The following is a 56,567-nucleotide window of genomic DNA, read 5'->3' on the forward strand; positions in this document are numbered from 1 at the left end:
CCGGCCCCGACGCCACAGCCCCCATCACCAAGCGCGCACGCTTACGTGAGGCAACGAACCCCCCTACGCGCGCATCTTGACATGAGGCAACAGGATGACATCGATGCCCGCGTTGACTCATCCCGAATGCGCGTGAAAGGCCTCGAGGCGCGGCTTCGTTGCCTCATTGAAATTGCGCGCGTAAGCCCAGAGGATGGGGTTGACGTTGGCCGAACGCAAGGCAGTGACCGAGACAATCGCGGTGCGCTACTCGTTGGCGGATAAACGGACCAAAGGCGTCATTCTCGACGAGTTGTGTGCCACCACCGGTTGGCACCGCAACCACGCGCGCAAGGCACTGACCACAGCGCTGCAGCCCAGATTGGTTGCACCCAGAAGGCCGCGGCCACCCAAGTACGGGCCGGAGGTCATCGCCGCCCTGACCATGTGCTGGACGGTGCTGGGAATGCCGGCGGGCAAGCGGCTTGCGCCCATGCTGGGCGAACTACTCGCGGTCTTACGCCATTTCGGGGAACTGAGTGTCGATGAGGACACCGCAGAACTGCTGGTGTCGATGTCGGCTGCCACAATCGATCGGCGCCTGGCCAGTAAACGAGCCAAATATCAGCTCAAGGGACGCTGCACCACCAAGCCGGGATCGCTGTTGAAGAGTCAGATTCCGGTGCGCACCTGGGCCGACTGGAACGATGCTCAACCCGGATTCGTCGAAATCGACCTGGTCTCCCACGACGGCGGCAACCCGTCAGGTGCATTCGCGTTCACGCTGACGGTCACCGACATCGCCACCGGCTGGACCGAGAACCGCTCGATTCCCAGCAAAGCAGCCAAAGGCGTTCTTCGCGCCCTCAACGACGTCGCCTACTACCTACCGTTCCCGGTGCTTGGGGTCGACTCAGACAACGGATCGGAATTCATCAACACCGCCTTGCTGCAATGGTGCGAACGCCACCACATCACCTTTACCCGGGCGCGGCCGGGCAATAAAAACGACGGCTGCCACGTCGAACAGAAGAACTGGGCAGTGGTCCGCACCGTGGTCGGCTACCACCGCTATGACACCCCCGCGGAGCTGTTGCTGCTCAACGAGATCTGGCAGCTGCAGTCCAAGCTCACCAACTACTTTCACCCGCAGCAGAAGCTCATATCCAAGGTCCGCCACGGCGCCTCAGTGTCAAAGAAGCACGACACCGCCACCACTCCGTTTCATCGCGCAATCGACCATCCCACCACGACCGTCGAGAGCATCCTCACGCTGACACGCGCCTACTCCCTGATCAACCCCGCCGCCACCCAGCGCAGAATACAAGCCCTGACCGGCCAGCTGCTGACATTGACCACCAGCAAAGCTGGACCCACAAACCAAGCTCAGGTCAACAAACGCGCACGATCACATGAGGCAACGAATACGCCTTCGCGCGCATCTTGACGTGAGGCAACAGGATGCCCCTGCCGACGAATCTGTGGACAGACCGCGTTGCGGCAGTTCGTTACCGTGGCGGCATGGGCATCTTGCGGGTCGGCGTGGCCTTTCCCGATCCACCCTTCAACGGCATGCGCGGTGACAGCGGTCATCCGGCGGGCCTCGACATCGACCTGATGACCGCGGTCGCCGAGCGCCTCGGCGACACGGTCGAGTTCGTCGGGTATGACGGTGCCGATTTCGACGGCATCTTCGACGGGCTCGGCGAAGATTACGACTGCGTCGCCGCGGGCACGACGGTCACATCGGAGCGCGAGGCCAGGGCCGCCTTTGCGCCGCCCTACCTGATCAGCGGGCAGGCCCTGGCGGTCGACACCTCACGGCTGCCCCGGGTGCGTTCCGTCGACGACCTCGCCGGCCTGACCATCGGCGTCCAGCACGGCAACACCAGCGAGCCGATCGCCCAGCGCCTCGTCGACGACGGGCACGCCGCCGAGGTGAAGCGCTACGAGTACGGCGACATCAAGGCCGCACTGGAAGACCTGACGACAGGCGGCTGCGACGCCTTCATGAAGCTCGCTCCCGTCCTCACCGAACTGGTCAAGGACGTCCGCGGCGTCGAGATCGTCCAGAAGGGGCTGTCCACCGAGGACATAGCGATCGCCGTCGCCGCCGGCGACCAGCGGCTCCTCGGCCGGATCACCGTCGCGCAGGCCGAACTCGAGGCCGACGGCGCCCTGCAGGGAATCCGCCGCAAATGGCTCGGCAATCCCTACGCCGACCAGCGCCTGGCGCTGCACTGACCAGCCCGCGCGGCCCATCGGCCGCCCCATTAGGCTGGCCTTCGAGTACCACACCAGAGGCGATCAAGAGGAGAACCACGTGACCATCCGGGTAGGCGTCAACGGCTTCGGCCGCATCGGGCGAAACTTCTTCCGCGCGCTGGACGCCCAGAAGCACGAGGGCAAGAACACCGACATCGAGATCGTGGCCGTCAACGACCTCACCGACAACGCCACGCTCGCGCACCTGCTGAAGTTCGATTCGATCCTCGGCCGGCTGCCCTACGACGTCGAGGTCGACGGCGAAGAGATCATCGTCGGCGGACACAAGCTCAAGGGTCTGTCCATCAAGGAGGGCCCGTCGGCCCTGCCGTGGGGCGACCTCGGTGTCGACGTCGTCGTCGAATCGACCGGCATCTTCACCGCCCGTGACAAGGCGCAGGGCCACCTGGACGCGGGCGCCAAGAAGGTCATCATCTCGGCGCCGGCCAGCGACGAGGACATCACCATCGTGCTCGGCGTCAACGACGACAAGTACGACGGCAGCCAGAACATCATCTCCAACGCGTCGTGCACCACGAACTGCCTCGGCCCGCTGGCCAAGGTCCTCAACGACGAGTTCGGCATCGTCAAGGGCCTGATGACGACGATTCACGCCTACACCCAGGACCAGAACCTGCAGGACGGTCCGCACAAGGACCTGCGCCGGGCCCGCGCCGCCGCCATCAACATCGTGCCCACCTCGACCGGCGCCGCGAAGGCGATCGGCCTGGTGCTGCCCGAGCTCAAGGGCAAGCTCGACGGCTACGCGCTGCGAGTGCCGATCCCCACCGGCTCGGTCACCGACCTCACGGCGGAGCTGAGCAAGCCGGGCACTGTCGACGAGATCAACGCCGCGTTCAAGGCCGCCGCCGACGGACCGCTCAAGGGCATCCTCAAGTACTACGACGCTCCGATCGTGTCCAGCGACATCGTCACCGATCCGCACAGCTCGCTGTTCGACTCGGGCCTGACCAAGGTCATCGACAACCAGGCGAAGGTCGTGTCCTGGTACGACAACGAGTGGGGCTACTCCAACCGCCTCGTCGATCTGGTCGCGCTCGTCGGCAAGTCGCTCTAGTCGCGATGGCCGTCAGAACGCTCGACGATCTGCTGAACGACGGCGTCGAGGGTCGAGGCGTCCTGGTGCGCTCCGACCTCAACGTCCCGCTCGACGATGACGGCAACATCACCGACCCGGGCCGCATCACCGCGTCGGTGTCCACGCTCAAGGCGCTGTCCGACGCGGGCGCCAAGGTCGTCGTCACCGCTCACCTCGGCCGGCCGAAAGACGGCCCGGATCCGAAGTACTCGCTGGCGCCGGTGGCCAAGGCGCTCAGCGACCAGCTGGGCAGGCACGTCCAGCTGGCCGGCGACGTGGTCGGCTCGGACGCGCTCGCACGGTCCGAGGGACTCACCGACGGCGACGTGCTGCTGCTGGAGAACATCCGCTTCGACAAGCGGGAGACGAGCAAGGACGACGCGGAGCGGGCCAAGCTCGCCAAGGCACTCGTCGAACTGGTCGGCGACGACGGCGCCTTCGTCTCCGACGGCTTCGGCGTGGTGCACCGCAAGCAGGCCTCGGTGTACGACGTCGCGACGCTGCTGCCGCACTACGCGGGCAACCTGGTGGCCACCGAGGTGAAGGTGCTCGAGCAGCTCACCAGTTCCACCGACCGTCCCTACGCGGTGGTGCTGGGCGGGTCGAAGGTGTCGGACAAGCTCGCGGTGATCGAGTCGCTGGCCACCAAGGCCGACAGCCTGGTGATCGGCGGCGGCATGTGCTTCACGTTCCTCGCCTCCCAGGGCGTCAACGTGGGCGACTCGCTGCTCGAGGAGAGCATGATCGACACCTGCCGCACACTGCTCGACACCTACGCCGACGTCATCCACCTGCCGGTCGACATCGTCGTCGCGGAGAAGTTCGCCGCCGATTCGCCGGCGGAAACCGTTGCCGCCGACAAGATCCCGGACGGCAAGATGGGGCTGGACATCGGCCCCGAGTCGGTGAAGCGGTTCACCGCGCTGCTGTCGAACGCCAGGACCATCTTCTGGAACGGGCCGATGGGCGTGTTCGAGTTCCCGGCGTTCTCGGCGGGCACCAAGGGTGTCGCCGAAGCGATCATCGGGGCCACCGGCAAGGGCGCGTTCAGCGTCGTCGGCGGCGGTGACAGCGCGGCGGCCGTACGGCAGCTGGGCCTGGCCGAGGACGGGTTCTCCCATATCTCCACGGGCGGCGGCGCGTCTCTGGAGTATCTGGAGGGCAAGACGTTGCCGGGCATCGAGGTTCTGGAGGGTGGTCAGTGAGCCGTAAGCCGCTCATCGCGGGCAACTGGAAGATGAACCTCAATCACTTCGAGGCCATCGCCCTGGTGCAGAAGATCGCGTTCTCATTGCCCGACAAGTACTTCGACAAGGTCGACGTCACCGTCATCCCGCCGTTCACCGACCTGCGCAGCGTGCAGACCCTGGTCGACGGCGACAAGCTGCGCCTCACCTACGGCGCGCAGGACGTCTCCCAGCACGACTCCGGGGCGTACACCGGCGAGATCAGCGGTGCCTTCCTGGCCAAGCTGGGCTGCAGCTATGCGGTGGTCGGGCATTCCGAGCGGCGCACCTACCACCACGAGGACGACGCGCTGGTCGCGGCGAAGGCGTCGGCGGCGTTCCGGCACGGCATCACCCCGATCATCTGCATCGGCGAGCACCTGGACGTCCGTGAAGCGGGCAACCACGTCGCCCACAACGTCGAACAGCTGCGCGGTTCGCTGGCCGGGCTGACGTCCGAGCAGATCGGCCAGGCGGTCATCGCCTACGAACCGGTGTGGGCGATCGGCACCGGCAGGGTGGCCAGCGCCGCCGATGCGCAGGAGGTCTGCAAGGCCATCCGCGACGAACTGGGCAGTCTGTCGTCGCCGCAGGTGGCCGCGGGCGTCCGGGTGCTCTACGGCGGCTCGGTGAACGCCAAGAACGTCGGCGAGATCGTCGGGCAGGCCGACGTGGACGGCGCGCTGGTCGGCGGGGCATCGCTGGACGGCGAGCAGTTCGCCACGCTGTCGGCGATCGCCGCGGGCGGCCCGCTGCACTGACGGGCAATTCGCGACTGACCGGCGGCGACCTGTAGTCTTGCCGCCATGGAAATGGCCCTGCAGATCATCCTGATCGTGACCAGCCTGCTGGTCGTGCTCCTGGTGCTGCTGCATCGCGCCAAGGGCGGCGGACTGTCCACCCTGTTCGGTGGCGGCGTGCAGTCCAGCCTGTCCGGCTCCACCGTCGTCGAGAAGAACCTCGACCGGCTGACGCTCTTCGTCGTCGGCATCTGGCTGGTGTCGATCGTCGGCGTCGGCCTGCAGATCAAGTACGCCTAGCCGGCCGGGGTGACGCCGGTCGCGTGACCGGCTCTCACCATGCGGCGCCGGTACCGGCGACCGATACTGGACCGATGAGTGAGTCCGACACCGCGCTCGCCCCGATCGGGTCCGTGCGGCGCACCCAGGGTGGCCGCGAGGCCACCGAACCGATGCGCGAGGACATCCGGCTGCTCGGCACGCTGCTGGGGGACACGGTGCGCGAGCAGAACGGCGAGGACGTCTTCGACCTGGTCGAGCGCGCCCGTGTCGGCTCGTTCCAGGTCCGCCGCTCCGAGATCGACCGGGCGGAGCTGGCCGGCCTGTTCGACGGCATCGACGTGCGGCGGGCGATCCCCGTCATCCGCGCCTTCACCCACTTCGCCCTGCTCGCCAACGTGGCCGAGGACATCCACCGCGAACGCAGGCGCGCGGTCCACGTCGCGGCCGGCGAACCGCCCCAGAACAGCAGCCTGGCCGCCACCTACCTCAAACTCGATGCGGCCGAACTGGACTCCGCCACCGTCGCCGACGCACTGAGCGGCGCCCTCGTCGCCCCGGTGATCACGGCGCATCCGACGGAGACCCGGCGGCGCACGGTGTTCGACACCCAGCACCGCATCACCGAGCTGATGCGGCTGCGCCTGCACGGCCACACCGTCACCGACACCGGCAGGGACGTCGAGCAGGAATTGCGCCGCCACATCCTCACGCTGTGGCAGACCGCGCTCATCCGGTTGTCGCGGCTGAAGATCCAGGACGAGATCGAGACCGGGCTGCGGTACTACGCGTCGGCGTTCTTCGACGTCATCCCGCAGGTCAACGCCGAGGTGCGGACCGCGCTGCAGGCCCGCTGGCCGGACGCGGAGCTGCTGGCCGAACCGATCCTGCGGCCCGGTTCGTGGATCGGTGGTGACCGTGACGGCAATCCCAACGTCACCGCCGAGGTGGTCCGGTTGGCGACGTCGAGGGCCGCGTACACCGCGCTGGCGCACTACTTCACCGAACTCACCGCGCTCGAGCAGGAACTGTCGATGTCGGCCCGGCTGGTCGGGCTCACCGACGAGCTCGCCGCGCTGGCCGACTCGTGCCACGAGGCCGCCCGCGCCGACGAGCCGTACCGTCGTGCGCTGCGCGTCGTGCACGGCCGGCTGACCGCCACCGCGGCCGACATCCTGGACCGCCAACCCGAACACGAGCTCGATCTCGGGCTGCAGCGCTACGGCACGCCCGCCGAATTCTCCGCCGACCTCGACGTCATCGACAGCTCGCTGCGGTCGAACGGCTCGGCGGTGCTCGCCGACGACCGGCTGGCCCGGCTGCGGGAAGCGGTGCGCGTCTTCGGGTTCCACCTGTCCGGCCTGGACATGCGGCAGAACTCCGACGTGCACGAGGAGGTGGTGGCCGAGCTGCTGGCCTGGGCGGGGGTGCACCAGGACTACGCGTCGCTCTCGGAGCCGGAGCGCGTCGAGCTGCTTGCCGAAGAGCTCGCCACCCGCAGGCCGCTGACCCGCGACGGCGCCGACCTCTCGGAGCTCGCCCGCAAAGAGCTCGACATCGTGGCGGCGGCCGCGCGGGCGGTGCACGTGTACGGCCCGCAGGCGGTGCCGAACTACATCATCTCGATGTGCCAGTCGGTGTCGGACATGCTGGAGGCCGCGCTGCTGCTCAAAGAGGTCGGCCTGCTGGACGTCTCGGGGCCGCAACCCTACGCGCCCGTGGGCATCGTGCCGCTCTTCGAGACGATCGACGACCTGCAGCGCGGCGCGTCGATCCTGGAGGCGGCCCTGGAGTTGCCGCTGTACCGCGCCGTGGTGACTGCGCGTGACGAGCACCAGGAGGTGATGCTCGGCTACTCCGACTCCAACAAGGACGGCGGTTACCTGGCGGCCAACTGGGCGTTGTACCGCGCGGAACTCGACCTGGTGGAGTCGGCACGCAAGACCGGAATCCGGTTGAGGCTCTTCCACGGTCGCGGCGGCACCGTCGGCCGGGGCGGCGGCCCCAGCTACGACGCGATCCTGGCGCAGCCACCGGGCGCGGTCAACGGGTCCCTGCGCATCACCGAACAGGGTGAGGTGATCGCGGCCAAGTACGCCGAACCCCGGATCGCGCACCGCAATCTCGAGACCCTGGTCGCCGCGACGCTGGAGTCGACACTGCTCGACGTCGAGGGGCTCGGCGACGCCGCCGAGCCCGCCTACGACGTGCTCGACGATCTGGCCGCCCGCGCACAGCGGGCCTACTCCGAACTCGTCCACGAGACACCGGGATTCGTCGACTACTTCAAGGCGTCCACCCCGGTGAGCGAGATCGGGGCGCTCAACATCGGCAGCAGACCCGCGTCCCGCAAGCCCACCACGTCCATCTCCGACCTGCGCGCCATCCCGTGGGTGCTGGCGTGGAGCCAGTCCCGGGTCATGCTGCCCGGCTGGTACGGCACCGGATCAGCATTCGAGCAGTTCATCACCGAGGACCCGGAGCACGAACAGGACCGGCTCGGCGTGCTGCAGGACCTCTACCGGCGGTGGCCGTTCTTCGCCACGGTGCTGTCGAACATGGCGCAGGTGCTGGCCAAAGCGGATCTCGGCCTCGCAGCCCGGTATTCAGAGCTGGTCGAGGACACCGAGCTGCGGGCGCGGGTGTTCGACAAGATCGTCGCCGAGCACGACCGGACCATCCGGATGCTGAGTCTGATCACCGGACACGATGACCTGCTCGCCGACAACCCGTCGCTGGCCCGTTCGGTGTTCAACCGGTTCCCGTACCTGGAGCCGCTGAACCACCTGCAGGTGGAACTGTTGCGGCGGTACCGGTCCGGAGACGACGACGAACTCGTGCAGCGTGGCATCCTGCTGACGATGAGCGGTCTGGCCACGGCACTGCGCAACAGCGGTTGACAGCGGCCGATCTCCGGAGCCGCGTCAGTGGTCGCCGGCGGTGAGCCTGATCGGCTCGCCGTGCGGGGTGCGCTGCGCCGCCCGCTGCCACGCCGCGCGGCGGGTGACCAGCGCCTCGCCCGACGCCAACCGCTTGTCGAGGACGACGCGTTCGAGGGCCGCGAGCCAGTGCCTGCGGTAGGACGCCGCCGTCTCGTCGGCCTCCCCGTCGCGGCGGATCTCCCGACCCAGGGCCTGCGCCCATTCCTCGCGCGTCAGCACGCCGCCCTCCTGCAGTGCCTTCACCATGGCGAAGGCGCGTGCCTCCCAGGGGTCCGAGAAGGCCTGCGGCGACGGGTGCGGATCGTCGGCCACGTCAGACCTCCTGCAGATACGGTTCGAACGCGTCGACCGATACCGCGGTACCCGGTTCGGCGTCGTCACCCCACAGGTCCCGGCCCTCGAACCGGACGGTGTACAGCCACTGCGGGTCCTCGCCGTCGCCACGAACCACGCTGTCGGGGAACACATTCGGCTGGTGAATGCGTTCGACGACCCCGACGTGCCCTCTGACGTAGCGGGGCAACCGCGTGTGCGACCGGGGATGGATGTTGCGGGCACGGACCCGATCGCCCGGCGCGAAGCGGGGGTCCCGCGTGGCGGGCCGCACGTAGTTCCCCCGCTTCAGCACGCGGGGGACGTCGTCGACGGTGAATGTTCTGGCATCGGTCGCTGCGGCGGCGCGCCGGCCGTCGACCTCGTCGGGGTCCACCAGGCCGTAGGCCATCGCGACATCCACGAGGCGCAGGAACCAGCGCTCGTAGTAGGAGCTGTCGTGGTAGACCCGCGGCGGCAGCGTCTCGATGCCGAATCGCCCGACGTCGATGTTCCACACGCCGCGGGCTCCCATGGCCATGCTCATCGCGAACACCCGGCCCTGCCACTCGTGGGTGAACACCGGGCCCGGCGGTTCGGGCCGCACGGCCCCGAAGCCGTCCATGCCGCCCATGTCGTGCACGCCGTCCATCAGGGCGCCTCGCCGGGAGCCGTAGGCAGACCCGTGCCGATCATGGCGTCCCGGCCGACGAGTGTGGCCAGCTTCTCCTCGGGCCAGCCGTCGGTGCCGCCGGGCCGCATCGGCAGCACGATGTAGCGGGTCTCCGCGGTCGAATCCCACACCCGCACAACCGTTTCCGGCGGCAGCCTCACGCCGAAGTCGGCCAGCACCGCCCGCGGCTCCTTGACCGCGCGGGACCGGTACGCGCTCGACTTGTACCAGGTGGGCGGCAGGCCCAGCACGTCCCAGGGATAGCAGGAGCACAGCGTGCACACCACCATGTTGTGCACCTGTGCGGAGTTCTCGACCGCGATCAGCTGACCGCCGACCCTGCCGCCGTGGGCGTAGGGGGCGATCGCCGCGGAGGCGTCGTCCAGAAGTGCCTGCCGGTAGTCGGGATCGACCCACGCCCGCGCGACTGCTCGCGCCCCGATGTGCGGGCCGATGGCCGTTTCATGGGCTTCGATGATCCGGTCGAGCGCGGCTTCCTCGACGTAACCCTTCTCGACGAGGATCGATTCGAGTGCACGTACGCGCACCTCGATCTCCGGTAGTGACCCGTGATGGTCCGGGCCGTCTCCGCTCATGGCGCAACAGTAACCTCGGTAGCCCGCCCGGCGGGTTCGATCCGCACGTAGTTTGCCGGGCACGGTTCGGCGGCCCGGGCGACTCCGCCGATCTGCGCCTGGACCGGCCGCGGATGCCCACTCCACCGCGGGGTCAGATCGAACTCGATGAGCAACCGGGTAGCCGCCGTCGTCATCGCCGCCAGCGAGAACGACTGTGCCGGGCAGGTGTGCCTGCCGTGTCCGAAGGCCGTGACGAGGACCGGCGCGGCGAGGCCGGCGTGCCCCGCCAGCCGGTGGCCGGTCCAGCGATCGGGGTCCCAGCGCTGCAGACCCGGCGCGGCCGAGGTGTTGAGCAATGGCAGCAGTGTGGCGATGGTCCAGCCGGGCGGCACCCGGTAGGTGACCTCGCCGGTGGCCAGGTCGACGGGCGCCAGCACAGCGCGCGACATGATCGACCGTTGCGCCAGCCGGGTGCTCTCCAGCGCGGCCCGCCGCGCCAGATCCTGATCGCCGGCCCGCACCCGGGCGGCCTCGGCAGGATGGGCGAGCAGGTCCACCAGTGTCCAGCCCAGCGCCGCGGCCAGATTCGACATCGATGCGACGTGGATCAGCGCGACGTCGTAGGCGATCCCGCGCGAGGCGATCCCGGGTTCCGCGCCGGCCCATTCGGCGGCGATCCGGCTGAACAGCCCGTGGTCCTCGACGCGAACCCGCGCGGCGACGACGTCGACGATGTCGGCCAGCGCGGCCCGCTCCGCCGCGCCGCCCGACGCGGCCACCGCGGCCATCCGGTCCGGGTGCACGAAGGCCTCGGCGCCGTCGAGCGTGTCGAATGCGCGAACCAGTCGCTCGAAGGTCGGCCCGTCGGCCGCACCCGGCCCGGCCCACGAGGCCAGACCCATCCGGTGTGCGAGCCGCCTGGCGAGGCCGAAGACATCGACCGATCCGGCGGTGCCGAGTTCGGCGACGGTCAGGTCCAGCGCCTCTTCCAGGTTGGCCAGGTACGACGCCACATCATCGCGGCGGAACAGCGCGCCGGGAAGCGTTCGGCGCCCGTCGAAGATCTCCTCGGGCAGTTTGCGCCGCAGCATCAGGAAGTCGGCCACCCCCTTGCTGGCGCGCTCCTCGGGAAGCCGGTAGAAGGCGTCGACACCGCCGGGGGAGAAGGTGAACAGGTAGCGGTCGGTGCCGCTCTCGACCACGAACTCGTCGCCGTGGCGCTGCCGGGCGGCGGCGATCGCCGCGACCGCGTCCTCGACGGGGACGTCCCAGGGCAGTCCCGTTCCCACCGCCGTCGGCGGCGCCGGTTCGGGACCGGCCCTCATCGGCGGATGCGCACTACAGGCCGGTGCTGCGCCGGACGGCGTTGACGGCGCCGCGGACCGCGTCCTCGGTCCTCGCGAGCGGGGAGAACACCGCCTCGCCGAGACCGACGATGCGTTCGACCCGATCGACGATGCCCTCCAACCGGTCGACGACCGCGATCAGGCGCGGCGCCAACTCGTTGATCCGGCTGATCGTCTCGTTGAAGCGTTCCAACGTGTCGTCGAGGTTGGCCGTGGACTTGTTCAGGTCGATCAGCGTCTCGCTCAGGCCGTCCAGGATGGTGTCCACCTGGTCGACGGTCACATCGGCGTTCAGTGCGGCCTGGGCGAGCTTGCGGATTCGCTCGGTGCCCTTGCGTGCCGGAACCCTACCGCTCTTGTCCACCATGACGGTCATTATGGCCCCCACGGGGAACCGGGGCGGCGAACCCGGCGTCTGACATGCATGCAACGCAGTCCGTGCGAGAACCTACCGCGATCGCCGAGAGGCCCCGACGGCGCCGGGCACAGCTCGGACTACCTCTCCGGATACGCCGACGCGCAGGCCGACACCGGCAGGGACGACTAGAGCTTGCTCGCCGCGTCCTCGTCGAGCAGCCACACGGTGGCGTCGCGTCCCACAGCGCCCGCAGCGGGCACTGCGGTCGGGCTGGCGCCGTTCACCGCGGCCGCGACGGCATCGGCCTTCTCCGCGCCCGACACCACCAGCCACACCTCGCGCGACCGGGTGATCGCGGGCAGCGTCAGCGTGATGCGCCGGGGTGGCGGCTTGGGGGAGTCGGTCACCCCGACCACCAGGCGGGTGGCCTCGCGTACCGCCGGGGTGTCGGGGAACAGCGAATTGATGTGCGCCTCCGGGCCCATCCCGAGCAGATGCACGTCGAAAGCCGGTGTCGGCTCGCCGGATTCGGCGTTGGCGGCCAGGACCAGTTCATAGGCCAGCGCGGCGGCGTCGAGGTCGTCGCCGTACTCGCCGTCGAGGGCGGCCATCGCGTGCACGTTGGCGGCCGGGATGTCGACGTGGTCGAGGAGTGCCTCACGCGCCTGCTTGTCGTTGCGCTCGTCGTCGTCGGCGGCGACGTAGCGTTCGTCACCCCAGTAGAGATGCACCTTCGCCCAGTCGATGTCGTGTTCACCGACCCTCTTGAGCATCGCCACACCGGTACCGCCACCGGTCAGCACGACCGACGCGACGCCGCGTGCCGCGACCGCGGCGTTGATCGCCTCGGCGAGCCGGTCACCGGCCGCGGCGACCAGTTCGTCCTTGTCCGAGTACCTCTCGACGATGGAGCTCATACGTATTGCACCTTCTCGATCCCCTGCAGCGCCTCGAAGTAGATCTCGTCGGCATCGAGGCGACGCATGTCCTCTGCCAAGCATTCACGGGTCTCCCTGCGCGCCAACGGAACCAGGGCCTCCGGCTTGGCGGTGCGGGTGATCTTCGCGGTGACACCCTCCTGCGGGCGGCTCAGCGTGATGGTCTCGCTGTCGCGGACCAGTTCCACCTTGAGCTCGCCGACGGCGCGCTGCACCGGGCCGTCGATGCGGCTGGCCAGCCAGCCGGCCAGCACGTCGAGCGCGGGCTCGGTCTCCAGGCCGGACACCAGCGCCGAGTTGATCTTCTCGTGCGGCGCCTGGTCCACCGCCGAGGTCAGCAGCGCACGCCAGTAGGTGATCCGGCTCCACGCCAGGTCGGTGTCGCCCGGGGTGTAGCCCTTCAGCCGGCCCTTGATCGAGGCCAGCGGATCGGTGCCGTTGGTGGCGTCGGTGATCCGGCGCAGCGCCAGCTTGCCCAGCGGATCCTGCGCGGGAAACTCGGGTGCCACGTCCGGCCACCAGGTGACGACGGGTGTGTCGGGCAGCAGGAACGGCATCACCACGCTGCTGGCGTGATTGGCCAGTGGGCCCGACAGCTTCAGCACCACCACCTCGTTGGCGCCCGCGTCGCGGCCGACGCGAAGCTGGGCGTCCAGCCGGGCGTTCTCGGCCAGCCGATCGCCGGGCGCGACGACGATCACCCGGCAGGGGTGTTCGCGACTGGCCGCGTTGGCCGCCTCGATCGACTCCTCGAGCAGCGCGTCCGTCGCCGGGGCGATGACCAGCGTGAGGACGCGGCCCAGGGTGATCGCACCGCCCTCTTCGCGCAGCGCGACGATCTTCTTGTTGATGACATCGGTGGTGCTGTCCGGCAGGTCGACGATCATGGCCTTCTCCATTCGCGGCCGGTGCGGCGCAGCATCTCGAACGCCGAATCCGGCCCCCAGCCACCGGACTCGTACGGGTCAGGCTTGCCGTGGGAGGCCCAGTACTCCAACGCGGGATCCAGGATCTTCCAGGCCAGTTCGACCTCGTGGTTGACCGGGAACAGCGACGGCTCGCCGAGCAGCACGTCGAGGATCAGCCGTTCGTAGGCCTCCGGCGACTCCTCGGCGAACGCCGACCCGTAGGAGAAGTCCATGCTCACGTCGCGGACTTCCATCTGGTTGCCGGGCACCTTCGAGCCGAACCGCAGGGTGATGCCCTCGTCCGGCTGGACGCGGATCACCAGTGCGTTCTGGCCGAGTTCCTCGGTCATGGTGGCGTCGAACGGCAGGTGCGGCGCCCGCTTGAAGACCAGTGCGATCTCGGTGACCCTGCGTCCCAACCGTTTTCCGGTACGCAGGTAGAACGGCACACCGGCCCAGCGCCGCGTGTCGACGTCCACGGTGATCGCGGCGAACGTCTCGGTGGTCGAGGTCTTCGAGAAGCCCTCCTCGTCGAGCAGCCCGACCACCTTCTGCCCGCCCTGCCAGCCTGCGGTGTACTGCCCCCGCGAGGTGGTCTCGTCCAGCGGCTCGGCCAGCCGGGTCGCGGACAGCACCTTGATCTTCTCGGTCTGCAGCTCGGCCGGGTTGAAGCTCACCGGCTCCTCCATCGCCGTCAGCGCCAGCAGCTGCAGCAGGTGGTTCTGGATGACGTCACGCGCGGCGCCCACACCGTCGTAGTAGCCGCCGCGGCCGCCGAGCCCGATGTCCTCGGCCATGGTGATCTGCACGCTGTCCACGTAGTGCGCGTTCCAGACCGGTTCGAACAGCTCGTTGGCGAAGCGCAGTGCGAGGATGTTCTGAACGGTCTCCTTGCCCAGGTAGTGGTCGATGCGGAACACCGACGACTCCGGGAAGACGTTGTTGACGATCGCGTTGAGGTCCTCGGCGCTCTCCAGGTCGTGGCCGAACGGCTTCTCGATCACCACCCGGCTCCAGGAGCCGTCCGTCTTCTTCGCCAGCCCCGTCCGCGACAACTGTTCGAGCACCTGCGGGAACGCCTTCGGCGGGATGGACAGGTAGAACGCGTGATTCCCGCCGGTCCCACGCTCGGCGTCGAGCTTGTTCAGCGTCTCCGCGAGCTGCTCGAAGGCCTTCTCGTCGTCGAAGGTGCCCTGTACGAACCGGATTCCCTCCGCCAGCCTGTCCCAGACCTCCTGCCGGAAGGGGGTGCGGGCGTGCTGCTTGACCGCGTCGTAGACGACATTGCTGAAATCCTCGTCAGCCCAGTCTCTCCGTGCGAAACCGACCAGCGAGAACGTCGGCGGCAGCAGCCCGCGGTTGGCGAGGTCGTAGATGGCGGGCATCAGCTTCTTGCGTGCCAAATCGCCGGTCACGCCGAAGATCACCACACTGCACGGCCCCGCGATGCGCGGCATCCGCTTGTCGCGCTTGTCCCTGAGCGGATTACGCCACCCGGAGGCGGCGGTGTCGGCAGCGCTCATGGCCGGCGGCCCTAGGACTTCTTCTCGTCGAGCTGACCCTGCGTCGCCTCGAGCAGTTCCTGCCAGGACTTCTCGAACTTCTCCACGCCCTCGTTCTCGAGGACGAGGAACACGTCGGTCAGGTCGACGCCGACGGCCTCGAGCTTGTCGAACACCTGCTGGGCCTCGTCGGCCCTGCCGGTCACCGTGTCACCGGTGATGACGCCGTGGTCGGCCACCGCGTCCATCGTCTTCTCGGGCATGGTGTTCACCGTGTTCGGCGCCACCAGTTCGGTGATGTAGAGCGTGTCGGCGTAGTCGGGGTTCTTCACTCCCGTCGACGCCCACAGCGGCCGCTGCACCCGGGCGCCTGCCGCCTTGAGCGCCTCGAAGCGCTCACCGCCGACGAACACCTCCTCGTACGCCGCGTAGGCCAGCCGGGCGTTGGCGACACCGGCCTGGCCACGCAGCGCCAGCGCCTCCTCCGAACCGATCTTCTCCAGCCGCTTGTCGATCTCCGAGTCCACCCGGGACACGAAGAACGATGCGACGGAATGGATCTTGGAGAGGTCGTGGCCGGCCTCCTTGGCCTTCTCCAGGCCTGCGAGGTAGGCGTCCATCACCGCGCGGTGGCGCTCGACCGAGAAGATCAGCGTGACGTTGACCGAGATGCCCTCGGCGATCACCGCGGTGATCGCCGGGATGCCCTCTTCCATCGCCGGGATCTTGATCAACAGGTTGGGCCGGTCGACGATCTTCCACAGCTCGACCGCCTGGGCGATGGTCTTGTCCGCATCGCGGGCCAGTCGCGGGTCGACCTCGATCGACACCCGGCCGTCCACGCCGTCGGACAGCTCGTACTGCTTGGCGAGCACGTCGCAGGCGTTGCGCACGTCGTCCGTGGTGACGGTGCGGATCGTGGCATCCACATCGGCGCCGCGCTCGGCGAGTTCGGCGATCTGCGAGTCATAGGCGTCGCCCTTGGACAGGGCGGCCTGGAAGATAGACGGGTTCGTGGTCACCCCGACGACACTCTTGGTGTCGATCAGCTCCTGCAGGTTGCCGGACTGCAGTCGCTCGCGGGACAGGTCGTCGAGCCAAACGGACACACCCGCGGCCGCCAGTGCCGCGAGGTTGGGATTCTGCGCCATGGGTGTTGCCTTCCTCGAAGGATCTAGTTGTCTATCGATCGTTCCGCGGCGGCCGCCACGGCCTCCGGCGTGAAACCGAACTCGCGGAACAACGTCTTGTCGTCGGCGGACTCGCCGTAGTGCTCGATCGAGACGATCTCACCGGTGTCACCGACCAGCTTGTACCAGCTCTGCGCGACGGCGGCCTCGACGGCCACCCGGGCGGAGACCGTCGGCGGGAGCACCGAGTCGCGGTACTCCTTGGGCTGGCTCTCGAACCATTCGACACACGGCATCGACACCACCGCGGCGGTGATGTCCTTGTCCGCCAACAGCTTCTTGGCCTCCACCGCCAGCTGCAGCTCCGAGCCGGTGCCGATCAGAATGACGTCGGCCGCCGACGCGTCGCCACCACCGAGCACGTAACCGCCCTTGCTCACGCCCTCGGCGTCGGTGCCCTCCAGGACCGGGATGCCCTGCCTGGTCAAGATGAAACCGACCGGTCCGCTGCCGTTTCCGCGCGCCAGGATGCTGCGCCAGGCGTATGCGGTCTCGTTGGGGTCGCCCGGGCGAACCACCGACAGGTTCGGGATGGCGCGCAGCGCCGCGAGGTGCTCGATCGGCTGGTGCGTCGGGCCGTCCTCGCCGAGACCGACGGAGTCATGGGTCCAGATGTAGATGGTGTCGATGTCCATCAGCGACGCCAACCGCACGGCCGGGCGCATGTAGTCGGAGAACTGCAGGAAGGTGCCGCCGAACGCGCGAGTCGGACCGTGCAGCACGATGCCCGACAGGATCGAACCCATCGCGTGCTCGCGGATGCCGAAGTGCAGCACCCGGCCGTACCAGTCGGCGGAGAAGTCGCTGGTGGAGATCGACGGCGGGCCGAACGATTTGACGTCCTTGATCGTGGTGTTGTTGCTGCCGGCCAGGTCGGCCGAGCCGCCCCACAGTTCGGGCAGCTTGGGCGCGACGTCGTTGAGCACCTGGCCGAACGCGGCGCGGGTGGCCACCGCCTTGGAGCCCGGCTCCCAGTACGTCACGTCGGCGTCCCAGCCGTCGGGCAGCTCCTGTGCCAGCAGGCGATCGAGCAGTTTCTTGCGCTCGGGTTCGCGCTCGGCCCACGCGTCGAACTCCGGCTGCCACTTCTCGTGCGCCTCGCGTCCGCGGTCGACCAGCTTGCGGGTGTGCTCGATGACCTCGGGGCGCACCTCGAACGTCTTGTCCGGGTCGAAGCCCAGCACCTTCTTGGTGGCGGCCACCTCGTCGTCGCCCAGCGCCGAGCCGTGCACCCCGCCGGTGTTCATCTTGTTGGGGGCGGGATAGCCGATGATGGTGCGTACCGCGATGAACGACGGCTTGTCGGTGACGGCCTTGGCGGCCTCGATGGCCTGCTCGATGCCGGTGACGTTCTCGCCGCCCTCGACCTCCTGGACGTGCCAGCCGTAGGCCCGGTAACGGGCCGGGACGTCCTCGGACAGCGCGATGTTGGTGTCGTGCTCGATGGAGATCTGGTTCTGGTCGTAGAAGACGATCAGGTTGCCCAGCTGCTGGGTGCCCGCCAGCGACGACGCCTCGCTGGTGACGCCCTCCTCCATGTCGCCGTCGGAGGCGATCACGAAGATGTGGTGGTCGAACGGGCTGGTGCCTGCGGGCGCGTCGGGGTCGAACAGCCCCCGTTCGTAACGGGACGCCATCGCCATGCCGACGGCCGAGGCCAGGCCCTGGCCCAGCGGCCCGGTGGTGATCTCCACGCCCTTGGTGTGGCGGAACTCCGGGTGTCCGGGGGTCTTCGACTTCCAGGTGCGCAGCGACTCGATGTCCTCGAGCTCCAGGCCGAACCCGCCGAGGTACAGCTGGATGTAGAGGGTGAGGCTGGAGTGCCCGCAGGACAGCACGAACCGGTCGCGGCCCAGCCAGTGCACGTCACTGGGGTCGTGGCGCATCTGGCGCTGGAACAGCGTGTAGGCCAGCGGCGCCAGGCTCATCGCCGTGCCGGGGTGGCCGTTGCCGACCTTCTGCACCGCGTCCGCCGCCAGCACCCGGACGGTGTCGACGGCGGTGCTGTCGAGGTCGGTCCAGTCATCGGGGTGACTCGGGCGGGTGAGGGCAGAGATTTCCTCTGTAGTGGTCACGAACGCGCTCCTGGCTGTCATGCGGCTGGCAAGCTGATCCCTGTCCACCCTAGTGCGCGGTGGTCGGCCTCTGCAGGACCACAACGCATGATGGGGCGGACGTTCATCCGAACCGACCCTGCGGTGCAGGCGCGGGGCGGACGCCGTCTACCATCGTCTGTAGTAGAAGCTGCGCGCTGCCGCGATCTTGTTGAGGAGTCATCTGCGTGAGCATTCGCGAGCGCCACCTCGGTCGCGGGACGTCCAGCCGAATTCGCTCTTCGGTTCTGGCCAGGATCCTGGCCTACGTCGCGCTGACCAAGCCTCGGGTCATCGAGCTGTTGCTCGTGACCGCGATCCCGGCGATGCTCCTGGCGGAGCGTGGCACGGTCGATCCGCTGCTGATCCTCAACACCCTGATCGGCGGGATGCTGGCCGCCGCGGGCGCCAACACCCTGAACTGCGTCGCCGACGCCGACATCGACAAGGTGATGAAGCGGACCGCGCGGCGGCCACTGGCCAGGGACACCGTGCCGACGCGGCACGCGCTGGTGTTCGGGCTGGTGCTCTCGGTCGCGTCGTTCGGCTGGCTGTGGTGGACGTCGAACCTGCTGTCCGGCCTGCTCGCCGTCGCCACCATCGCCTTCTACGTGTTCGTCTACACGCTGCTGCTCAAGCGACGCACGTCGCAGAACGTGGTGTGGGGCGGCGCCGCGGGCTGCATGCCCGTGATGATCGGGTGGTCCGCGGTCACCGGGACCATCCAGTGGCCCGCGCTGGTGATGTTCGCGATCATCTTCTTCTGGACACCGCCGCACACCTGGGCGCTGGCGATGCGCTACAAGGACGACTACCGGGCCGCCGGGGTGCCGATGCTGCCCGCGGTGGCCACCGAGCGGCACGTCACCAAGCAGATCCTGGTGTACACCTGGCTGACCGTGGTGGCCACGCTGGCCTTGGCGCTGGCGACGGGCTGGCTGTATGCCACGGTCGCGCTGCTGGCCGGCGCGTGGTTCCTGACGATGGCCCACCAGCTCTACAGCGGGGTCAAGCGGGGCGAACCGGTCAAGCCGCTGCGGCTGTTCCTGCAGTCGAACAACTACCTCGCGGTGGTCTTCTGCGCGCTGGCGGTCGACTCCGCGCTCGCGCTGCCCACGCTGTTCACCGCCTGATCCTCAGCCGGAGAACACCGCCACGAACAGTGCGGCCGTCAGTACGCCGAACGTCGCCATCGCGCGACTGCGCACCCCGGCCCGGCGGACGCGCGGGAACGCCAACGGCAGCGTGAGCGCGCACACCAGGCCCAGCGGCACGGCGAACAGTGTGCCGAATATCAAGCCGAATCCGTGCGGGTCGAAGGCGACGCTGTCGGGATCCATCGACGCTCCCGCCGAGGCGAACCGCGACGTCAGCGCCGTCACCACGCACCACAGCCACGCCCCGCCGGTCACGGCGGCGAGCGTGCCGCCGGTCAGGCGCAGCGCGATCGCGGTTCGGGGGTGCGGCGTCGGCGTGGTCACAGGTGGCCTCAGCAGCTGCCGAACTCGTCGCGGATGCGCTGCTGCAGCGCCGTGGCGTCGGGGAGGAGCTCGCCCATCTGACTGCCGTGATCGCACCCGCCGATCTCGGCGGAACCGGCCCATCTCGGCCCCTTGGTGACCGCGGGCCCCGCCGCGGCCCAGTTGAGGTCGACCGGTTGTCCGGGCCGCGCGCCGATCACGCTGACCGCATGGGCGATCTCCCGGTGGGCGGCTGCAGGGCTCGTCACGCTCATCGTCAGCGCCACGACGCGCCCGTCGCGCACCGTGACGTACTCGGGCTGCGCCGGTGCCAGCGCCGCGAGTTGAGTGTCGATGCGCTGCTTGTCGGCGATCGACAGCCTGCTGCGGACAGCCCAGGACGGGTCGACGGATGCGGGCTCGGAGGCCACCTCGATGGTGTCCGGCGGCGGGTCGGTGAACAGCCGCAGAATGGTGTCGACCACCCGGCCGGTCGCCGTCGCGCCGTAGACCTGCACCGACGATCCCTCGGCAGCGGCGAAGTAGTCGATGCTCTCCGCCTGCACATCCGCCCGTAGCCGGCGCAGCTGTGCGGCAATCCGGCCGGCGTCGTCGGGCAGGCGGTCGCCGCCGGCAATCTTCGTCCAGCGGGCGACGGTGATCTCGGCGCGCTGGTCGAAGTCGGCGAAGTCGTCGCCGCGCGCACGGTCGATCTCGTCGGCGACGGCGCCGATCTGCTCCTCGGTCGCCGAGTCCATGTCGACCCGCAGTTCGAACCGGGTGCCCGCGAGGACGCCGTTGTCGTAGGTGAGGTCGGCATCGGTGACGCCGGGCATCGCGGCCACCCGGTCGCGGATGTCTCGTGCCTCGTCCTCGCGGTCCGGGGCGCCGGTGCACCCCGCCACGCCGACCGCCAGCGCACCGGCGATCAGGATGGGGGTGAAGCGGCGAAAACGCACACGGAAAGCCTATTGCCGCCCGAGTGGTCCGCGACGCACCAGAATCTGGCTGCTAGTTCTGATCCCAGCCCCCGCGCCGGCCCTGCTTGATCGACCCCCGCCGTTTCTTCTCCGCGATGCGGCGTTCCTTCGACCCTCGGGTGGGCCGGGTGGGCCTGCGTGGCGGCGGGGGAGCGGCGCAGGCGTCGCGCAGGAGGCGGGCCATCCGTTCGCGTGCCGCGGCGCGGTTCTGCAGCTGCGCGCGATGCTCGCTGGCCGTCACCGTGAGCACGCCCGCGGCGAGCCGACTGCCCAGCCGGTACAGGATTCGGTGGCGCAGGTGCGGCGGCACCGACGGGGAGCGGGCCACGTCGAACGACAGCTCGACCCGGCTGTCCGCGGTGTTGACGCCCTGGCCCCCGGGCCCCGAGGACCGGGAGAAGCGTTCGCTCAACTCGGACGCCGGTATCACGAACGCCGGCGTGACGGCGAGGTCCTGCGTCACGTCACGGCACCAGCACCACCGAGCCGACCGTCTTGCGGCCCTGCAGGTCGCGGTGTGCCTGTTCGGCGTCGGCCAGCCGGTACCGTTCGCTGACCGTCACGGTGATGGTCCCCGTGGCGATCGCGTCGAGGACTTCGCCTGCGCGCCAGCCGAATTCGTCGGCGGTACCGGTGTAGTGCGCCAGGCTCGGCCTGGTCAGGAACACCGACCCGGCGGCGTTGAGCCGCTGCGGATCGAACGGCGGCACGGGGCCGCTGGCCGCGCCGAACAGCGCCAGCGTGCCGCGCTTGGCCAGGCTGGCCAGGCTGGCCTCGAACGTCGCCGCGCCGACCCCGTCGTAGACCGCGGCCACGCCCTTGCCGTCGGTGAGTTCGCGGATCCGGGCGCCGAACTCCTGCGGGTCGTCGGGGTAGTCGAGCACCGCGACGGCGCCGGCCTGCCTCGACAGTTCGGCCTTGTCGGGGGTGGACACCGTGGTGATGACCCGGGTGGCGAGGCTGGTCGCCCACTGGGTCAGGATCAGCCCGACGCCGCCTGCGCCTGCGTGCAGCAGCACGGTGTCGCCCTGCTGGACCGGGTAGGTCGACTTGATCAGGTAGTGCGCGGTGGTGCCCTTCAGCAGCGCTGAGGCGGCCACCTCCGACGGTACGGACTCCGGCACGTAGACCACGAAATCAGCTGGCGCAAGGGAAAACTCGGCGTATGCGCCGAACGCCTTGTCGGTGACCACCCGGTCGCCGACGCCGAGTGCGGGGACGTCGTCGCCGACCGCCTCGATGGTGCCGCACACCTCGGTGCCCACCACGAACGGCAACTCACGCGGGTACAGCCCGGACCGGAAGTAGGTGTCGATGAAGTTCACGCCGATCGCCTCGGCCCTGATCAGCACCTGCCCCGGGCCCGGGGTGGGTGGCGGCTTCTCGACGTGGCGCAGGACTTCGGGTCCGCCGGTCTCGGCGACTTCGATCGCGTACATGGCTCCATCATTGCCGAACATCCGCCGGCCGCTCGGATCGCCCTGTGCTGGCATCATTCGACCATGAAGCTGGCCCGTCCCGACCTCCGCCACCCGCGCATCGTGCTCGCGGGCTGTCCGGCGCTGCCGGAGGGCGACGGCGACGACGCCGGACTGGTCGAGGCGCTGCGCGGGCGCGGACTCCATGCCCGCTGGCGGTCGTGGGACGATCCGGCGACGCTCGAGGCCGACCTGGTGGTCCTGCGTGCGACGTGGGACTACGTGGAGCGGTTCGACGAGTTCCTGGCCTGGACGCGGCGGGTGCGCAATCTCCTCAACGGCGCAGGCGTGGTCGCCTGGAACACCGACAAGCGCTACCTCTCCGATCTCGAACGACTCGGCGTACCCACGGTGCCGAGTCGGTTCTTTGCGCCGGGTGAACCCGTGCGGCTGCCTGCGGGAGAGGTGGTGGTCAAGCCGGCCGTCGGCGCGGGGGCTGGGGGAGCGCGCCGGTTCGCCGATGCGGCCGCGGCCCGTGCCCACGCCCGCGCGTTGCACGGCGCCGGCTCCACGGTGCTGGTGCAGCCGTACGACGCCCGCATCGAAGACGGTGAGACGGCGATGGTGTTCCTGGCCGGGCGCGCGTCGCACGCGTTCACCAAGGCTCCGCTGCTGCCCGCCGCAGGGCCGCCGGTGTTCGACGAGACGGGCACCTTCGCCGAGGAGTCGCTGACGCCTGCCGATCCCGACCACGAGCTCTGGGACGTCGGATACGCCGCGCTGGCGGCCGCTGCCGCCGAGACGGGCGTCACGCCCGGGGATTTTCTCTACGCCCGGATCGACGTCATCGGCGGGATCGACGATCCCCGGCTGCTCGAACTCGAGCTGGTGGAGCCGTCACTGGGGTGGCGGCTGTTGGACGCCGACACCAGGGACCGCCGTCAGCGCGACTTCGCCCTCGGCGTCGAGGCCGCGCTCGACCGGCTCGGGCTGGGTCCGCTGTCGCATCGACGCCCATAGGGCGGCGGTGGCCGCCGTGCACGCCGCGGCGCCGGCGACGTGCAGTGCCACCAGTGCCGCGGGGATGTCGAGGGCGTACTGCACCCGCCCGACCAGTGCCTGGGCCGCGACGAGTGCCAGCAGGACGGCGAGGCGCCGCATGACGTTGCGGGGGGCGGCGACCGCGCGGAGGCCGAAGACGAGTGCCACCAGCAGGGACAGGTAGGCGACCAGCAGCGTCGCGTGCATCACCACGAGGGTGACGATCTCGACCTCGAGGCGCGGCACCGGAGCGTCGATGCTCTTGTCGCCGGCGTGCGGACCCGCGCCGGTGACCAGTGTTCCGGTGACCAGGACGGCGGCCAGCGCGATCCCGGTCAGGAGTGTCAACTGCCGCAACGGTTTCGGGACGGTGCGTTCGGCCACCCCGTCGTCGGGCTCGCCGATCTTGACGTAGAGCAGCACCGCCACCCAGACCATCGTCATTGAGGCCAGCAGGTGGATCGCGACGGTCCACCACAGCAGGCCCGTCAGCACGGTGATCCCGCCGATCACCGCCTGCACGACGGTCGATGCCGGCATCAGCCACGCGTACACGAGGACCTCGCGGCGGCGGCGGGCCCGCACCACGGCGAGCACCGCAAGGGCGGCGGTGAGCACGACCAGGAAGGTGATCAACCGGTTGCCGAACTCGACGGCCTGGTGGATGCCCGGCACCTCGGCGTGCGGGACGGGGGTGAAGCTGCCGGGGAAGCATTGCGGCCAGGTGGGGCAGCCCAGGCCCGACGCGGTGACCCGCACGATCGCACCGGTGACCGCGATGCCGCCCTGGGTCAGGATCACCGCGACGGCGATCGCGCGCTGCACGCCGAGGCTCGGCATCGGGAGCCGGTCGACAAGGCCGACGAACAGGCCGGTGAACATGCGTCGCACGCCCCGATGGTAGGCGATGGCCAACTACATGCCGTAGTAGGGCGTCAGGGGGCGGCTTGTCGCGGGGCGGCGAACGGCACCAGCACCTCGTCGACGAGCTGCACCACGAGGTCGTCGGTGATCGGGTCGCCGGTGATCAGCAGCCGGTGCCACAGCACGCTCTGGCCGAGTTCGCGAGCCAGCTCCACCGGAACGTCGGGCCGCACGTCCCCGCGCTCGATGCCGCGCTGCAGCAGTGCGGCCATCTCGGCCTTGCGCCAGCCGATGACGTCCTGCTGGAACGTCGTCGTGAGCACGGGGTCGTGGGCGGCCGCGGCGATCGCCGCGCGCAGCACGGCGGCGTCCGGTCCGGTGAACAACGCGGCCCATCCCCGCAGCACGGCCAGCATGTCCGTGCGGTAGCTCCCGGTGTCGTGGTGCGGGATCGCCGTGGTCGCCAGGCCGAGCAGCGTGTCGCGCATGAGTGCCGTGGCGTCGGGCCACCGCCGGTAGAGCACGGGCTTGCTCGTCTTCGCCGCCGCGGCGACCGCCTCCATGGTGACGCCACCCGGGCCGTGGTCGGCCAGCAGTTTCAGTGCCGCCGAACGGATCGCCGCATCGAGCTCTTCGCCGTGCCGCCGCTGCATGCCACCTCCTCGAAGAAACGCTTGCGTATCTTAGCGCGCCCGCATACGGTTCTAAGAAACGTTTCCGTATCTTGGAGGTGGCGATGTCCCACGACACGACGTTCCCGGAGCCCCGTCCGGTGCTCTATCCGATGCGCACCGTCGACACCGCAGTGGTGCGGTACACCGCACTCCCGCACCACCGGCGCCGGATCACCATCGACCACCGGCCACTGCCGGGCATCACCCCGGCGATGCTGCTCGACTGGTTCAGCAACCTCGGCGGCACGATGTCCTACGGCGGCAAGGTCATCGACCGCTATCTCGCGTGGCATCCGGTCGACCACATCCGATGGGAACTGGCGCGACCTGCCCCGACCGGGGGCGCCGCAGAAGGTGCGCGGTTCCACATGGTCGAGGCGTTCGGCGGCCGGCCCGAACATCTGGTGGACGAGGTCGCCCGCGTCGAGAAACTCGACGAGACAGGGATCCGCCTCGTGCTGCGGGTGGCCGGCGTCATCGTCTTCCAGCTCGAGCACACCTGGTCGACCGGCGCCGACGGCGCGCACTACGTCACGGTCATGGACCTCGGCACCCGCAGACTCTCGCCGGTCAACCGCATCGTGTCCGGCCACTTCCCCGAAGACAAGACCCGCGCGTGGGTGAAGCACAACATCGAAGAGGTCGGACAGCTCGAGTTCCTGCTGCCCGAGCTCGCGCGGTCAGGTGAAGCGGAACCAGCGCAGCGCGCATAGCCCGGCCACCGCGCCCCAGACGGCGAGCACGGCGAGGCCGAACCAGTCGACAGACAACGTCATCGCCTGCGTCAGCGACTCGGTCAGCGCACCCGACGGCGTCAGCCGCGCCGCCCACGCCACGGCGCCCGGCACCGTCTGGCCCTCCAGCGTCAGCGCGCCGAAACCGGCGAAGACGAACCACAGCAGGTTGGCCACCGCCAGCACGATCTCGGCGCGCAGGGTCCCGCCGAGCAGCAGCCCGAGCGCCGCGAAAACTGCGGTGCCCAGGGCGATCACCACCGCGCCGAGCGCAAGCCCGGCCAGCGCGGGCCGCCAGCCCAGCGCGACACCGATGGCGCCGAGCACGATCGACTGCAGGAACACCACCGCGACCACCGCCAGTGACTTGCCGACGATGATGCCCCACACCGGAAGTGCGGTGGCGCCCAAGCGTTTCAGTGCCCCATAGCGGCGGTCGAACGCCACCGCGATGGCCTGCCCGGTGAACGCCGTCGAGATGACCGCGAGCGCCATCACAGCGGGCACGAACGTGGCGGCGCGGTCGTCGCCGAAGGACCCGAGCGGCAGCAGGATCAATCCGGCGAGCAGTGTGATCGGGATGAACATGGTGAGCAGCAACTGCTCGCCGTTGCGCAGCAGCAGCTTCAGTTCCAGGTTGAACTGCGCGGCCAGCATGGTCGGCACCGTCGCCGGCCGCGGGTCGGGGGAGAAGGTGCCCGGCGCGAACCGATTGGGGACGCCCCTCGGATCGCGCGTCATATTCTGCTCCTCGCGCAAGCGCTCGTCACGGCCGCAGCTCCCGTCCGGTCAGGTCGAGGAAGACGTCCTCGAGGCTGCGCTGCTCCACCCGCATGTCGGTGGCGAGCACGTCCAGCCGTGCGCACCACGCCGTCACCGTCGCCAGCACCTGCGGGTCGATGTGACCCTCGACGAGGTACTCACCGGGCGCGGCCTCGACCGCCTGGTAGCCCTCGGGCAGCGCGGCGACGAGCAGCGCCAGGTCGAGCATCCGCGGGGCGCGGAACCTCAACTGGTTCTCGGCGCCGGAGCGCATCAGCTCGGCGGGCGTGCCGGTGGCCACCGCCACGCCGTGGTCGATGATCACCAGCCGGTCGGCCAGTTCCTCGGCCTCGGTCAGCTGGTGGGTGGTCAGCACGACGGTCACTCCGTCGCGACGCAGCCCGTCGATCAACTCCCACACCACGATTCGCGCGTGCGCGTCCATCCCGGCGGTCGGCTCGTCGAGGAACACCAGCTCGGGACGTCCCACTACCGCGCAGGCCAGCGCCAGCCGCTGCTGCTGGCCGCCGGACAGCCGGCGGTAGGTGGTGCGCGCCACCTCGGTCAGCCCGAGGGTGTCCATCAGCCACTGCGGGTCGAGCGGGTCGGCGGCGTACGCAGCCACCAGCGCGAGCATCTCACCGGCGCGGGCGGCCGGGTAGCCGCCGCCGCCCTGCAGCATGACGCCGATCCGCTCCCGCAGCCTGGCGTTGTCCGAGACCGGATCGAGGCCGAGGATCTCGATGGAGCCGGCGTCCGGCCGCAGGAAGCCCTCGCACATCTCGATGGTCGTGGTCTTGCCCGCGCCGTTGGGCCCCAGCAGTGCCAGCACCTCGGCCCGCTGCACGTCGAGGTCGAGTCCCGATACCGCCGTCGTCGACCCGTACCGCTTGGTCACCCCGCGCAGCAGTACGGGAACAGCGGATCCGGACGTCACGGGGATTCAGCGTATGCGTCGGTGCTCGACGGGTGCTGCCGCGGTGGCGGTGACGGCTGCGCATCGGGAGTGTTCTCGGCCACCGCGTCGGTGTCCGGGACGTCGTCGGCATCGGGGTCCGGGATCGGTCGCCACGGCAACCGGCGCCAGGTGAGCACGATCAGCAGCGCGACCACCAGCGTGCTGGCGAGCGTGGCCATCACGATCTGGAACAACGTGAACCGGTCGCCGTTGGCGGTGGGCCCGAAGATGCCGATGACCAGCGTGATCGCGATCGTCGAACCCCGGAAACCCGGGCGGGTGGCCCAGGCCGCCAGCGGGATGATCGCCCACAGCAGGTACCAGGGCTGCACCACCGGGAACAGCAGCACCGTCGCACCCAGGGCGACACCCAGTCCGCCGACGGGGTGCAGCCGGCCGCGCAGCACCGCCAGCAGCAGCCAGGTGACCAGGATGGCGATGATGATCACACCGATGGCGCGGGTGAGGGCCAGCACAGCGGTGGTGTGATCGCCGAGGCCGAGCAGGATGCCGACCTGACCGGTGCCCAGCGCGATCAGGGTGGGCGGGGACATCCAGCTGCGCACCACGTTCGCGGTGCCCAGCGTGAACAGCCAGCCGAACCCCAGCCCGCTGGCCCAGCCGATCACCGCCATCACCGCCACCGACAGCGCGGTCAATGACCCGCCTGCGATCACGAACGCCTTGACCGTGCCGCCCCACCGGCAGGCCAGTGCCATCGCCACGAACCCCAGCGCCAACAGCGACGGCAGCTTGACCTGCGACGACAGCGCGATCAGCACCGCCCCGACGACGAGCATGGCCAGCGGATACCAGCGGTGCCAGTCGGCGCGGGTGACCGGCCTGCGCAGCGGCCGTGGCAGCAGCGGTTGGGCGGCGTCGATCCCGCGCAACGCGAACTCGGTGCCCGCCAGCATCAGGCCCAGCATCAGCGCCTCGTTGTGGATGCCTGCGACCAGGTGCATGAACAGCAGCGGGTTGCACGGCCCCAGCCACAGCGCGCTGACCTCGGCGACACCGCAGCGGCGGGCCAGCCGCGGGGTGGCCCAGACGATGAGGCCGACGCCGAGCAGGACGACCAGCCGGTGGAACAGCACCGCCCAGACGATGTTCTGGCCGGTGACCGTCGAGATGCCCTCGCCGATCCACAGGAACAGCGGGCCGTAGGGCGCCGGAGTCTCCCGCCACAGGTTGGGCACCGACAGCGTGAACACGTGGTCCAGCCCGAGGCCGGTGGCCGGGCCCACCTTGTACGGGTCGAGGCCGAGCCGCGAGATCTCGCTCTGGGCCAGGTAGGAGTACACGTCGCGGCTGTACATCGGCGGGGCGAGCAGCAGTGGGAGCGCCCACAGCAGCAGCGTGCGGTCCACCTGGCCGCGCGACATCCGGCGGCTGCCGAGCGCGAACCGGCCGAGCATCAGCCAGGCCAGCGCCATCATCACCGCGCCGGTGGTGGTCATGGTCAGCGAGACGGTCTGGATCCGCGAGGGCAGGTTGAGCAGCCGGACCCCGAAGGTGGGATCCTGGACCACGGGCCGCGCACCGGCGCCCAGCGCGCCGATCGCCATCAGCACCGTGCCGGTGGCGCCGAACAGCCGGGTGCGGCGCAGCGCCACCATCTCGGCGCTGTTGAGCGGGGAACCGGCGACCGGCTCGTCGCCGTGCCATCGGGCGATCGAGGAGCTGAACATCTGGAGGCGCCCGGCCAGTGGAGCCATCAGAGCAGACTAACTGTCGGGGGTGTGGTGACTTTCACGCTCGCGGTAAGGGTCCCCTTGCTGGAACCGGTCAGGTAATTCCGACACAATGGTGTTGTGGAATTCGACCGGGAGCGAGCTGCGGACATGACGCCTGCCGTCGTGCCCGCCTCGGACGGCCACACCCGCACGGCCATCATCCAATTGCTGATGGAGGGGCCGATCACCGCCGGCCAGATCGGCGACCGTCTCGGCATCTCCGCCGCAGGCGTCCGCCGTCACCTCGACGCCCTGATCGACGCGGGCGACGCGCAGGCCAGCGCGGCGGAGGCGTGGCAGCACTCGGGCCGCGGCAGGCCCGCCAAGCGTTACCGGCTGACCGCCGCGGGCCGCGCCAAGCTCGGCCACGCCTACGACGACCTGGCGGTCGCGGCGATCCGCCAGCTGCGCGAGATCGGCGGCGACGACGCCGTGCGCACCTTCGCCCGCCGCCGGATCGACACCATCCTGTCGGGAGTAACCGAGGGCCCCGATGGCGTTGAAGCCACTGCGGACCGGGTGGCCGCGGCGCTGACCCGGGCCGGCTACGCCACCACCACGACCACCACGCCGGCGGGCGGACCCGTCCACGGCGTGCAGATCTGTCAGCACCACTGTCCGGTCTCGCACGTCGCCGAGGAGTTCCCGGAGCTGTGCCAGACCGAGCGTGAGGCGTTCGCCGAGATCCTGGGCACCCACGTCCAGCGGCTGGCCACGATCGTCAACGGCGACTGCGCCTGCACCACCCACGTACCACTCGCCAAGGAACTTCGGCACACAGCCCGCGCCGAAGCCGCCACCACAACCCAAGGAGCGTCGACATGACCGCTACCCCCGAGACCTCGGTCGCCAAGGCCGAGCCGTTGACCCAGGACGAGACCATCGCCTCGCTCGGGAAGTACGGGTACGGCTGGTCGGACTCCGACGTCGCCGGTGCCAGCGCGCAGCGCGGGCTGTCCGAGGCAGTGGTCCGTGACATCTCGGCGAAGAAGAGCGAGCCGGAGTGGATGCTCGAGACCCGGCTGCGGGCACTGCGCACCTTCGACAAGAAGCCGATGCCCAACTGGGGCTCAGACCTCGACGGCATCCACTTCGACAACATCAAGTACTTCGTGCGGTCCAGCGAGAAGCAGGCCGCCACGTGGGACGATCTGCCCGCCGACATCAAGAACACCTACGACAAGCTCGGCATCCCCGAGGCCGAGAAGCAGCGCCTGGTGTCCGGTGTCGCCGCGCAGTACGAGTCCGAGGTGGTCTACCACTCCATCCGTGAGGACCTCGAGGCCCAGGGCGTCATCTTCCTGGACACCGACACCGCCCTCAAGGAGCACCCGGAGCTCTTCAAGCAGTACTTCGGCACGGTGATCCCGGCGGGCGACAACAAGTTCTCGGCGCTCAACACCGCGGTGTGGTCGGGCGGGTCGTTCATCTACGTGCCCAAGGGCGTGCACGTCGACATCCCGCTGCAGGCCTACTTCCGGATCAACACCGAGAACATGGGCCAGTTCGAGCGGACGCTGATCATCGTCGACGAGGACGCCTACGTGCACTACGTCGAGGGCTGTACCGCGCCGATCTACAAGAGCGACTCGCTGCACTCGGCGGTCGTCGAGATCATCGTCAAGCCCGGCGGCCGGTGCCGCTACACCACCATCCAGAACTGGTCGAACAACGTCTACAACCTGGTCACCAAGCGGGCCAGGGCCGAGGCGGGCGCCACCATGGAGTGGGTCGACGGCAACATCGGCTCCAAGGTCACGATGAAGTACCCGGCCGTGTGGATGACCGGTGAGCACGCCAAGGGTGAGGTGCTCTCGGTGGCGTTCGCCGGCGAGGGTCAGCACCAGGACACCGGTGCCAAGATGCTGCACCTGGCGCCGCACACGTCGTCCAACATCGTGTCCAAGTCGGTCGCCCGCGGCGGCGGCCGGGCGTCCTACCGCGGCCTGGTCCAGGTCAACAAGGGCGCCTACGGTTCCCGTGCGAGCGTCAAGTGCGATGCGCTGCTGGTCGACACGATCAGCCGGTCGGACACCTACCCGTACGTCGACATCCGCGAGGACGACGTCACGATGGGCCACGAGGCCACGGTGTCCAAGGTCAGCCAGGACCAGTTGTTCTACCTGATGAGCCGCGGCCTCACCGAGGACGAGGCGATGGCGATGGTGGTGCGCGGGTTCGTCGAGCCGATCGCCAAGGAACTGCCGATGGAGTACGCGCTGGAGCTCAACCGACTGATCGAGCTGCAGATGGAAGGCGCGGTCGGCTGATGGGGGCGAGCGAAGCGACGGGGAACAGGCAGTGACTGAGACGAACCTGACCACCGCCGTCGAGGGAGGCACGAAGCCGGGCTCGGCCCTCGCAGGCGCCAACAAGGGTGAGCAGTTCGCGTCGTTCGACGTGGCCGCCTTCGAGGTGCCCGGCGGCCGCGACGAGCTGTGGCGGTTCACCCCGCTGCGGCGGCTGCGCGGGCTGCACGACGGCTCGGCTCCCGCGACCGGGCGCGCCGCGATCGAGGTCACGGAGCGGCCCGGCGTGACGGTCGAGACGGTGCAGCGCGGTGACGACCGGCTCGGCCAGGCCGGGGTGCCTGCTGATCGTGTTGCGGCGCAAGCTTTCTCGTCGTTCGAATCCGCGACCATCGTGACGGTCGCGCGCGGCACCGAGGTGGCCGAGCCGATCGAGGTCGTCGTCAACGGCCCGGGCGAGGGCGCAGTGGCGTACGGACACCTGCAGATCCGCGTCGAGGAACTGGCCAGGGCCATCGTCGTCGTCGACCTGCGCGGCAGCGGAACCTACGCCGACAACGTCGAGATCCTCGTCGGCGACTCCGCCGGCGTCGGGGTGATCTGGATCGCCGACTGGGCCGACGACATGGTCCACGTCAGCGCGCATCACGCCCGGTTGGGCCGCGACGCCGTGCTCGGACACGTCAACGTCACCCTCGGTGGGGATGTCGTGCGCACCACGGCGACGGTGCGGTACACCGGCCCAGGCGGCGAAGCCCAGATGCTCGGCACCTACTTCGCCGACGACGGCCAGCACTTCGAGTCGCGACTGCTCGTCGACCACTCGCAGCCCAACTGCAAGTCCGACGTGCTCTACAAGGGCGCACTGCAGGGCGATCCGGACTCCGACCGGCCCGACGCGCACACGGTGTGGATCGGCGACGTGCTGATCCGCGCCGAGGCCACCGGCACCGACACCTTCGAGGTCAACCGCAACCTGGTGCTGACCGACGGGGCCCGCGCCGACTCGGTGCCGAACCTGGAGATCGAGACCGGCGAGATCGTCGGCGCCGGACATGCCAGCGCCACAGGGCGTTTCGACGACGAGCAGTTGTTCTACCTGAGGGCGCGCGGCATCCCCGAGGAGCAGGCCCGCCGGCTGGTGGTGCGCGGATTCTTCGGCGAGATCATCGCCAAGATCGCCGTGCCCGCCGTGCGCGAGCGCCTCACCGAAGCCATCGAACGAGAACTAGCGATCACGGAATCGAGAAGTAGCTGACATGACCACACTGGAAGTCAAGGACCTGCACGTCTCCGTCGTCTCCGCCGAGGACGGGACCGACATCCCGATCCTCAAGGGCGTCAACCTCACCGTGAAGTCGGGGGAGACCCACGCGGTGATGGGGCCCAACGGTTCGGGCAAGTCGACGCTGTCCTACGCGATCGCCGGGCACCCCAAGTACACCGTGACGTCCGGCTCGATCACCCTGGACGGCGAGGACGTCCTGGAGATGAGCATCGACGAGCGCGCCAGGGCAGGACTGTTCCTGGCCATGCAGTACCCGATCGAGGTGCCCGGGGTGTCGATGTCGAACTTCCTGCGCACCGCGGCCACCGCGGTGCGGGGCGAGGCGCCGAAGCTGCGGCACTGGGTCAAAGAGGTCAAGACCGCGATGAGCGACCTCGACATCGACCCGACGTTCTCCGAGCGCAGCGTCAACGAGGGCTTCTCCGGCGGCGAGAAGAAGCGTCACGAGATCCTGCAGCTCGGTCTGCTGAAGCCGAAGATCGCGATCCTCGACGAGACCGACTCGGGTCTCGACGTCGACGCGCTGCGCATCGTCAGCGAGGGTGTGAATCGCTACGCGGAGGCCGAGAACGGCGGCGTGCTGCTCATCACGCACTACACCCGGATCCTGCGCTACATCCAGCCCCAGTTCGTCCACGTGTTCGTCGGTGGCCGGATCATCGAGTCGGGCGGCCCCGAGCTGGCCGACGAGCTCGAGGAGAACGGCTACGAACGCTTCACCCACGCTCCGGCGGCGGGATCCTAGGCGGCGCGATGACGGCCTCCACGGAACGCCCGGCCCTGGCGGTGGACCTCGAGACGGTTCGGGCGGACTTCCCGATCCTGTCGCGGGTGATGCGCGGCGGGAACCAGCTGGCGTACCTCGATTCCGGTGCGACGTCGCAGAAGCCGCGGCAGGTGCTCGACGCCGAGCGTGACTTCCTCACCACGTCCAACGGTGCGGTGCACCGCGGTGCGCACCAGCTGATGGAGGAGTCCACCGACGCCTACGAGCAGGGCCGCGCCGACATCGCGGCGTTCGTCGGCGCCGACACCGACGAGCTGGTGTTCACCAAGAACGCCACCGAGTCGATCAACCTGGTGTCCTACGCGTTGGGGGACAACAGGTTCGAGGGCCGCGCCGTCGGGCCCGGCGACGTCATCGTCACCACCGAGCTCGAGCACCACGCCAACCTGATCCCGTGGCAGGAGTTGGCCCGCCGCACCGGTGCCACGCTGCGCTGGTACGGCGTGACCGAGGACGGGCGCATCGACCTCGACTCGTTGCAGCTCGACGAGCGCGTGAAGATCGTCGCGTTCAGCCACCACTCCAATGTCACCGGAGCGATCGCCCCGGTCGCCGAGCTGGTGGCGCGGGCCAAGCAGGTCGGCGCGCTCACGCTGCTGGACGCCTGCCAGTCGGTGCCGCACCAGGCCGTCGACTTCCACGCGCTCGACGTCGACTACGCCGCGTTCTCGGGGCACAAGATGCTGGGCCCCACCGGAATCGGTGTGCTCTACGGCCGTCGTGAGCTGCTCGATGCGATGCCGCCCTTCATCACCGGCGGGTCGATGATCGAGACCGTCACGATGGAGGCCACCACCTACGCCCCGGCGCCGCAGCGCTTCGAGGCGGGCACCCCGATGACGTCACAGGTCGTCGGATTGGCCGCTGCCGCCCGCTATCTCGATGCGCTGGGCATGGACGCCGTCGAGGCGCACGAGGCCCGACTGGTCGAAGCCGCCCTCGACGGGCTGGCCGGCATTCCGGGTGTCCGGGTCGTCGGGCCGACCGACATGGCCGACCGTGGTTCGCCGGTGAGCTTCGTCGTCGACGGCGTGCACGCCCACGACGTCGGGCAGGTGCTCGACGACGAGGGCGTCGCCGTGCGGGTGGGGCACCACTGCGCGTGGCCGCTGCACCGCCGGTTCGGGATCCATGCCACCGCCAGGGCGTCCTTCGCGGTGTACAACACGCCCGACGAGGTGGACCGGTTGGTCGCGGGGATCAAGCGGGCCGTCGAGTTCTTCGGGCGGGATTGAGCGCACCGTGCGGATGGAGCAGATGTACCAGGAGGTGATCCTGGACCACTACAAACACCCGCACCACCGCGGACTGCGCGAACCCTTCGGCGCCGAGGTGCACCACGTGAACCCGACGTGCGGTGACGAGGTCACGCTGCGGGTGGCGCTGTCGGAGGATGGCGGGACGGTCGAGGACATCTCCTACGACGGTCAGGGCTGCTCCATCAGCCAGGCCGCGACGTCGGTGCTCACCGACCAGGTGATCGGCCAGAGTGTCGACCAGGCACTGTCGACGGTCGCGGCGTTCACCGAGATGGTGTCGTCGCGCGGCGCCGTCGAGGGCGACGAGGACGTGATCGGCGACGGCGTGGCATTCGCGGGCGTGGCCAAATACCCGGCGAGGGTGAAGTGTGCGCTGCTGGGCTGGACGGCTTTCAAGGCCGCGCTGGCGCAGGCGTCAGAAGAATTCGAGGAGGCAGGATGACCGCACCCGATGAGCTGTTGGCCGATCTGGAGGAGGCGATGCGTGACGTCGTCGATCCCGAACTCGGCATCAACGTCGTCGACCTTGGCCTGGTGTACGGGCTGAACATCGAGGAGGGCGACGGCGGCAACGTCGCGCTGATCGACATGACGCTGACCTCGGCGGCGTGCCCGTTGACCGATGTGATCGAGGACCAGTCGCGCAACGCACTCGTGGGTGCGGGGCTGGTCGACGAGATCAAGATCAACTGGGTGTGGAATCCACCGTGGGGTCCGGACAAGATCACCGAGGACGGCCGCGAACAGCTGCGGGCGCTCGGCTTCACCGTCTGACGCGTCGAATCTGCCGGTCAGCCGGCCGCACCGGGGCACAATGACCGGATGGTCACCGTACCTGCGGCGGTGTGGCGTGGCGGACCCGTCGCGCGGGCGCTGATCGTCGGCGCCGCGGTCGGCGTGTTCCTCGGTGTGCTCGCCTGGCTCGACTCGGGGCAGGTCGTGGCCGGCGTGGTCGTCACCGTCGTCGTGGGCGGGGCCTACGGCATCGTGATGCAACGCCGGATGGCGCGGTTCTGGCCGGGCGCCGCGGCGCTCACCGGCGACGAGCGGGTTGCCGTCGCCCGCGCCGCACGCCGTGGCGAACCGGTCGGATCACCGCGCCTGGGGCAGGCGCTCGCCGAGTACGGATCGGGGATGCGCGCGGCTGCCGAGACGGCCCGGCCGTACCGCTGGCTGATCCCGTTCGTCCTCGTCGTCGGGGTGGTGATGGCCGTGTGGGACGCGTTCTACGGCACCTGGGGCAACGCCGTGGTCTCGGCGATCTATCTCGCGCTGCTGCTGCTGGAGGTGTTCTGGTGGCCGCGGCGACAGCGGCAGCTGCTGGCCAACGCCGATCGCGCCGCGGTCGGGTAATCATTTCGTATGAGCCCCGATTACGTCGCCACCCGCAGGCAGCTGCGCGGTGTCGCCGAGAGCCTGATCGCCGGTCCGCAGCATCGCGCGGCGGGCACCATCCGCCTGGCGGTGCGGCCCGACGGCTTCACCGGTGTCTCGCTGCCGATCGCCGTGCAGGGCACGGAGCTGGTGTGGCCGCAGGGCAGCGCCGCGCTGGCCGGGCCGGTCGGTGCGCTCGCCACCGCCGCGGGCGTCACGGCCGGTCCGCCCGAAGGTGTCTACGACATCGTCGACCCACTGGCCGCCGATGCGGTGCTCGACATCGACCCGGCGGCGGCCGATCTGCTGTACCGCAGCCTCTACGCCGGTGGCTTCGCCATCAAACATGCTCTGCCCGAACAGCATCCGGTGCTCTGGCCGGAGCACTTCGACGTCGCGGCCACCGAGGGCGAGGTGAACTACGGCGTCTCGGCCGGCGACGACCACCACCCCTCGCCGTATGCCTACGTGGGCCCGTGGACCGCACGGCACGGCGCATTCTGGAACGCACCGTTCGGGGCGCTGCTGGCCCTCGACCCCGCCGACGACGTGGACGAACTGTCCCGGCGGATCGCGGATTTCTTCACCGAGGGCTGCGCCCGCGCCTCCGACCGCTGACCCGCAGGCAGGCGTGAACCGGCCGGCCGGCGGGAACAAGCATGTGGAACCCAACGTTAGGACAGTCGTGACAACGCAAGACATCACCGCAGAACAGTTCAACGACACCATCAACGACAACGACATCGTGCTGGTGGACTTCTGGGCGTCGTGGTGCGGGCCGTGTCGCGCGTTCGCGCCCACCTTCGCGGCCTCGGCCGAGAAGCACCCCGACGTCGTGCACGCCAAGGTGGACACCGAGGCCGAGCAGGAGCTGGCGCAGGCCGCCGACATCCGCTCGATCCCGACCCTGATGGTGTTCAAGAAGGGCAAGCTGGTGTTCAACCAGGCCGGCGCGCTGCCGCCGGCGGCTCTGGAGGACCTGGTGCAGAAGGTCAGGGAGTTCGACGTCGACGCGGCGATCGCCGCCCAGGACGACGGCGCGCAGGCCTAGCTGCCCGGGGGCTCGCGCCTGGCCCCGCGATAGCGTGCTCGGGTGACCGAAGCACAGCAGTTCGTCCTCGTCGACCGGCCGCGCCCGCAGGTGGCGCTGGTGACGCTCAACCGGCCCGAACGCATGAACTCGATGGCGTTCGACGTGATGGTTCCGCTGCGCGACGTGCTCGCCGAGCTGAGCCACGACAACTCGGTGCGCGCGGTGGTGCTCACCGGCGCGGGACGGGGCTTCTCCTCGGGAGCCGACCACAAGTCGGCAGGTTCGGTGCCGCACATCGACGGGCTCACCCGGCCGACGTTCGCGCTGCGGTCGATGGAGGTCCTCGACGAGGTGATCCTGGCGCTGCGCAAGCTCCACCAGCCGGTGATCGCGGCGGTCAACGGCGCCGCGATCGGCGGTGGGCTGTGTCTGGCGCTGGCCGCCGACATCCGCGTCGCGGCCACCGGCGCCTACTTCCGCGCCGCGGGCATCAACAACGGCCTGACGGCCAGCGAGCTGGGCCTGTCCTACCTGCTGCCCCGCGCGATCGGCTCGTCGCGGGCGTTCGAGATCATGCTCACCGGCCGTGACGTCGACAGCGCGGAGGCCGAGCGGATCGGCTTGGTGTCCCGGACGGTGCCCGAGGACGAGCTGCTCGAGGCGTGCTTCGACATGGCCGAGGGCATCGCCGCGTTCTCCCGCCCCGGTGTCGAGCTGACCAAGCGCACGCTGTGGTCCGGGCTGGACGCAGGCAGCCTCGAGGGGCACATGCAGGCCGAGGGGCTGGGGCAGCTGTTCGTGCGCCTGCTGACCGCCAACTTCGAGGAGGCGGTCGCCGCGCGTGCGGAGAAACGCCCCGCGGTGTTCACCGACGACAAGCCCTAGCCGCGTCCCCGGGACGGTGTGACGGCCGTCATCGGGTTGGCGTCTCCGGCCGGGCTGCGACTACCCTTGATGGGCTCACGGCTATCCGTGAACTCACCACATCAGCACCCCGCTTAGGAGCAGCCGTGATCACCGCAACGGACCTCGAGGTCCGCGCCGGGGCGCGCACCCTGCTCTCCACCGACGGCGCCGCGCTTCGCGTGCAGCCGGGCGACCGCATCGGTCTGGTGGGCCGCAACGGCGCGGGCAAGACCACCACCATGCGCATCCTGGCCGGCGAGGGCGAGCCGTACGCCGGCACGATCGCCAGGACAGGCGAGATCGGTTACCTGCCACAGGATCCTCGCGAAGGTGACCTCGACATGTTGGCGCGCGACCGGGTGCTCTCGGCCCGGGGTCTGGACACCCTGCTGGCCGACCTGGAGAAGCAACAGCTCCTGATGGCCGAGGTCGCCGATGACGCCACCCGGGACAAGGCGGTGCGTCGCTACGGTCAGCTCGAGGAGCGCTTCGCCGCGCTGGGTGGTTACGCCGCCGAGAGCGAAGCGGCGCGGATCTGCGCGAGCCTCGGCCTGGCCGAGCGGATCCTGACGCAACCACTGCGGACGCTGTCCGGCGGTCAGCGACGACGGGTCGAACTGGCCCGCATCCTCTTCGCGGCATCCGACACGGGTTCGGGTTCGGACACCACGCTCCTGCTCGACGAGCCGACCAACCACCTCGATGCCGACTCCATCGGCTGGTTGCGCGCCTTTCTGCAGAACCACTCCGGTGGGCTCGTGGTGATCAGTCACGACGTGGACCTGCTCGCCGACGTCGTCAACCGGGTGTGGTTCCTCGACGCGGTCCGCGGGGAGGCCGACGTCTACAACATGGGCTGGCAGAAGTATCTCGACGCCCGCGCCACCGACGAGCAGCGTCGCCGCCGGGAACGGGCGAACGCGGAGAAGAAGGCGTCCGCGCTGCGTACCCAGGCCGCCAAGATGGGCGCCAAGGCCACCAAAGCCGTCGCCGCGCAGAACATGCTGCGCCGCGCCGAGCGGATGATCGCCGAGCTCGACGACGAGCGGGTGGCCGACAAGGTTGCGAAGATCCGGTTCCCGACGCCTGCGGTGTGCGGTCGGACGCCGTTGGTGGCCAAGGGGCTGACCAAGACCTACGGTTCGCTGGAGATCTTCACCGGCGTCGACCTGGCGATCGACAAGGGCTCGCGCGTCGTCGTACTCGGCCTCAACGGTGCGGGCAAGACGACGCTGCTGAGGATCCTGGCCGGAGTGGAGAAAGCCGACGCCGGTGCCATCGAACCCGGCCACGGCCTGAAGATCGGATACTTCGCCCAAGAGCACGACACCATCGACGGGAACGCCTCGGTGTGGGAGAACATCCGTTATGCCGCCCCCGACACCGGCGAACAGGATCTGCGAGGCCTGTTGGGCGCGTTCATGTTCAGCGGTGCGCAGCTGGACCAGCCGGCCGGCACACTCTCCGGCGGCGAGAAGACCCGGCTGGCGCTCGCCGGACTGGTCGCGTCCACGGCGAACGTCCTCCTGCTCGACGAGCCGACGAACAACCTCGACCCCGCATCGCGTGAACAGGTGCTCGACGCGCTGCGCAGCTACGTCGGCGCCGTCGTCCTGGTGACGCACGACCCGGGCGCCGCCGAGGCCCTCGACCCGCAGCGGGTGGTGTTGTTGCCCGATGGCACCGAGGACTTCTGGTCCGACGAGTACCGCGATCTCATCGAACTGGCGTAGCCAGAAAGCGAACCCTTTGTGGAATTCGCCCCGCCTCTTGGTTGACAGTTCCTAACCTGGGTACTCGTCGGGACAGTCGGGGCTAACACGGCGGGGAGATGTCGATGAAAGATGCCAACAAGTCCCGGGAGCAGTTGCTGACGGAGCTTCGTAGCGCATACGAAAGCGGAGCGAGCATTCGCTCCCTGGTGACCAAAACGGGCCGGTCCTACGGGTCGGTGCACAGCATGCTGCGCGAAGCGGGTGTCACGATGCGCAGCCGGGGCGGGCCGAATCACCGGACCCGCCGCGCCAGTTGACGATCACTGCTGCCGCACCGACGCCTCGACGAGGTCCAGCACCGCGCTGAGTTTCTCGGGGTCGTCGCCTGACGCGAGTCGTGCGACGATGCCGTCGAGAACCAGATCCAGATACACGTGCAGCACCTCGCTGGGAACGTCGTCGCGCAACCGGCCGGCCTGCTTCTGGCGACGCAACCGCGCGGTGATCGCCGTGGTCAACTCCGCCGACCGCTCCGACCACCCCTGGTGGAAGGCGGGGTCGTTGCGGAGTTTGCGGGCGATCTCCAGCCGGGTGGCCAGCCAGTCGAACTGCTCGGGTGCCGCGAGCAAGTCGCGCATCACCTGGATGAGGCCCTCGCGCGACGCCACCTCCGCCATCCGCTCGGCGTCCTCACGGGCGAGTTCGAAGAACAGCGTGTCCTTGTCCCGGAAGTGATGGAAGATCGCGCCGCGCGACAGCCCGATGGTCTGTTCGAGCCGCCGCACGGTCGCGTTCTCGTACCCGTTCTCGGCGAAGCAGCGTCGAGCGCCGTCGAGGATCTGGCGGCGGCGGGCCGCCAGATGGTCGTCCGTTACCCGCGGCAAGGGTCAACTCCTCGTGCAGCGCTCGCCGGCACGTGCTACTTGGACCGCAGCATGTTGCGCAGCACGTACTGCAGGATGCCGCCGTTGCGGTAGTAGTCCGCCTCCCCGGGGGTGTCGATCCGGACCACGGCGTCGAACTCGATGGGATCCCCACCGTCCTTGGTGGCCTTGACGTGCACGGTCTTGGGCGTCTTGCCCTCGTTGAGGTCCTCGATCCCGGTGATGTCGAAGGTCTCGGTGCCGTCCAGCTTCAACGACGCCGCCGACTCGCCCTCGGGGAACTGCAGCGGGATCACGCCCATGCCGATCAGGTTCGACCGGTGAATGCGCTCGAAGGACTCGACGATCACCGCGCGCACACCGAGCAGCGACGTGCCCTTGGCCGCCCAGTCGCGCGACGACCCGGACCCGTACTCCTTGCCGCCCAGCACGACCAGGGGAGTGCCCTGCTCAGCGTAGTTCTGCGCGGCGTCGTAGATGAACGCCTGCGGCGCGTCATCCTGGGTGAAATCGCGGGTGTAGCCGCCGGATACGTCGTCGAGCAACTGGTTCTTCAGCCGGATGTTGGCGAAGGTACCGCGGATCATCACCTCGTGATTGCCGCGGCGCGACCCGTAGGAGTTGTAGTCGTTCTTGTCCACGCCGTGTTCGTCCAGATACTCCGCCGCGGGGGTGCCGGGCTTGATGCTGCCCGCCGGCGAGATGTGGTCGGTGGTCACCGAGTCGCCCAGAAGGGCCAGGACGCGGGCACCGGTGATGTCGGTGACCGGCTCGGGCTCGGCGGGCATCCCGTCGAAGTACGGAGGCTTGCGCACGTACGTCGAATCCTGGTCCCAGTCGAACGTGTCACCGCTGGGCGTGGGCAGGTTGCGCCACCGCTCGTCGCCCTTGAACACGTCGGCGTAGTTCTTGACGAACATCTCGGTGTTGATCGCCGAGGCGATGGTGTCGGTGATGTCCTGCTGCGTCGGCCAGATGTCCTTGAGGAACACGTCGTTGCCGTCGTCGTCCTGCCCCAGCGGGTCGGACTCGAAGTCGAAGTCCATGGTGCCGGCCAGCGCGTAGGAGATGACCAGCGGCGGAGAGGCCAGGTAGTTCATCTTCACGTCGGGGTTGATCCGACCCTCGAAGTTGCGGTTGCCGGACAGCACCGCGGTGACCGACAGGTCGGCGTCGTTGATCGCCTTGCTGACGTCCTCCGGCAGCGGACCGGAGTTACCGATGCAGGTGGTGCACCCGTACCCGACCAGGTAGAAGCCGAGCTTCTCCAGGTAGGGCCACAATCCGGCCTTGTCGTAGTAGTCGGTGACCACCTGCGAACCCGGCGCCATCGTGGTCTTCACCCACGGCTTGGTGGTCAGGCCCTTCTCGACGGCGTTCTTGGCCAGCAGCGCCGCCCCGATCATCACCTCGGGGTTGGAGGTGTTCGTGCAGGACGTGATCGCCGCGATCACCACCGCGCCGTGGTCGATGATGCAGTTGCCCACCTCGGCGGACTCGATCTTCACCGGCTTGCTCGGCCGGCCCTCGGCGCCGTTGGCTGCGGAGGGTCGCGCGTCCACCGACTTCTCGTCGGCGAACGACAGCGACACCGGGTCACTGCCTGGGAACGTCTCCTCGACCGCCTCGTCGACGTTGGAGTGCTCGGCGGAGTTGCCGTTCTCGACGTAGTTGTGGATGTCCTTGCGGAACGCCGACTTCGCGTCGTCGAGAGCGATGCGGTCCTGCGGGCGCTTGGGCCCGGCGATCGAGGGCACGACGTCGGCCAGGTCGAGTTCCAGGTACTCGGAGAACTTCGGCTCGCGGGACGGGTCGTGCCACATGCCCTGTTCCTTGGCGTACGCCTCGACCAGCGCCAGCTTCTCCTCGCTGCGACCGGTCATCCGCAGGTAGTCGATCGTCACCTCGTCGATCGGGAAGATGGCTGCGGTGGAGCCGAACTCGGGGCTCATGTTGCCCAACGTGGCCCGGTTGGCCAGCGGCACCTCGGCGACGCCCTCACCGTAGAACTCGACGAACTTGCCGACCACGCCGTGCTTGCGCAGCATCTCGGTGACCGTGAGCACCACGTCGGTGGCGGTCACGCCGGGGCGGCGCTCGCCCGACAGCTTGAAACCGACGACGCGGGGGATGAGCATCGACACCGGCTGGCCCAACATCGCGGCCTCGGCCTCGATGCCGCCGACGCCCCAGCCCAGCACGCCGACGCCGTTCTCCATGGTGGTGTGGCTGTCGGTGCCCACGCAGGTGTCGGGGTAGGCCACCCCGTCGCGCTCCATGACGACCGAGGCCAGGTACTCGATGTTGACCTGGTGGACGATGCCGGTGCCGGGCGGGACGACCTTGAAGTCGTCGAAGGCGCCCTGTCCCCAGCGCAGGAACTGGTAGCGCTCGCCGTTGCGCTCGTACTCGATCTCCACGTTGCGCTCGAAGGCGTTCGCGGTGCCGAACAGGTCGGCGATCACCGAGTGGTCGATCACCAGGTCGGCCGGCGCCAGCGGGTTGACCTGCTGCGGGTCGCCGCCCAGGTCGCCGACGGCCTCACGCATGGTGGCCAGGTCGACGATGCACGGCACGCCGGTGAAGTCCTGCATGATCACGCGCGCCGGGGTGAACTGGATCTCGATGCTGGGATCGGCCTCCGGGTCCCACTTGGCGATCGCCTCGATGTGGTCCTTGGTGATGTTGGTGCCGTCCTCGGTGCGCAGCAGGTTCTCCGCGAGCACCTTGAGGCTGTAGGGCAGCTTGTCGGTGCCCTCCACCGCGTCGAGGCGGTAGATCTCGTAGTTTTTGTCCCCGACTGTCAGCGTGTCGCGGGCTCCGAACGAATTCGGCGAATCCTTGCTGCTCACTTCAACTCCCGGCTGTCAACGTGCCGCGACGGGCTGTGTCGGCGGCGTTCCGATTCTAACAGTACGCTTGTCCTGCAAAGAACCCAAGGGGGGTTTGTCCAGTCTCGTCGCCCCCGGTGGCGCGTGCCACCGGACGGGTACCCACCCTCGTACCGGGGACTCACCCGAATCGCTTCCTTGCTTCCGCGCCGACCCCTTCCCCGGGTCGCTTCGCTCCTGCCCGCCGACCCCTTCCCAAGGTCGCTTCGCTCCTGCCCGCCGACCCCTTCCCCGGGTCGCTTCGCTCCTGCCCGCCGGACCGATTCGGTACCTTCCTCCTGTGACCGGACCTCACGTGCCGCCGTTCCTGCCCGCCTTCATCCCGCAGGAGTTGTGTCAGACCGTCGGCGTGGACCCCGCGCAGCCCGGGGCCATCGCCACGTGCGTCGACATCGTCCGCACCGACGTGGACGGGGACGGCGTGAGCGCCCGGGGCGCCTCGCCCGAACAGGTCGCGGCGCTGCAACAGGTGGTCGCCGACGCCCGGGCCGACGGCATCGACCTCAAGGTCGTCGTCCTGGACCGCAACCCCGCGATCGACACACCGCTGCGCGACGTCGCCACCGAGATCGGCGAGGCCTACCCGGATTCGACAGTGCTCGTCCTGAGCCCTTCCTATGCCGGCACGTACAGCACGACGTTCGACCGCGTCACGCTCGAGGCGGGCCAGGACCTCGCCAAGACCGGCGACCCGGTGCAGTCGTCCGCCAATTTCGTCAGCCAGTTGCAAACCGGGGATTTCCCCTGGACGGCATTGACGATTGTGCTTGTCGTCGGGGTGGTCGCGGCTACCGTTGCCACGCGGTTGCTGCAGATACGTGGCAAACGTGCTCATGCACGTCGAAAAACGGAAAGCGTTGTGCAGCAGCCCTAGTGGCAGCGCCGCGGTGATGGCGGCAAATTATAAACATCACAATTCGGTCACGCCCAATTCAATTACAAGCGTGTAATTTGTGACTTAAGTTTCTTTAGCGTCCATTGTGACGTACGGTGCGTTCGGTGCCTATTGATGCAGTTGTGCAGGATGTGACTGACGCGATCAGAGGTGCCGCTGTGACTGCGTATCGCCGCGCATCCGTTGATCTCGAGGAGACCTGAGTCGACATGAGACCCTTCTCTCGCGCCTCGGCGTACCGGATCTGCGCTCTACCCCTTGCTGCGGGCATGCTGGTCGCCACCGCACTGTGGAGCGGCCCGGTGGCCGCGGCGGACCCCAGCGGCGCCGCCGGAGTGGCCGGCCTGGTGGCGGAGGTCGCCAACGCCAACCAGGAACTGCAGGAACTCGGCGCCGCCGTGCAGGCCCAGCAGGAGAGCGTGAACAAGGCGATCGTCGACGTACAGAACGCCCGCGATGCGGCCGCCGCCGCCCAGCGCGAGGTCGAGGCCAGCCGCACCGGCATCGAGGACGCCAACATCGCCATCGCCGCCGCCCAGAAGCGCTTCGACACCTTCGCGGCGGCCACCTACGTCAACGGCCCGTCGAGCTCGTACTTGACCGCGTCCGACCCGGCGGACGTCATCTCCACCGCCGCCACCGGACAGGCGCTCTCGACCAGTTCGCAGCAGGTGCTCGCGAATCTGCAGCGGGCCCGCACCGAGCAGGTGAACAGGGAGTCGGCGGCACGGCTGGCCAAGCAGAAGGCCGACGAGGCCGCGACCGCCGCGCAGGTCAGCCAGGATGCCGCGGTGACGGCGCTGACGCAGGCTCAGGGCACCTTCGGCTCCCAGCAGGCTGAGCTGACCCGGCTCACCGCCGAGCGGAGTGCCGCCCAGGCGCGGCTCGAGCAGGCCAGGGCGGCGAATCCCGGACCGGCGCCCGCTGGCGCGCCTGCGCCGCTCGCCCGCAACACCGATCCCGCGGGCAACTGGGACCGCACCGCAGCGACGGCGCCCGGAGGCGCGAAATGGGACACCGCGTGGGATCCCACCCTGCCGGCGATCCCCAGCGCATTCGTCAGCGGCGACCCGATCGCGATCATCAACGCCGTCCTCGGCATCGCGGCGACGTCGGGCCAGGTGACTCAGCAGATGGGCCGCGGGTTCCTGCAGAAGCTGGGCCTGCTGCCAACACCGACGGGTTACACCAACGGCGCAATTCCGCGAGTTTACGGTCGTCAAGCGGTCGAGTTGGCGATCAGGCGAGGGATGTCTCAGCTGGGGGTGCCTTACTCGTGGGGCGGCGGCAACGCTGCGGGGCCGAGCCGCGGAATCGATTCCGGTGCAAACACAGTCGGATTCGACTGCTCCGGACTCATCCTGTACATGTTCGCCGGCGTCGGCATCAAACTCGACCATTACTCGGGATCGCAATACAACGCGGGACGCAAGGTTCCATCGGCCCAGATGAGGCGCGGTGATCTCATTCCATACGGTCCCGACGCGAGCCAACACATCGCCGTGTACCTCGGCGACGGTACGATGCTCGAGGCGCCCTACACGGGTTCGGTCGTCAAGATCTCGCCGGTGCGGACCAGTGGTATGACGCCGTACGTGACCCGTCTCATCGAGTGGTGAACCGGGTGCTCCTGTTCTTCCGCAATACTTTCGGCTGCGCGAAGCGTCTCGGCCTGCTGATTGCGGCGATCGCGCTGGCGTTCGGCCTGGCGGTGCCCGCCACCGCCGCGCCCGACGACGGCCAGTGGGATCCCACGCTGCCGAAGCTGATCAGCGCCGGCGCACCCGGTGACCCGCTCGCCATCGCCAACGCGTCGCTGGCGGCCACCGCGCAGGCCACCGAGGTCACCATGGGCCTCGGCAAGAAGTTCCTGCAGAACATCGGACTGGCACCCAAGGACGCCGTGCCCGCCGGTGTGGCGCCCGGCGTGGTGCGCGGCCCGCAGGCCGTCGAGTACGCCATCCGCCGCGGCGCTTCCCAGATGGGTGTGCCCTACTCCTGGGGCGGCGGCAAGCCCAACGGCCCCAGCCGAGGCATCGACTCCGGAGCGAACACCGTCGGCTTCGACTGCTCGGGATTCACCCAGTTCTCGTTCGCCGGGGTGGGCGTGCTCATCCCGAAGTACTCCGGCGACCAGTACGACACCGGCCGCAAGGTGCCCGTCGCGCAGGCCAGACGTGGCGACCTATTGTTCTGGGGGCCTGGCGGCACACAACACGTCGCGATATATCTCGGAAACGGCCAACTCCTGGAGGCGGCGAGTAGTAAAGGCAGGGTGAGTGTCAATCCCCTACGCACCGCCGGTCTGCAACCGTACGCGACACGGATCATCGAGTACTGACCGCAACCTGAGGGCAGCCTGAGGCATCGTGGGCGACGTCGACGGATTCCGGACTGCCTGGAATAGTTGACGGCGGGCACCTGACCGGCCCGGCAGAATGCGTGTTGACGCAGTGAAAACGGCGTCGTGACCAGACAGCACATTGGGAGGATCTTGATGACGTCACCGAGTGGTCCGCCGCAGGGCGCCGGAGCGCACCCCGGCTCGGCCCCGGCGCAGGGTTACGCTCCCGCCCCGACCGGAACCCAGCCCCCCGCACCGCCCGGACACAACGGCGGCCTCCAGGGTGAAGTGCACACGCTGGAACGGGCCATCTTCGAGGTCAAGCGGATCATCGTCGGTCAGGACCGGCTCGTCGAGCGGATGCTCGCCGGTCTGCTCGCCAAGGGTCACGTGCTGCTCGAGGGTGTCCCCGGCGTCGCCAAGACCCTCGCGGTGGAGACTTTCGCCAAGGTCGTCGGCGGCACCTTCGCGCGCATCCAGTTCACCCCCGACCTGGTGCCCACCGACATCGTCGGCACGCGGATCTACCGCGTCGGCAAAGAGGAGTTCGACATCGAACTCGGCCCTGTGGTGGTCAACTTCCTGCTGGCCGACGAGATCAACCGCGCACCCGCCAAAGTGCAGTCCGCCCTGCTCGAGGTGATGGCCGAGCGCAAGATCTCCATGGGCGGCAGGACGTTCCCGCTGCCCAACCCGTTCCTGGTGATGGCCACGCAGAACCCCATCGAGCAGGAGGGCGTCTACGCACTGCCCGAGGCCCAGCGCGACCGGTTCCTGTTCAAGCTGAACATCGACTACCCCACGCCGGAGGAGGAGCGCGAGATCATCTACCGGATGGGCGTGAAGCCCCCGGAGCCCAAGCAGATCCTCAACCCCGGTGACCTCATCCGGCTGCAGGACGTCGCCGCCAACACCTTCGTCCACCACGCACTGGTCGACTACGTGGTGCGGATCGTCACCGCGACGCGTGAGCCGGAGAAGTTCGGCATGCCCGACGCCAAGGCCTGGATCGCCTACGGCGCCTCGCCCCGTGCGTCGCTCGGCATCATCGCCGCGTCCCGGGCGCTCGCGTTGATCCGCGGTCGCGACTACGTCGTCCCGCAGGACGTCGTCGAGGTCATCCCCGACGTGCTGCGGCACCGCCTCGTGCTGACCTACGACGCCCTCGCCGACGAGGTCTCCGCCGAGACGGTGATCAACCGCATCATGCAGACCGTGGCGCTGCCCCAGGTCAATGCCATTCCGCAGCAAGGCCATTCGGTGCCGACTGCGGTACCCGCCGCAGCGGCCAGCGGTCGGTGACCGGCGACGAAGGCCGTTCGGTCGACCCGCCGTCCCTGCAGCGGGGCCAGATCCGCGACCCCGCGCTGTCGGCGGCGCTGCGCAAGCTCGAACTGACCGTCCGGCGCAAGCTCGACGGGGTGCTGCACGGCGACCACCTCGGGTTGATCCCCGGACCCGGCTCGGAGCCGGGCGAATCGCGGATCTACCAGCCCGGCGACGACGTGCGGCGGATGGACTGGTCGGTGACCGCCCGCACCACCGCGCCGCATGTGCGGCAGATGATCGCCGACCGTGAGCTGGAGACCTGGCTGGTGGTGGACATGTCCGCCAGCCTCGACTTCGGCACGGCGCGGTGCGAGAAGCGCGATCTGGCCGTCGCCGCCGCGGCCGCCATCGCGTTCCTCAACAGCGGCGGTGGCAACCGGCTTGGCGCCGTCATCTCCAACGGCGACACCGTGCGCCGGGTGCCCGCACTCTCGGGCCGCATCCACGAGCAGGAACTGCTGCGGGCGATCGCTACCACCCCGCGGGCACCGGTCGGTGTGCGCGGCGACCTGGCCGCCTCGATCGACGCGCTCCGCCGGCCCGAACGGCGCCGGGGGATGGCCGTGATCATCAGTGACTTCCTCGGCCCGATCGACTGGATGCGGCCGCTGCGGGCGATCGCGGGCCGCCACGAGGTGCTCGGCATCGAGGTGCTCGACCCGCGCGACGTCGAACTGCCCGAGGTCGGCGACGTGATCCTGCAGGACACCGAGACCGGCGTCACCCGCGAGTTCACCATCGACCATCAGCTGCGCAGCGACTTCGAGCAGGCCGCGGCGGCGCACCGCGCCGAGGTGGCCCGCACACTGCGGCGCTGCAATGCACCGCTGCTCACCCTGCGCACCGACCGGGACTGGATCGCCGACGTGGTCCGCTTCGTCGCGAACCGGCGACGTGGCGCGCTGGCGGGCCGCTAACACGACGAAATGACAAGCCGTACATGACTTTGCCGCTTCTGGGTCCGATGACGCTCTCGGACTTCAAAACTCCGTGGTTCTTCACGTTCCTGCTGGTGGTGCTCGGGCTCGTCGCGCTCTACATCATCGTGCAGGCGGCGCGGCAGAAGCGGGTCCTGCGGTTCGCCAACATGGAGCTGCTGGAGAGCGTGGCGCCCACGCGGCCCAACCGGTTTCGGCACCTGCCCGCGATCCTGCTCATCCTGTCGCTGACGCTGCTCACCGTCGCGATGGCCGGGCCCACCCAGGACGTCCGGATCCCGCGCAACCGCGCGGTGGTGATGCTGGTGATCGATGTCTCGCAGTCGATGCGCGCCACCGACGTGGCGCCCAGCAGGCTGGCGGCCGCGCAGGAGGCGTCCAAGCAGTTCGCCGACGAGCTCACCCCCGGGATCAACCTCGGCCTCATCGCCTACGCGGGCACCGCGACGGTGCTGGTGTCGCCGACCACCAACCGCGACGCCACCAAGAACGCGATCGACAAGCTGCAGCTCGCCGACCGGACGGCGACCGGTGAGGGCATCTTCACCGCGCTGCAGGCAATCGCCACCGTCGGCGCCGTGATCGGCGGTGGTGACGAAGCGCCACCGGCCCGCATCGTGCTGTTCTCCGACGGTAAGGAGACCGTGCCGTCGAACCCCGACAACCCCAAGGGCGCCTTCACCGCCGCGCGCACCGCCAAGGACCAGGGCGTCCCGATCTCGACGATCTCCTTCGGCACCCCCTACGGCTACGTCGAGATCAACGAGCAGCGCCAACCGGTCCCGGTCGACGACGAGATGCTCGAGCGGATCGCCGACCTGTCCGGCGGGGAGGCCTACACCGCCTCGACGCTCGAACAGTTGCGCGAGGTCTACAGCAACCTGCAGCAGCAGATCGGCTACGAGACGATCAAGGGCGACGCCAGTGTCGGCTGGCTGCGCCTCGGCGCGCTGCTGCTGGCCGTGGCGGCACTGGCCGCGCTGCTGATCAACCGCCGACTGCCGAACTAGGCGCCGCGGTGCCTCCGCGTGATGCCTCCTGGCGATTTCTGGCTGGTGGCGGCGAGGCGTTAAGTTGGCCGTCATGACTGTGACCGACAATCCCGCGCAGGCCGGCGCCGAGACCGCCGGGGGCCGCCCGTCCTTCGTGTCGCGTTCGGTGCTGGTCACCGGCGGTAACCGGGGCATCGGACTGGCCATCGCGCAACGGCTGGCCGCCGACGGCCACAAGGTGGCGGTGACCCACCGCGGCTCCGGCGCCCCCGAGGGCCTGTTCGGCGTCGTCTGTGACGTCACCGACAACGAGGCCGTCGACCGCGCGTTCAAAGAGGTCGAGGAACACCAGGGCCCGGTCGAGGTGCTGGTGTCCAACGCCGGCATCTCCCAGGACGCCTTCCTGATGCGGATGACCGAGGAGCGCTTCGAGAACGTCATCAACGCGAACCTCACAGGCGCGTTCCGGGTCGCGCAGCGCGCCTCGCGCAGCATGCAGCGCAAACGGTTCGGCCGGATCATCTTCATCGGGTCGGTGTCGGGCATGTGGGGCATCGGCAATCAGGCCAACTACGCGGCGGCCAAGGCGGGCCTGATCGGGATGGCGCGCTCCATCTCGCGCGAGCTGTCCAAGGCCGGCGTCACCGCGAACGTGGTCGCGCCGGGCTACATCGACACCGAGATGACCCGGGCGCTGGACGAGCGGATCCAGGAGGGCGCACTGCAGTTCATCCCGGCCAAGCGGGTCGGCACCGCCGAGGACGTCGCCGGGGCGGTCAGCTTCCTGGCGTCTCAGGATGCGGGGTACATCGCCGGTGCGGTGATCCCGGTCGACGGCGGCATGGGCATGGGCCACTGAGCCACCGGCTCTCGCCGCCCACCACGAACCCTGAATAGGAGTCAGCACAATGACAGGTCTGCTCGAAGGCAAGCGCATCCTCGTGACGGGGATCATCACCGACTCGTCCATCGCGTTCCACATCGCCAAGGTGGCGCAGGAGGCGGGCGCGGAGGTCGTCTGCACCGGCTTCAACCGCCTGCGGCTGATCGAGCGCATCCTCGATCGGCTGCCGGCCAAGCCGCCGCTGCTCGAACTCGACGTGCAGGACGAGAAGCACCTCGAGACGCTCGCCGACAGGGTCACCGAGGTCATCGGCGCCGGCAACAAGCTCGACGGGGTGGTGCACTCGATCGGCTTCATGCCGCAGACCGGAATGGGCATCAACCCCTTCTTCGACGCGCCCTACGAGGATGTCGCCAAAGGCATCCACATCTCGGCCTACTCCTACGCCTCGCTCGCCAAAGCGGTGCTGCCGGTGATGAATTCCGGCGGCGGGATCGTTGGCATGGACTTCGACCCCACCCGCGCGATGCCCGCCTACAACTGGATGACGGTCGCCAAGAGCGCCCTGGAATCGGTGAACCGGTTCGTCGCGCGTGAGGCAGGCCCCTTCGGGGTCCGGTCGAATCTCGTTGCCGCCGGTCCGATCCGGACGCTTGCCATGAGCGCCATCGTCGGCGGCGCCCTCGGTGACGAAGCCGGCGCCCAGATGCAGCTGCTCGAGGAGGGCTGGGATCAGCGGGCGCCGCTCGGCTGGAACATGAAAGATCCGACGCCCGTGGCGAAGACGGTCTGCGCACTGCTGTCGGACTGGCTGCCCGCCACCACCGGCACCATCGTCTACGCCGACGGTGGCGCCAGCACCCAGCTGCTGTAGCCCGGGTGGCACAGCGCGTGGACTTCGACGCCGTTCTGCTGTTGTCCTTCGGCGGTCCCGAAGGGCCGGAGCAGGTCCGGCCGTTCCTCGAGAACGTCACCCGGGGCCGTGGCATCCCGCCGGAGCGCCTCGACGCGGTCGCCGAGCACTACCAGCACTTCGGCGGCGTGTCGCCGATCAACGGCATCAACCGCAGGCTGATCGAGGTGTTGCGCACCGAGCTGGCCGAGCGCGGCAATCCGCTGCCGGTCTACTTCGGGAACCGTAACTGGGAGCCCTACGTCGAGGACACCGTGACGGCCATGCGGGACAACGGAGTCCGCCGGGCCGCGGTGTTCACCACCTCCGCGTGGGGCGGGTACTCCAGCTGCACCCAGTACATCGAGGACGTCGCCCGCGGCCGGGCGGCCGCCGGAGCGCAGGCACCCGAGCTGGTCAAGCTGCGCCACTACTTCGACCACCCGCTGTTCGTGGAGATGTTCGCCGACGCGATCGACGGCGCCGCCGCCTCGCTGCCCGCCGAACTGCGTGACGGCGCCCGGCTGGTGTTCACCGCACATTCGATCCCGGTCGCCGCCGACGACCGGCACGGCCCGAACCTGTACAGCAGGCAGGTGGCGTACGCGGCACGGCTGGTGGCCGCGGCCGCGGGCCGCGACGGCGCGGACTACGACCTGGTCTGGCAGTCGCGCTCCGGCCCGCCGCAGATCCCGTGGCTGGAGCCCGATGTCGGCGACCACCTGACGACGCTGGCCGCGGCGGGCACCAGGGCGGTGATCGTCTGCCCGATCGGCTTCGTCGCCGACCACATCGAGGTGGTGTGGGATCTCGACAACGAGCTACGCGAACAGGCCGACGAGGCAGGCATCGTGCTGGCACGCACGACGACGCCCAACGCCGACCGCCGATTCGCCCGGCTGGCCGCCGATCTCATCGACGAACTGCGCACCGGCGCCGATCCCGCCCGGCAGCCCGGACCGGACCCGGCGCCGGGCTGTGGTCACAGCGTCAACGGTGAGGTGTGCGCGGTGTCGCCGCGGTGTCAGGCGACGATCATCCCCACGCCGAGTAGAGGATCGCGCTGAGCGCGGCGACGCGGGCCCGCCGGACCACCTGACCCAGCGGCCGCAGCGCGTCGCTGGCGATCTGCACCTCCGAGGACGTCTGCAACCCGATGGGCATCAGACCGGAGCTGACGGTGATGATCGCGTCGACGTGCGCGGCGTTCTCCAGCACCCGAAGTGCGCGCGGGGGAGCGTGGTCGGGCGCCCGGTGCACCCGTGAGGACTCCAGCACCTCCTCGACCAGTCCGCGCGGGTCGTCGACGTCGGCTCCTGCCGCGCCCGCACGCAGCGCGCCGAGCGCGTCGGCCGCCGAACGCACCGCCGAACGCAACGCGTATTCGGCTTCGCCGAGTTCGACGTATTCGGTACCGGGCGCGCCGGGCACCGAGTACACCGTCCACGCCAGCGCGGTCGGCTCGGGGTCGAAGTCCGAATCGTCGAAGCCCTCGTCGTATTCGAACTCCGGCACCAGCCCCACCACCGCGGTGGGATCGCCGGAATCGGTGACCAGCACCGCCTCACCGGAGGTGACGGCGTCGCGCTGGAACTGCGTGCCGGCGGGCAGCCCGCGCACGTCGCCGGGCACCGGCAGCGCGATGCCGAGGGCCGGGCCGGTGCGCGCCGGGCCTGCGGCGGTGCGCAGCGTCTGCAGCAGTGACACGGCGCCGGAATCGTTGAGGTCCGGCCACGGCAGGCCGGTCGCACCCGCCGCGACCGAGTCGTAGGCGGTCACGGAATGCCTTGGCGCCCATAGCGATAGCGAGTCAAGGACATCGTCGGGCGCGGCGGCACCTGAGAGCCAGGCGTTGGCCCACGCCGCGAGCGTTGCACTGGGACACCACATGATGCTCGCAGTGTAATTGTTCAACGCTGTGTGGGTCGGTTACGCGATAGGGTGACCGCGTGCCCCTTCCGTTGATCTGGGTGATCCTGGCACTCGTGCTGGCCGGGGCCGAGGCGCTGACCGGCGACCTGTTCCTGCTGATGCTCGCGGGCGGGGCACTCGCCGCCGCCGGCTCGAGCTGGCTGCTCGACTGGCCCATCTGGGCCGACGGTGCGGTGTTCCTGGTGGTTTCGGTGCTGCTGCTCGCGTCGGTCCGGCCGGCGCTGCGCCGCCGGTTGACGGCGGGCAAGGGGTTGCCCGAACCCGCGAAGGCGCTCGAGGGCAAGCGCGCGCTGGTGCTCGACCGGGTGGCGCGCCATGAGGGCCAGGTGAAACTCGAGGGCGAAGTCTGGACGGCCCGCCCGTTGAACGACGACGATGTGTACGAGCCGGGCGACAACGTCACCGTCATGCACATCGACGGCGCCACCGCCGTCGTCTGGAAGAACCCCTGAGCAGGAGGGACCCGTCATGGATGGTGCCGTAGCCGGCCTCGTCTTTCTGATCGTGCTGGTCGTGTTCGCGGCGATCGTCGTCGCCAAGTCGGTGGCGCTGATACCCCAGGCCGAGGCGGCGGTGATCGAACGGCTCGGTCGCTACAGCAAGACCGTCTCCGGTCAGCTCACGCTGCTCATCCCGTTCATCGACAAGATCCGCGCCCGGGTGGACCTGCGCGAGCGCGTCGTGTCCTTCCCGCCGCAGCCGGTGATCACCGAGGACAACCTGACGGTCAACATCGACACCGTCGTGTACTTCCAGGTGACCAATCCACAGGCCGCGGTGTACCAGATCAGCAACTACATCGTCGGCGTCGAGCAGCTGACCACCACGACGCTGCGCAACGTGGTCGGCGGCATGACGCTCGAGCAGACGCTCACCTCACGCGACAAGATCAACGGACAGCTGCGCGGAGTGCTGGACGAGGCGACCGGCCGCTGGGGCCTGCGCGTCGCCCGGGTCGAGCTGCGATCCATCGACCCGCCGCCGTCCATCCAGGACTCGATGGAGAAGCAGATGCGCGCCGACCGCGAGAAGCGCGCGATGATTCTGACCGCCGAGGGCAGCCGCGCGGCGGCGATCATGCAGGCCGAGGGCCAGAAGCAGGCGCAGATCCTCGCCGCCGAGGGAGCCAAGCAGGCCGCCGTGCTCGCGGCCGAGGCCGACCGGCAGTCGCGGATGCTGCGCGCCCAGGGCGAACGGGCGGCCCAGTACCTGGTCGCCCAGGGCCAGGCGAAGGCGATCGAGAAGACGTTCGCCGCCATCAAGGCCGGCAGGCCCACCCCGGAGATGCTGGCCTACCAGTACCTGCAGACGCTGCCGCAGATGGCCAAGGGCGAGGCGAACAAGGTGTGGCTGGTGCCCAGCGATTTCGGCACGGCGCTGCAGGGCTTCACCAAGATGCTCGGCGCGCCCGGAGAGGACGGCGTCTTCCGCTATCAGCCGTCGCCGGTGGAGGAGAACCTGCCCAAGCCCGAGGACGACACCGACGAGGTCGCGGAGTGGTTCACCACCCAGACCGACCCCGAGATCGTGCGGGCCGTGGCGAAGGCCGAGGCCGAGGCCCGCACGCCGGTGCAGTCCGCTATTCCGTCGGCGCCGCCGGAGCCAGAGCCGATGCAGTACCCGCCGCTGTCCCAGCAGCAGCAGGACTCGCTGCCGCCGACGTTCGGCCGGCACGCCGGTAGCCCGGAGTGATCGCCGACACGCTGACCGCGCCGCGTACCTACGTGGCCCTCGCCGCCTTCCAGGCAGGCGACGCGGTGGCGTGTGGCATCCCGGTGCCGCCGATCGCGAAGGCGCTCGACAGCTACGGGGTGCCGGACCGGATCCGGTGGGTGTTGCCGACGGCCAAGGCCGCATCGGTGGTGGGGTTGCTCTCCGCGCCCCGCTACCCGTGGCTGGCCCGGCTGACCAGCGCGATGCTGGCGGTGTACTTCGTCCTCGCGGTCGGAGCGCACCTGCGGATCAAGGACAAGGCGGTCAACACGCTGCCCGCAGCGGCGTTCCTGGTGCTGCACACCGTGATGGCCGTGCGCGGTCCGCGACGGGTCGACGACCGCCGCTGAAAAATCAGCGCGGGACAGAGGTGGCCGCGACGTCCGCCTCGATCTCGACCTCGGCCACGTCGCCGGCCGAGGGCGTGCGGCGGTGCTGGCGCACCTCGTAGAACAGCCCGACCATCCCGACGCCTGCCGTCACCGCCGAGATGACCACGAGAAGGGGATCGACCCGGCCGGTGAGCGCGTCGCCGAGGATCACCACCGCGGCGGTCCCGGGCAGCAGTCCGACCAGCGTCGCCCACGTGTAGGGCCACACCCGGACCGTGGACGCGCCCGCGGCGTAGTTGAGCACCGAGAACGGCACCGCCGGGATCATCCGCATCGACATCACCACCGGCCAGCCGCGCAGCCGCAGCCGGGCGTCCAGCGCGCCGATGCGCGGATGCGGGAACAGCCGGTTGAGCTGCAGGCCCGCCGCGCGCACCAGCAGCAGCGCGATCAATGCGCTGGCGGTGCTGGCCACGACGGCCAGCGTGATGCCCAGCGCCGGACCGAAGAGCAGGCCCGCGGCGAGGGTGAACGCCGTGCGGGGGAACGGCAGCACCGTGAGCACGATGTGGGCGGTCAGGAAGGCGAGCGGGAACCACGGTCCGACGGAGGTGGCCCAGTCCCTCAACTGCAGCGCGGTCGGCAACGGGACGACCAGCGCCGCTGCGACGAGAATCACACTCCCCAGCACGACCGCCAGGAAGCGGCGCGGTGGTACCTGTGCGGCGGTAGCGATCAGCGCCGCGCGCAGCCGGCGCACGGTGCTGACGACGGTGTTCACGGTTTTCCAGCCTACGGGCACGTACCGACGGCCGGCGCTCGGCGCGCCTGTCGAACCGACCGACCGGGGCGCATCACCGTGACGGCGATCATTTAGCCTGATGGACGGGTGGAAGCTCACACGCTGCGACAACA

Annotated in this window: 57 protein-coding genes; 34 read left to right on the plus strand and 23 right to left on the minus strand. The window is 69.3% G+C overall.

Annotation, left to right across the window (positions count from 1 at the left end; genetic code table 11):
- Positions 1–193 precede the first annotated feature (193 nt).
- The 7 genes from ACPCHZ_RS23250 (at position 194) to ppc (ending at position 8,488) form a co-directional block, all read left to right on the plus strand.
- Positions 194–1,426: an integrase catalytic domain-containing protein gene (locus tag ACPCHZ_RS23250; protein WP_423486916.1), complete on the plus strand. Its 1,233-nt coding sequence runs from the start codon at positions 194–196 to the stop codon at positions 1,424–1,426.
- Between the two features lie 74 nt (positions 1,427–1,500).
- A complete protein-coding gene (locus ACPCHZ_RS23255) occupies positions 1,501–2,223 on the plus strand; it encodes an ABC transporter substrate-binding protein (protein ID WP_423486917.1) in 723 nt (240 codons plus the stop codon).
- Between the two features lie 79 nt (positions 2,224–2,302).
- Positions 2,303–3,322, plus strand: coding sequence for a type I glyceraldehyde-3-phosphate dehydrogenase (gene gap / locus ACPCHZ_RS23260; RefSeq protein ID WP_423486918.1), 1,020 nt, complete (start codon positions 2,303–2,305; stop codon positions 3,320–3,322).
- Positions 3,323–3,327: 5 nt separating this feature from the next.
- Positions 3,328–4,548 (plus strand): phosphoglycerate kinase, encoded by a 1,221-nt coding sequence (locus ACPCHZ_RS23265; protein ID WP_423486919.1) that lies wholly within the window; start codon positions 3,328–3,330, stop codon positions 4,546–4,548.
- Positions 4,545–5,330 carry a triose-phosphate isomerase gene (tpiA, locus tag ACPCHZ_RS23270; protein WP_423486920.1) on the plus strand — a complete coding sequence of 262 codons (786 nt, stop codon included), beginning with the start codon at positions 4,545–4,547 and terminating at the stop codon, positions 5,328–5,330. Before ACPCHZ_RS23265 ends, tpiA begins: the two co-directional genes overlap by 4 nt.
- 45 nt (positions 5,331–5,375) lie before the next feature.
- The gene (secG, locus tag ACPCHZ_RS23275; protein WP_423486921.1) at positions 5,376–5,609 is read left to right on the plus strand and encodes a preprotein translocase subunit SecG; all 234 of its coding nucleotides are present in this window, start codon (positions 5,376–5,378) and stop codon (positions 5,607–5,609) included.
- A gap of 74 nt (positions 5,610–5,683) precedes the next feature.
- Positions 5,684–8,488 carry a phosphoenolpyruvate carboxylase gene (gene ppc, locus ACPCHZ_RS23280; RefSeq protein WP_423486922.1) on the plus strand — a complete coding sequence of 935 codons (2,805 nt, stop codon included), beginning with the start codon at positions 5,684–5,686 and terminating at the stop codon, positions 8,486–8,488.
- A gap of 24 nt (positions 8,489–8,512) precedes the next feature.
- Here ppc and ACPCHZ_RS23285 read toward each other — a convergent pair whose 3' ends face one another.
- The 10 genes from ACPCHZ_RS23285 to tkt form a co-directional block, all read right to left on the minus strand.
- On the minus strand, positions 8,513–8,842 hold the full coding sequence (locus ACPCHZ_RS23285) for a nitrile hydratase accessory protein (protein ID WP_423486923.1): 330 nt from the start codon (positions 8,840–8,842) through the stop codon (positions 8,513–8,515).
- A 1-nt stretch (position 8,843) separates the two neighbouring features.
- Positions 8,844–9,494 (minus strand): nitrile hydratase subunit beta, encoded by a 651-nt coding sequence (gene nthB / locus ACPCHZ_RS23290; protein WP_423486924.1) that lies wholly within the window; start codon positions 9,492–9,494, stop codon positions 8,844–8,846.
- Positions 9,494–10,111 (minus strand): nitrile hydratase subunit alpha, encoded by a 618-nt coding sequence (nthA, locus tag ACPCHZ_RS23295; protein WP_423486925.1) that lies wholly within the window; start codon positions 10,109–10,111, stop codon positions 9,494–9,496. The genes nthB and nthA overlap by 1 nt, the downstream gene beginning before the upstream one ends.
- Positions 10,108–11,418: a cytochrome gene (locus tag ACPCHZ_RS23300; RefSeq protein WP_423486926.1), complete on the minus strand. Its 1,311-nt coding sequence runs from the start codon at positions 11,416–11,418 to the stop codon at positions 10,108–10,110. Before ACPCHZ_RS23300 ends, nthA begins: the two co-directional genes overlap by 4 nt.
- A gap of 13 nt (positions 11,419–11,431) precedes the next feature.
- Positions 11,432–11,806 (minus strand): ATPase, encoded by a 375-nt coding sequence (locus ACPCHZ_RS23305; RefSeq protein WP_423486927.1) that lies wholly within the window; start codon positions 11,804–11,806, stop codon positions 11,432–11,434.
- A gap of 176 nt (positions 11,807–11,982) precedes the next feature.
- A complete protein-coding gene (gene pgl, locus ACPCHZ_RS23310; RefSeq protein WP_423486928.1) occupies positions 11,983–12,714 on the minus strand; it encodes a 6-phosphogluconolactonase in 732 nt (243 codons plus the stop codon).
- Positions 12,711–13,622: a glucose-6-phosphate dehydrogenase assembly protein OpcA gene (gene opcA, locus ACPCHZ_RS23315; RefSeq protein ID WP_364979798.1), complete on the minus strand. Its 912-nt coding sequence runs from the start codon at positions 13,620–13,622 to the stop codon at positions 12,711–12,713. The genes pgl and opcA overlap by 4 nt, the downstream gene beginning before the upstream one ends.
- On the minus strand, positions 13,619–15,166 hold the full coding sequence (gene zwf / locus ACPCHZ_RS23320; protein ID WP_423486929.1) for a glucose-6-phosphate dehydrogenase: 1,548 nt from the start codon (positions 15,164–15,166) through the stop codon (positions 13,619–13,621). Before zwf ends, opcA begins: the two co-directional genes overlap by 4 nt.
- Positions 15,167–15,177: 11 nt before the next feature.
- Positions 15,178–16,296 (minus strand): transaldolase, encoded by a 1,119-nt coding sequence (tal, locus tag ACPCHZ_RS23325; protein ID WP_423486930.1) that lies wholly within the window; start codon positions 16,294–16,296, stop codon positions 15,178–15,180.
- A 23-nt stretch (positions 16,297–16,319) separates the two neighbouring features.
- On the minus strand, positions 16,320–18,410 hold the full coding sequence (tkt, locus tag ACPCHZ_RS23330; RefSeq protein WP_423486931.1) for a transketolase: 2,091 nt from the start codon (positions 18,408–18,410) through the stop codon (positions 16,320–16,322).
- A gap of 251 nt (positions 18,411–18,661) precedes the next feature.
- Between tkt and ACPCHZ_RS23335 the strand changes: the two genes are divergently transcribed.
- Positions 18,662–19,561, plus strand: coding sequence for a heme o synthase (locus ACPCHZ_RS23335; RefSeq protein ID WP_423487100.1), 900 nt, complete (start codon positions 18,662–18,664; stop codon positions 19,559–19,561).
- Between the two features lie 3 nt (positions 19,562–19,564).
- On the opposite strand, the gene ACPCHZ_RS23340 is transcribed toward ACPCHZ_RS23335, so the two are convergent.
- From ACPCHZ_RS23340 to ACPCHZ_RS23365, 6 genes are all read right to left on the minus strand, one after another.
- A complete protein-coding gene (locus ACPCHZ_RS23340; protein WP_423486932.1) occupies positions 19,565–19,909 on the minus strand; it encodes a hypothetical protein in 345 nt (114 codons plus the stop codon).
- A gap of 8 nt (positions 19,910–19,917) precedes the next feature.
- Positions 19,918–20,847, minus strand: coding sequence for a hypothetical protein (locus ACPCHZ_RS23345; RefSeq protein ID WP_423486933.1), 930 nt, complete (start codon positions 20,845–20,847; stop codon positions 19,918–19,920).
- Positions 20,848–20,899: 52 nt separating this feature from the next.
- A complete protein-coding gene (gene arfB / locus ACPCHZ_RS23350) occupies positions 20,900–21,331 on the minus strand; it encodes an alternative ribosome rescue aminoacyl-tRNA hydrolase ArfB (protein ID WP_423486934.1) in 432 nt (143 codons plus the stop codon).
- A gap of 1 nt (position 21,332) precedes the next feature.
- Positions 21,333–22,307, minus strand: coding sequence for a quinone oxidoreductase family protein (locus ACPCHZ_RS23355; protein WP_423486935.1), 975 nt, complete (start codon positions 22,305–22,307; stop codon positions 21,333–21,335).
- Positions 22,308–23,183: 876 nt separating this feature from the next.
- On the minus strand, positions 23,184–24,209 hold the full coding sequence (locus ACPCHZ_RS23360) for a COX15/CtaA family protein (RefSeq protein WP_423487101.1): 1,026 nt from the start codon (positions 24,207–24,209) through the stop codon (positions 23,184–23,186).
- A 53-nt stretch (positions 24,210–24,262) separates the two neighbouring features.
- The gene (locus tag ACPCHZ_RS23365) at positions 24,263–24,844 is read right to left on the minus strand and encodes a TetR/AcrR family transcriptional regulator (RefSeq protein WP_423486936.1); all 582 of its coding nucleotides are present in this window, start codon (positions 24,842–24,844) and stop codon (positions 24,263–24,265) included.
- A gap of 83 nt (positions 24,845–24,927) precedes the next feature.
- Here ACPCHZ_RS23365 and ACPCHZ_RS23370 point away from each other — a divergent pair, with 83 nt between their 5' ends.
- Positions 24,928–25,578, plus strand: coding sequence for a hypothetical protein (locus tag ACPCHZ_RS23370; protein ID WP_423486937.1), 651 nt, complete (start codon positions 24,928–24,930; stop codon positions 25,576–25,578).
- Here ACPCHZ_RS23370 and ACPCHZ_RS23375 read toward each other — a convergent pair.
- From ACPCHZ_RS23375 to mptB, 3 genes are read right to left on the minus strand one after another with little or no spacing between them, the layout of a single operon-like run.
- Positions 25,546–26,340, minus strand: coding sequence for an ABC transporter permease (locus ACPCHZ_RS23375; RefSeq protein WP_423486938.1), 795 nt, complete (start codon positions 26,338–26,340; stop codon positions 25,546–25,548). The two genes, ACPCHZ_RS23370 and ACPCHZ_RS23375, sit on opposite strands and share 33 nt — an antisense overlap.
- Before the next feature lie 25 nt (positions 26,341–26,365).
- A complete protein-coding gene (locus ACPCHZ_RS23380) occupies positions 26,366–27,298 on the minus strand; it encodes an ABC transporter ATP-binding protein (protein WP_364979831.1) in 933 nt (310 codons plus the stop codon).
- Entirely contained in the window at positions 27,295–29,010 is a 1,716-nt protein-coding gene (gene mptB, locus ACPCHZ_RS23385; protein WP_423487102.1) for a polyprenol phosphomannose-dependent alpha 1,6 mannosyltransferase MptB, read from the minus strand. The genes ACPCHZ_RS23380 and mptB overlap by 4 nt, the downstream gene beginning before the upstream one ends.
- Positions 29,011–29,163: 153 nt before the next feature.
- Between mptB and ACPCHZ_RS23390 the strand changes: the two genes are divergently transcribed.
- From ACPCHZ_RS23390 to ACPCHZ_RS23450, 13 genes are all read left to right on the plus strand, one after another.
- Positions 29,164–29,880 carry a helix-turn-helix transcriptional regulator gene (locus ACPCHZ_RS23390; RefSeq protein WP_423486939.1) on the plus strand — a complete coding sequence of 239 codons (717 nt, stop codon included), beginning with the start codon at positions 29,164–29,166 and terminating at the stop codon, positions 29,878–29,880.
- The gene (sufB, locus tag ACPCHZ_RS23395; RefSeq protein WP_423486940.1) at positions 29,877–31,325 is read left to right on the plus strand and encodes a Fe-S cluster assembly protein SufB; all 1,449 of its coding nucleotides are present in this window, start codon (positions 29,877–29,879) and stop codon (positions 31,323–31,325) included. The genes ACPCHZ_RS23390 and sufB overlap by 4 nt, the downstream gene beginning before the upstream one ends.
- A 31-nt stretch (positions 31,326–31,356) precedes the next feature.
- Positions 31,357–32,562 (plus strand): Fe-S cluster assembly protein SufD, encoded by a 1,206-nt coding sequence (gene sufD / locus ACPCHZ_RS23400; protein ID WP_423486941.1) that lies wholly within the window; start codon positions 31,357–31,359, stop codon positions 32,560–32,562.
- Position 32,563: 1 nt separating this feature from the next.
- Entirely contained in the window at positions 32,564–33,337 is a 774-nt protein-coding gene (gene sufC, locus ACPCHZ_RS23405) for a Fe-S cluster assembly ATPase SufC (protein ID WP_364979843.1), read from the plus strand.
- Positions 33,338–33,345: 8 nt separating this feature from the next.
- On the plus strand, positions 33,346–34,614 hold the full coding sequence (locus ACPCHZ_RS23410) for a cysteine desulfurase (protein ID WP_423486942.1): 1,269 nt from the start codon (positions 33,346–33,348) through the stop codon (positions 34,612–34,614).
- Positions 34,615–34,627: 13 nt separating this feature from the next.
- Positions 34,628–35,080, plus strand: a complete 453-nt coding sequence (sufU, locus tag ACPCHZ_RS23415) for a Fe-S cluster assembly sulfur transfer protein SufU (RefSeq protein ID WP_364980493.1) — start codon at positions 34,628–34,630, stop codon at positions 35,078–35,080.
- Positions 35,077–35,412: a metal-sulfur cluster assembly factor gene (locus ACPCHZ_RS23420; protein WP_264013834.1), complete on the plus strand. Its 336-nt coding sequence runs from the start codon at positions 35,077–35,079 to the stop codon at positions 35,410–35,412. Before sufU ends, ACPCHZ_RS23420 begins: the two co-directional genes overlap by 4 nt.
- A 48-nt stretch (positions 35,413–35,460) precedes the next feature.
- Positions 35,461–35,991 (plus strand): hypothetical protein, encoded by a 531-nt coding sequence (locus tag ACPCHZ_RS23425; protein WP_423486943.1) that lies wholly within the window; start codon positions 35,461–35,463, stop codon positions 35,989–35,991.
- Positions 35,992–36,000: 9 nt separating this feature from the next.
- The gene (locus ACPCHZ_RS23430) at positions 36,001–36,630 is read left to right on the plus strand and encodes a hypothetical protein (protein WP_423486944.1); all 630 of its coding nucleotides are present in this window, start codon (positions 36,001–36,003) and stop codon (positions 36,628–36,630) included.
- A gap of 67 nt (positions 36,631–36,697) precedes the next feature.
- Entirely contained in the window at positions 36,698–37,063 is a 366-nt protein-coding gene (gene trxA / locus ACPCHZ_RS23435) for a thioredoxin (protein ID WP_364979857.1), read from the plus strand.
- Positions 37,064–37,105: 42 nt separating this feature from the next.
- On the plus strand, positions 37,106–37,930 hold the full coding sequence (locus ACPCHZ_RS23440) for an enoyl-CoA hydratase (protein WP_423486945.1): 825 nt from the start codon (positions 37,106–37,108) through the stop codon (positions 37,928–37,930).
- A 125-nt stretch (positions 37,931–38,055) separates the two neighbouring features.
- Positions 38,056–39,684: an ABC-F family ATP-binding cassette domain-containing protein gene (locus tag ACPCHZ_RS23445; protein ID WP_364979863.1), complete on the plus strand. Its 1,629-nt coding sequence runs from the start codon at positions 38,056–38,058 to the stop codon at positions 39,682–39,684.
- A 104-nt stretch (positions 39,685–39,788) separates the two neighbouring features.
- Entirely contained in the window at positions 39,789–39,983 is a 195-nt protein-coding gene (locus tag ACPCHZ_RS23450; protein ID WP_364979866.1) for a helix-turn-helix domain-containing protein, read from the plus strand.
- Between the two features lie 3 nt (positions 39,984–39,986).
- On the opposite strand, the gene ACPCHZ_RS23455 is transcribed toward ACPCHZ_RS23450, so the two are convergent.
- The gene (locus tag ACPCHZ_RS23455; RefSeq protein ID WP_423486946.1) at positions 39,987–40,550 is read right to left on the minus strand and encodes a TetR/AcrR family transcriptional regulator; all 564 of its coding nucleotides are present in this window, start codon (positions 40,548–40,550) and stop codon (positions 39,987–39,989) included.
- A 35-nt stretch (positions 40,551–40,585) separates the two neighbouring features.
- Positions 40,586–43,402 (minus strand): aconitate hydratase AcnA, encoded by a 2,817-nt coding sequence (gene acnA / locus ACPCHZ_RS23460; RefSeq protein WP_423486947.1) that lies wholly within the window; start codon positions 43,400–43,402, stop codon positions 40,586–40,588.
- A 319-nt stretch (positions 43,403–43,721) separates the two neighbouring features.
- Between acnA and ACPCHZ_RS23465 the strand changes: the two genes are divergently transcribed.
- From ACPCHZ_RS23465 to ACPCHZ_RS23505, 9 genes are all read left to right on the plus strand, one after another.
- Complete coding sequence (locus ACPCHZ_RS23465; RefSeq protein ID WP_423486948.1) at positions 43,722–44,315, plus strand: DUF6676 family protein; 594 nt, start codon at positions 43,722–43,724, stop codon at positions 44,313–44,315.
- A 230-nt stretch (positions 44,316–44,545) separates the two neighbouring features.
- Positions 44,546–45,955: an NlpC/P60 family peptidoglycan endopeptidase RipA gene (ripA, locus tag ACPCHZ_RS23470; protein ID WP_423486949.1), complete on the plus strand. Its 1,410-nt coding sequence runs from the start codon at positions 44,546–44,548 to the stop codon at positions 45,953–45,955.
- A 53-nt stretch (positions 45,956–46,008) separates the two neighbouring features.
- Complete coding sequence (gene ripB / locus ACPCHZ_RS23475) at positions 46,009–46,677, plus strand: NlpC/P60 family peptidoglycan endopeptidase RipB (protein ID WP_423487103.1); 669 nt, start codon at positions 46,009–46,011, stop codon at positions 46,675–46,677.
- A gap of 156 nt (positions 46,678–46,833) precedes the next feature.
- The gene (locus ACPCHZ_RS23480) at positions 46,834–47,982 is read left to right on the plus strand and encodes an AAA family ATPase (protein ID WP_423486950.1); all 1,149 of its coding nucleotides are present in this window, start codon (positions 46,834–46,836) and stop codon (positions 47,980–47,982) included.
- Positions 47,979–48,926 (plus strand): DUF58 domain-containing protein, encoded by a 948-nt coding sequence (locus ACPCHZ_RS23485; RefSeq protein ID WP_364979884.1) that lies wholly within the window; start codon positions 47,979–47,981, stop codon positions 48,924–48,926. The genes ACPCHZ_RS23480 and ACPCHZ_RS23485 overlap by 4 nt, the downstream gene beginning before the upstream one ends.
- A 23-nt stretch (positions 48,927–48,949) precedes the next feature.
- Positions 48,950–49,957 (plus strand): VWA domain-containing protein, encoded by a 1,008-nt coding sequence (locus ACPCHZ_RS23490; RefSeq protein ID WP_423486951.1) that lies wholly within the window; start codon positions 48,950–48,952, stop codon positions 49,955–49,957.
- 73 nt (positions 49,958–50,030) lie between these two features.
- Positions 50,031–50,798 carry a 3-oxoacyl-ACP reductase FabG1 gene (gene fabG1 / locus ACPCHZ_RS23495; RefSeq protein WP_423486952.1) on the plus strand — a complete coding sequence of 256 codons (768 nt, stop codon included), beginning with the start codon at positions 50,031–50,033 and terminating at the stop codon, positions 50,796–50,798.
- Positions 50,799–50,847: 49 nt separating this feature from the next.
- A complete protein-coding gene (gene inhA, locus ACPCHZ_RS23500) occupies positions 50,848–51,657 on the plus strand; it encodes an NADH-dependent enoyl-ACP reductase InhA (RefSeq protein WP_423486953.1) in 810 nt (269 codons plus the stop codon).
- Positions 51,658–51,674: 17 nt separating this feature from the next.
- Entirely contained in the window at positions 51,675–52,742 is a 1,068-nt protein-coding gene (locus ACPCHZ_RS23505) for a ferrochelatase (protein ID WP_423487104.1), read from the plus strand.
- Here the strand turns inward: ACPCHZ_RS23505 and ACPCHZ_RS23510 are convergent.
- Positions 52,711–53,565 (minus strand): hypothetical protein, encoded by an 855-nt coding sequence (locus ACPCHZ_RS23510; protein WP_423486954.1) that lies wholly within the window; start codon positions 53,563–53,565, stop codon positions 52,711–52,713. The genes ACPCHZ_RS23505 and ACPCHZ_RS23510 overlap by 32 nt on opposite strands.
- A 59-nt stretch (positions 53,566–53,624) precedes the next feature.
- Here ACPCHZ_RS23510 and ACPCHZ_RS23515 point away from each other — a divergent pair, with 59 nt between their 5' ends.
- The 3 genes from ACPCHZ_RS23515 to ACPCHZ_RS23525 are packed head-to-tail and all read left to right on the plus strand — an operon-like array spanning position 53,625 to position 55,670.
- Entirely contained in the window at positions 53,625–54,059 is a 435-nt protein-coding gene (locus tag ACPCHZ_RS23515; RefSeq protein WP_423486955.1) for an NfeD family protein, read from the plus strand.
- A gap of 16 nt (positions 54,060–54,075) precedes the next feature.
- Positions 54,076–55,299 (plus strand): SPFH domain-containing protein, encoded by a 1,224-nt coding sequence (locus tag ACPCHZ_RS23520; RefSeq protein ID WP_423486956.1) that lies wholly within the window; start codon positions 54,076–54,078, stop codon positions 55,297–55,299.
- 11 nt (positions 55,300–55,310) lie between these two features.
- A complete protein-coding gene (locus ACPCHZ_RS23525; RefSeq protein ID WP_423487105.1) occupies positions 55,311–55,670 on the plus strand; it encodes a DoxX family protein in 360 nt (119 codons plus the stop codon).
- 4 nt (positions 55,671–55,674) lie between these two features.
- Here the strand turns inward: ACPCHZ_RS23525 and ACPCHZ_RS23530 are convergent, their stop codons facing one another.
- Positions 55,675–56,433 carry a TVP38/TMEM64 family protein gene (locus ACPCHZ_RS23530; RefSeq protein WP_423486957.1) on the minus strand — a complete coding sequence of 253 codons (759 nt, stop codon included), beginning with the start codon at positions 56,431–56,433 and terminating at the stop codon, positions 55,675–55,677.
- Between the last annotated feature and the right edge of the window lie 134 nt (positions 56,434–56,567).

Source organism: Mycobacterium sp. NPDC050041 (genome assembly GCF_049541695.1).
In the GTDB taxonomy this organism is placed as follows: domain Bacteria; phylum Actinomycetota; class Actinomycetes; order Mycobacteriales; family Mycobacteriaceae; genus Mycobacterium.

What these genes read in the sequence shown, in the direction of transcription:
- ACPCHZ_RS23520 (WP_423486956.1), top strand. Translation starts at nt 54,076, where the DNA reads ATGGATGGTGCCGTAGCCGGCCTCGTCTTTCTGATCGTGCTGGTCGTG.
- ACPCHZ_RS23375 (WP_423486938.1), bottom strand. Translation starts at nt 26,340, where the DNA reads ATGACGCGCGATCCGAGGGGCGTCCCCAATCGGTTCGCGCCGGGCACC.
- ACPCHZ_RS23430 (WP_423486944.1), top strand. Translation starts at nt 36,001, where the DNA reads ATGAGCCCCGATTACGTCGCCACCCGCAGGCAGCTGCGCGGTGTCGCC.
- ACPCHZ_RS23480 (WP_423486950.1), top strand. Translation starts at nt 46,834, where the DNA reads ATGACGTCACCGAGTGGTCCGCCGCAGGGCGCCGGAGCGCACCCCGGC.
- ACPCHZ_RS23410 (WP_423486942.1), top strand. Translation starts at nt 33,346, where the DNA reads ATGACGGCCTCCACGGAACGCCCGGCCCTGGCGGTGGACCTCGAGACG.
- ACPCHZ_RS23365 (WP_423486936.1), bottom strand. Translation starts at nt 24,844, where the DNA reads ATGCAGCGGCGGCACGGCGAAGAGCTCGATGCGGCGATCCGTTCGGCG.
- mptB (WP_423487102.1), bottom strand. Translation starts at nt 29,010, where the DNA reads ATGTTCAGCTCCTCGATCGCCCGATGGCACGGCGACGAGCCGGTCGCC.
- ACPCHZ_RS23490 (WP_423486951.1), top strand. Translation starts at nt 48,950, where the DNA reads ATGACTTTGCCGCTTCTGGGTCCGATGACGCTCTCGGACTTCAAAACT.
- ACPCHZ_RS23250 (WP_423486916.1), top strand. Translation starts at nt 194, where the DNA reads ATGGGGTTGACGTTGGCCGAACGCAAGGCAGTGACCGAGACAATCGCG.
- ACPCHZ_RS23360 (WP_423487101.1), bottom strand. Translation starts at nt 24,209, where the DNA reads ATGTTCACCGGCCTGTTCGTCGGCCTTGTCGACCGGCTCCCGATGCCG.
- nthB (WP_423486924.1), bottom strand. Translation starts at nt 9,494, where the DNA reads ATGGACGGCGTGCACGACATGGGCGGCATGGACGGCTTCGGGGCCGTG.
- ACPCHZ_RS23355 (WP_423486935.1), bottom strand. Translation starts at nt 22,307, where the DNA reads ATGTACGCGATCGAAGTCGCCGAGACCGGCGGACCCGAAGTCCTGCGC.
- ACPCHZ_RS23370 (WP_423486937.1), top strand. Translation starts at nt 24,928, where the DNA reads ATGTCCCACGACACGACGTTCCCGGAGCCCCGTCCGGTGCTCTATCCG.
- sufU (WP_364980493.1), top strand. Translation starts at nt 34,628, where the DNA reads ATGGAGCAGATGTACCAGGAGGTGATCCTGGACCACTACAAACACCCG.
- ACPCHZ_RS23450 (WP_364979866.1), top strand. Translation starts at nt 39,789, where the DNA reads ATGAAAGATGCCAACAAGTCCCGGGAGCAGTTGCTGACGGAGCTTCGT.
- ACPCHZ_RS23420 (WP_264013834.1), top strand. Translation starts at nt 35,077, where the DNA reads ATGACCGCACCCGATGAGCTGTTGGCCGATCTGGAGGAGGCGATGCGT.
- nthA (WP_423486925.1), bottom strand. Translation starts at nt 10,111, where the DNA reads ATGAGCGGAGACGGCCCGGACCATCACGGGTCACTACCGGAGATCGAG.
- ACPCHZ_RS23300 (WP_423486926.1), bottom strand. Translation starts at nt 11,418, where the DNA reads ATGAGGGCCGGTCCCGAACCGGCGCCGCCGACGGCGGTGGGAACGGGA.
- ACPCHZ_RS23305 (WP_423486927.1), bottom strand. Translation starts at nt 11,806, where the DNA reads ATGGTGGACAAGAGCGGTAGGGTTCCGGCACGCAAGGGCACCGAGCGA.
- sufB (WP_423486940.1), top strand. Translation starts at nt 29,877, where the DNA reads ATGACCGCTACCCCCGAGACCTCGGTCGCCAAGGCCGAGCCGTTGACC.
- ACPCHZ_RS23510 (WP_423486954.1), bottom strand. Translation starts at nt 53,565, where the DNA reads ATGTGGTGTCCCAGTGCAACGCTCGCGGCGTGGGCCAACGCCTGGCTC.
- fabG1 (WP_423486952.1), top strand. Translation starts at nt 50,031, where the DNA reads ATGACTGTGACCGACAATCCCGCGCAGGCCGGCGCCGAGACCGCCGGG.
- ACPCHZ_RS23265 (WP_423486919.1), top strand. Translation starts at nt 3,328, where the DNA reads ATGGCCGTCAGAACGCTCGACGATCTGCTGAACGACGGCGTCGAGGGT.
- tal (WP_423486930.1), bottom strand. Translation starts at nt 16,296, where the DNA reads ATGGCGCAGAATCCCAACCTCGCGGCACTGGCGGCCGCGGGTGTGTCC.
- ripA (WP_423486949.1), top strand. Translation starts at nt 44,546, where the DNA reads ATGAGACCCTTCTCTCGCGCCTCGGCGTACCGGATCTGCGCTCTACCC.
- ppc (WP_423486922.1), top strand. Translation starts at nt 5,684, where the DNA reads ATGAGTGAGTCCGACACCGCGCTCGCCCCGATCGGGTCCGTGCGGCGC.
- inhA (WP_423486953.1), top strand. Translation starts at nt 50,848, where the DNA reads ATGACAGGTCTGCTCGAAGGCAAGCGCATCCTCGTGACGGGGATCATC.
- secG (WP_423486921.1), top strand. Translation starts at nt 5,376, where the DNA reads ATGGAAATGGCCCTGCAGATCATCCTGATCGTGACCAGCCTGCTGGTC.
- ACPCHZ_RS23390 (WP_423486939.1), top strand. Translation starts at nt 29,164, where the DNA reads ATGACGCCTGCCGTCGTGCCCGCCTCGGACGGCCACACCCGCACGGCC.
- ACPCHZ_RS23255 (WP_423486917.1), top strand. Translation starts at nt 1,501, where the DNA reads ATGGGCATCTTGCGGGTCGGCGTGGCCTTTCCCGATCCACCCTTCAAC.
- opcA (WP_364979798.1), bottom strand. Translation starts at nt 13,622, where the DNA reads ATGATCGTCGACCTGCCGGACAGCACCACCGATGTCATCAACAAGAAG.
- ACPCHZ_RS23425 (WP_423486943.1), top strand. Translation starts at nt 35,461, where the DNA reads ATGGTCACCGTACCTGCGGCGGTGTGGCGTGGCGGACCCGTCGCGCGG.
- pgl (WP_423486928.1), bottom strand. Translation starts at nt 12,714, where the DNA reads ATGAGCTCCATCGTCGAGAGGTACTCGGACAAGGACGAACTGGTCGCC.
- sufC (WP_364979843.1), top strand. Translation starts at nt 32,564, where the DNA reads ATGACCACACTGGAAGTCAAGGACCTGCACGTCTCCGTCGTCTCCGCC.
- zwf (WP_423486929.1), bottom strand. Translation starts at nt 15,166, where the DNA reads ATGAGCGCTGCCGACACCGCCGCCTCCGGGTGGCGTAATCCGCTCAGG.